The organism is Montanilutibacter psychrotolerans (genome assembly GCF_003719825.1).
In the GTDB taxonomy this organism is placed as follows: Bacteria; Pseudomonadota; Gammaproteobacteria; order Xanthomonadales; family Xanthomonadaceae; genus Montanilutibacter; species Montanilutibacter psychrotolerans.
On the sequence record NZ_RIBS01000001.1, the window covers coordinates 690,268 to 747,938 of the forward strand.

The 57,671-nt window shown below is 67.1% G+C and carries 42 protein-coding genes, 2 tRNA genes and 1 pseudogene (2 of these 45 only partly in view); 24 read left to right on the plus strand and 21 right to left on the minus strand.

Annotated elements, in window-relative coordinates; translation table 11 throughout:
* From EER27_RS02920 to EER27_RS16840, 4 genes are all read left to right on the plus strand, one after another.
* Positions 1-3,194, plus strand: the 3' portion of a protein-coding gene (locus EER27_RS02920) for an RHS repeat domain-containing protein (protein WP_148040909.1). The gene continues 1,762 nt to the left of window position 1, outside the view; the window shows 3,194 of its 4,956 coding nt (coding positions 1,763-4,956); the start codon falls outside the window, past its left edge; its stop codon occupies positions 3,192-3,194.
* Positions 3,195-3,199: 5 nt separating this feature from the next.
* On the plus strand, positions 3,200-3,727 hold the full coding sequence (locus EER27_RS16835) for a hypothetical protein (RefSeq protein ID WP_148040910.1): 528 nt from the start codon (positions 3,200-3,202) through the stop codon (positions 3,725-3,727).
* A 235-nt stretch (positions 3,728-3,962) separates the two neighbouring features.
* On the plus strand, positions 3,963-4,370 hold the full coding sequence (locus EER27_RS02925; RefSeq protein ID WP_123086504.1) for a hypothetical protein: 408 nt from the start codon (positions 3,963-3,965) through the stop codon (positions 4,368-4,370).
* A gap of 209 nt (positions 4,371-4,579) precedes the next feature.
* The gene (locus EER27_RS16840) at positions 4,580-4,978 is read left to right on the plus strand and encodes a hypothetical protein (protein ID WP_148040911.1); all 399 of its coding nucleotides are present in this window, start codon (positions 4,580-4,582) and stop codon (positions 4,976-4,978) included.
* A gap of 121 nt (positions 4,979-5,099) precedes the next feature.
* On the opposite strand, the gene EER27_RS02930 is transcribed toward EER27_RS16840, so the two are convergent.
* Both EER27_RS02930 and EER27_RS02935 read right to left on the minus strand, forming a co-directional pair.
* Positions 5,100-7,691 carry a TonB-dependent receptor gene (locus EER27_RS02930; protein ID WP_223807136.1) on the minus strand — a complete coding sequence of 864 codons (2,592 nt, stop codon included), beginning with the start codon at positions 7,689-7,691 and terminating at the stop codon, positions 5,100-5,102.
* A gap of 1,299 nt (positions 7,692-8,990) precedes the next feature.
* Positions 8,991-10,157: a Vgb family protein gene (locus EER27_RS02935; RefSeq protein WP_148040912.1), complete on the minus strand. Its 1,167-nt coding sequence runs from the start codon at positions 10,155-10,157 to the stop codon at positions 8,991-8,993.
* Positions 10,158-10,283: 126 nt separating this feature from the next.
* Between EER27_RS02935 and EER27_RS02940 the strand changes: the two genes are divergently transcribed.
* A complete protein-coding gene (locus EER27_RS02940; protein WP_123086506.1) occupies positions 10,284-11,138 on the plus strand; it encodes an EcsC family protein in 855 nt (284 codons plus the stop codon).
* Positions 11,139-11,161: 23 nt separating this feature from the next.
* Here the strand turns inward: EER27_RS02940 and EER27_RS17550 are convergent, their stop codons facing one another.
* From EER27_RS17550 to EER27_RS02970, 6 genes are all read right to left on the minus strand, one after another.
* Positions 11,162-11,350: a pentapeptide repeat-containing protein gene (locus EER27_RS17550; RefSeq protein ID WP_190285615.1), complete on the minus strand. Its 189-nt coding sequence runs from the start codon at positions 11,348-11,350 to the stop codon at positions 11,162-11,164.
* Between the two features lie 908 nt (positions 11,351-12,258).
* Positions 12,259-14,373, minus strand: a complete 2,115-nt coding sequence (locus EER27_RS02950) for a carboxypeptidase-like regulatory domain-containing protein (protein WP_123086508.1) — start codon at positions 14,371-14,373, stop codon at positions 12,259-12,261.
* The gene (locus tag EER27_RS02955; RefSeq protein ID WP_123086509.1) at positions 14,370-15,185 is read right to left on the minus strand and encodes a COG1470 family protein; all 816 of its coding nucleotides are present in this window, start codon (positions 15,183-15,185) and stop codon (positions 14,370-14,372) included. The genes EER27_RS02950 and EER27_RS02955 overlap by 4 nt, the downstream gene beginning before the upstream one ends.
* Entirely contained in the window at positions 15,182-15,676 is a 495-nt protein-coding gene (locus EER27_RS02960) for a hypothetical protein (protein WP_123086510.1), read from the minus strand. The genes EER27_RS02955 and EER27_RS02960 overlap by 4 nt, the downstream gene beginning before the upstream one ends.
* On the minus strand, positions 15,673-16,308 hold the full coding sequence (locus EER27_RS02965) for a hypothetical protein (protein WP_123086511.1): 636 nt from the start codon (positions 16,306-16,308) through the stop codon (positions 15,673-15,675). The genes EER27_RS02960 and EER27_RS02965 overlap by 4 nt, the downstream gene beginning before the upstream one ends.
* Positions 16,309-16,547: 239 nt before the next feature.
* Entirely contained in the window at positions 16,548-17,156 is a 609-nt protein-coding gene (locus tag EER27_RS02970) for a hypothetical protein (protein ID WP_123086512.1), read from the minus strand.
* Positions 17,157-17,635: 479 nt separating this feature from the next.
* Between EER27_RS02970 and map the strand changes: the two genes are divergently transcribed.
* From map to dapE, 5 genes are read left to right on the plus strand one after another with little or no spacing between them, the layout of a single operon-like run.
* The gene (map, locus tag EER27_RS02975; RefSeq protein ID WP_123086513.1) at positions 17,636-18,412 is read left to right on the plus strand and encodes a type I methionyl aminopeptidase; all 777 of its coding nucleotides are present in this window, start codon (positions 17,636-17,638) and stop codon (positions 18,410-18,412) included.
* Complete coding sequence (gene glnD, locus EER27_RS02980) at positions 18,409-21,189, plus strand: [protein-PII] uridylyltransferase (RefSeq protein WP_123086514.1); 2,781 nt, start codon at positions 18,409-18,411, stop codon at positions 21,187-21,189. Before map ends, glnD begins: the two co-directional genes overlap by 4 nt.
* Positions 21,165-22,085: a 2,3,4,5-tetrahydropyridine-2,6-dicarboxylate N-succinyltransferase gene (gene dapD / locus EER27_RS02985; RefSeq protein WP_223807156.1), complete on the plus strand. Its 921-nt coding sequence runs from the start codon at positions 21,165-21,167 to the stop codon at positions 22,083-22,085. The genes glnD and dapD overlap by 25 nt, the downstream gene beginning before the upstream one ends.
* A 4-nt stretch (positions 22,086-22,089) precedes the next feature.
* Complete coding sequence (locus EER27_RS02990) at positions 22,090-22,452, plus strand: Spx/MgsR family RNA polymerase-binding regulatory protein (protein ID WP_123086516.1); 363 nt, start codon at positions 22,090-22,092, stop codon at positions 22,450-22,452.
* Complete coding sequence (gene dapE / locus EER27_RS02995; protein WP_123086517.1) at positions 22,449-23,579, plus strand: succinyl-diaminopimelate desuccinylase; 1,131 nt, start codon at positions 22,449-22,451, stop codon at positions 23,577-23,579. Before EER27_RS02990 ends, dapE begins: the two co-directional genes overlap by 4 nt.
* A gap of 157 nt (positions 23,580-23,736) precedes the next feature.
* Here dapE and EER27_RS03000 read toward each other — a convergent pair whose 3' ends face one another.
* Complete coding sequence (locus EER27_RS03000; RefSeq protein ID WP_123086518.1) at positions 23,737-26,154, minus strand: penicillin acylase family protein; 2,418 nt, start codon at positions 26,152-26,154, stop codon at positions 23,737-23,739.
* 142 nt (positions 26,155-26,296) lie between these two features.
* Here EER27_RS03000 and EER27_RS17050 point away from each other — a divergent pair, with 142 nt between their 5' ends.
* The 3 genes from EER27_RS17050 (at position 26,297) to EER27_RS03010 (ending at position 32,536) form a co-directional block, all read left to right on the plus strand.
* Positions 26,297-26,437, plus strand: a complete 141-nt coding sequence (locus EER27_RS17050; RefSeq protein ID WP_190285616.1) for a hypothetical protein — start codon at positions 26,297-26,299, stop codon at positions 26,435-26,437.
* A 179-nt stretch (positions 26,438-26,616) separates the two neighbouring features.
* Complete coding sequence (asnB, locus tag EER27_RS03005; RefSeq protein WP_123086519.1) at positions 26,617-28,323, plus strand: asparagine synthase B; 1,707 nt, start codon at positions 26,617-26,619, stop codon at positions 28,321-28,323.
* A 1,018-nt stretch (positions 28,324-29,341) separates the two neighbouring features.
* The gene (locus EER27_RS03010; protein WP_123086520.1) at positions 29,342-32,536 is read left to right on the plus strand and encodes an outer membrane protein assembly factor BamB family protein; all 3,195 of its coding nucleotides are present in this window, start codon (positions 29,342-29,344) and stop codon (positions 32,534-32,536) included.
* A gap of 300 nt (positions 32,537-32,836) precedes the next feature.
* On the opposite strand, the gene EER27_RS03015 is transcribed toward EER27_RS03010, so the two are convergent.
* From EER27_RS03015 to rnk, 3 genes are all read right to left on the minus strand, one after another.
* On the minus strand, positions 32,837-33,499 hold the full coding sequence (locus EER27_RS03015; RefSeq protein WP_123086521.1) for a thiopurine S-methyltransferase: 663 nt from the start codon (positions 33,497-33,499) through the stop codon (positions 32,837-32,839).
* Positions 33,500-33,642: 143 nt separating this feature from the next.
* Positions 33,643-35,886 (minus strand): DNA topoisomerase IV subunit A, encoded by a 2,244-nt coding sequence (parC, locus tag EER27_RS03020; protein WP_123086522.1) that lies wholly within the window; start codon positions 35,884-35,886, stop codon positions 33,643-33,645.
* Positions 35,887-36,012: 126 nt separating this feature from the next.
* Positions 36,013-36,438 (minus strand): nucleoside diphosphate kinase regulator, encoded by a 426-nt coding sequence (gene rnk, locus EER27_RS03025; protein WP_223807137.1) that lies wholly within the window; start codon positions 36,436-36,438, stop codon positions 36,013-36,015.
* A gap of 272 nt (positions 36,439-36,710) precedes the next feature.
* Between rnk and EER27_RS03030 the strand changes: the two genes are divergently transcribed.
* Positions 36,711-36,797, plus strand: a tRNA-Leu gene (locus EER27_RS03030).
* A gap of 73 nt (positions 36,798-36,870) precedes the next feature.
* Positions 36,871-36,957: transfer RNA gene (locus EER27_RS03035), tRNA-Leu, on the plus strand.
* A 127-nt stretch (positions 36,958-37,084) separates the two neighbouring features.
* On the opposite strand, the gene EER27_RS03040 is transcribed toward EER27_RS03035, so the two are convergent.
* Together EER27_RS03040 and EER27_RS03045 are read right to left on the minus strand one after the other, a co-directional pair.
* Positions 37,085-37,459, minus strand: a complete 375-nt coding sequence (locus tag EER27_RS03040) for a DUF6869 domain-containing protein (protein WP_123086524.1) — start codon at positions 37,457-37,459, stop codon at positions 37,085-37,087.
* An 82-nt stretch (positions 37,460-37,541) separates the two neighbouring features.
* Positions 37,542-38,282, minus strand: a complete 741-nt coding sequence (locus tag EER27_RS03045; protein ID WP_123086525.1) for an FMN-dependent NADH-azoreductase — start codon at positions 38,280-38,282, stop codon at positions 37,542-37,544.
* Between the two features lie 98 nt (positions 38,283-38,380).
* On the opposite strand from EER27_RS03045, the gene EER27_RS03050 reads away from it, so the two are divergent.
* The 4 genes from EER27_RS03050 (at position 38,381) to sugE (ending at position 43,287) form a co-directional block, all read left to right on the plus strand.
* Positions 38,381-39,262: a LysR substrate-binding domain-containing protein gene (locus EER27_RS03050; RefSeq protein WP_123086526.1), complete on the plus strand. Its 882-nt coding sequence runs from the start codon at positions 38,381-38,383 to the stop codon at positions 39,260-39,262.
* A gap of 165 nt (positions 39,263-39,427) precedes the next feature.
* Positions 39,428-41,884: a ribonuclease R gene (gene rnr / locus EER27_RS03055; RefSeq protein WP_123086527.1), complete on the plus strand. Its 2,457-nt coding sequence runs from the start codon at positions 39,428-39,430 to the stop codon at positions 41,882-41,884.
* A 151-nt stretch (positions 41,885-42,035) separates the two neighbouring features.
* A complete protein-coding gene (gene rlmB, locus EER27_RS03060; RefSeq protein ID WP_123086528.1) occupies positions 42,036-42,794 on the plus strand; it encodes a 23S rRNA (guanosine(2251)-2'-O)-methyltransferase RlmB in 759 nt (252 codons plus the stop codon).
* A 175-nt stretch (positions 42,795-42,969) separates the two neighbouring features.
* Positions 42,970-43,287: a quaternary ammonium compound efflux SMR transporter SugE gene (gene sugE, locus EER27_RS03065; protein ID WP_123086529.1), complete on the plus strand. Its 318-nt coding sequence runs from the start codon at positions 42,970-42,972 to the stop codon at positions 43,285-43,287.
* Positions 43,288-43,523: 236 nt separating this feature from the next.
* Here sugE and EER27_RS03070 read toward each other — a convergent pair whose 3' ends face one another.
* Positions 43,524-46,124, minus strand: a complete 2,601-nt coding sequence (locus EER27_RS03070) for an N-acetylmuramidase domain-containing protein (RefSeq protein ID WP_123086530.1) — start codon at positions 46,122-46,124, stop codon at positions 43,524-43,526.
* Between the two features lie 232 nt (positions 46,125-46,356).
* Between EER27_RS03070 and EER27_RS03075 the strand changes: the two genes are divergently transcribed.
* Positions 46,357-48,033, plus strand: coding sequence for a GGDEF domain-containing protein (locus EER27_RS03075; RefSeq protein ID WP_190285617.1), 1,677 nt, complete (start codon positions 46,357-46,359; stop codon positions 48,031-48,033).
* Positions 48,034-48,070: 37 nt separating this feature from the next.
* Here the strand turns inward: EER27_RS03075 and EER27_RS03080 are convergent.
* From EER27_RS03080 to yidD, 3 genes and pseudogenes are all read right to left on the minus strand, one after another.
* Positions 48,071-48,866: pseudogene (locus EER27_RS03080) on the minus strand (M23 family metallopeptidase).
* Between the two features lie 118 nt (positions 48,867-48,984).
* Positions 48,985-50,331: a dihydroorotase gene (locus tag EER27_RS03085; protein WP_123086532.1), complete on the minus strand. Its 1,347-nt coding sequence runs from the start codon at positions 50,329-50,331 to the stop codon at positions 48,985-48,987.
* Between the two features lie 47 nt (positions 50,332-50,378).
* Positions 50,379-50,600: a membrane protein insertion efficiency factor YidD gene (yidD, locus tag EER27_RS03090; RefSeq protein WP_123086533.1), complete on the minus strand. Its 222-nt coding sequence runs from the start codon at positions 50,598-50,600 to the stop codon at positions 50,379-50,381.
* Between the two features lie 106 nt (positions 50,601-50,706).
* Between yidD and dksA the strand changes: the two genes are divergently transcribed.
* On the plus strand, positions 50,707-51,906 hold the full coding sequence (dksA, locus tag EER27_RS03095; RefSeq protein ID WP_223807138.1) for an RNA polymerase-binding protein DksA: 1,200 nt from the start codon (positions 50,707-50,709) through the stop codon (positions 51,904-51,906).
* Positions 51,907-52,120: 214 nt separating this feature from the next.
* Here dksA and EER27_RS03100 read toward each other — a convergent pair whose 3' ends face one another.
* Genes EER27_RS03100 through cysS form a run of 3 tightly spaced genes read right to left on the minus strand, consistent with a single transcriptional unit; the run spans position 52,121 to position 55,240 of the window.
* Complete coding sequence (locus tag EER27_RS03100; RefSeq protein WP_123086534.1) at positions 52,121-53,392, minus strand: MFS transporter; 1,272 nt, start codon at positions 53,390-53,392, stop codon at positions 52,121-52,123.
* Between the two features lie 18 nt (positions 53,393-53,410).
* Positions 53,411-53,848 carry a SufE family protein gene (locus tag EER27_RS03105; RefSeq protein WP_123086535.1) on the minus strand — a complete coding sequence of 146 codons (438 nt, stop codon included), beginning with the start codon at positions 53,846-53,848 and terminating at the stop codon, positions 53,411-53,413.
* 18 nt (positions 53,849-53,866) lie between these two features.
* A complete protein-coding gene (cysS, locus tag EER27_RS03110; protein WP_123086536.1) occupies positions 53,867-55,240 on the minus strand; it encodes a cysteine--tRNA ligase in 1,374 nt (457 codons plus the stop codon).
* A 165-nt stretch (positions 55,241-55,405) separates the two neighbouring features.
* Here cysS and EER27_RS03115 point away from each other — a divergent pair, with 165 nt between their 5' ends.
* The 3 genes from EER27_RS03115 to EER27_RS03125 all read left to right on the plus strand — a co-directional run.
* The gene (locus EER27_RS03115) at positions 55,406-55,852 is read left to right on the plus strand and encodes a hypothetical protein (RefSeq protein ID WP_123086537.1); all 447 of its coding nucleotides are present in this window, start codon (positions 55,406-55,408) and stop codon (positions 55,850-55,852) included.
* Between the two features lie 396 nt (positions 55,853-56,248).
* Complete coding sequence (locus EER27_RS03120) at positions 56,249-57,265, plus strand: N-acetylornithine carbamoyltransferase (protein ID WP_123086538.1); 1,017 nt, start codon at positions 56,249-56,251, stop codon at positions 57,263-57,265.
* A gap of 39 nt (positions 57,266-57,304) precedes the next feature.
* Positions 57,305-57,671: the start of an argininosuccinate synthase gene (locus EER27_RS03125; protein WP_123086682.1), read on the plus strand. It continues 827 nt past the right edge of the window; the window shows 367 of its 1,194 coding nt (coding positions 1-367); the start codon lies at positions 57,305-57,307; its stop codon lies beyond the right edge, outside the window.

Below are 57,671 nucleotides of genomic sequence, written 5' to 3' on the forward strand. Positions count from 1 at the left end.
CATTGGGTAGCTCCACCACTACGGTGCAGGGAGTCGGATTCAGCGCCACCACGCAGACCTTCGACGTCTTTGCCCGACCGCTAGCAATCGCGCAAGCCAGTTCGCTGGGCAGCCGTACAACAGCCATGACCTACCACGACAACCTGGCGAAGTGGGTGCTGGGCCAGCAGGCGTCGACGTCGATTAACGGCGTCGTCGCCAATTCGACCGAATTCGACGCGGTCACCGCGATGCCGCTGCGTCAGTACGCCTTCGGCAAGCTGGCGCATTCGCTGGCGTACTACGGCGCGGGGCCTCTCAAGTCCGTCACCGACGGGCGCAACTACACCACCACGCTGTCGAACTGGAAGCGCGGCGTGCCTCAGCTGATCCAGCACCCCGACACCACCACCGAATCGGCCGTGGTCAATGACGACGGCACCCTGGCCTCGGTCACCGACGAGAACGGTTTCACCACCGCTTACGAGTACGACCCGATGGGCCGCCTGGCGAAGGTGACCTATCCAGAGTCCGACACCGTGGCGTGGGCGCCGACCACTCAGGTGTTCGAGCCAGTGGCCGTCAGCGAGTACGGCATCCCGGCCGGACACTGGCGTCAGACCGTTGCCACGGGCAACTACCGCAAGGTCAGCTACTTCGACGGGCTCTGGCGTCCGGTGCTGAGCCGCGAGTACGACACGGCCAACGTCACCAACAGCAGCCGCTTCAGCGCGTTTGGCTACGACCATGAGGGGCGGGCGACATTCGCGTCCTACCCGGTGGCCTCGACCTCCTCGGTGGCCGCCATCACCCAGGGCGTGCGCTCGCAGTACGACGCGCTGGGTCGTCTCACCCGCGCCGAGCAGGACAACGAACTGGGCAGCGCGCCGCTGGTCGCCACCACCGACTACCTGGCCGGCTTCAAGACCCGCACCACCAACCCACGCGGCAAGCAGGTCACCACCTCGTACCTGGCCTATGGCGCGCCGATCACCGACTGGCCGGTGTCGATCATCAAGCACGCCGACGCTGGCGTCACCATCAACACTGACATCGTGCGTAATGCGTTCGGCAAGCCGCTGTCGATGACCCAGCGCAACGACGCCGGCACGATCACGGCGACGCGCGGCTACAGCTACAACAGCAACCAGGAGCTGTGCCGCACGTCCGAGCCGGAAGGCGGCACCACGGTGTTCGCCTACGACGCGGCCGGCAACCTGGCATGGTCCGCGCCCGGCGTGCCTGCAACCACCACCTGCACCTCCAGCATCTCGGCTACGGCCAAGATCAACCGGGCCTACGACCCGCGCAACCGCCTCACCGCGCTGACCTTCCCCGACAACCTGGGCAACACCACCTACACCTACTACCCGGATGGCCAGCCGCACACGCTGGTTACGGACAACGGCGCCTCCAACGTCGTCACCACCACCTACGTCTACAACAAGCGTCGCCTGCTGACGGGCGAAAACCTGCAGTGGCCCGGCGTCAACTGGAACCTGGGCTACGGCTACAGCACCAACGGCCACCTGGCCTCGCAGACCTACCCGGACAACACCTCGGTCACTTACCTGCCCAATGCGCTCGGGCAGCCGACGCAGGCAGGCGGGTACGCCACCAGTGTCAGCTACCACCCCGACGGGTCGATCAAGCAGTTCACCTACGGCAACGGCATCGTCCACGAGCTGACCCAGAACCTGCGCGGTCTGGCCGAGCGCAGCCGCGATGCCTACGGCGGCGTGGCGGTGCACGACGACAACTACGACTACGATGCCAACGGCAACGTGGCCGCGATCAGCGACGGCCTGCCGGGCGCGCCCGGCAACCGCACGATGACCTACGACAATTTCGACCGCCTGACCGGTGTCACGGCGCCGATGTTCGGCGGCGACGGCGTGGCCAGCTTCGGCTACGACGTGCTCGACAATCTGTTGAGCGCCAGGGTCGGCAACAAGAGCCACGTGACGTACACGCACGACGCCACGCGCAACGTGCTGAGCACGGTCCGCAACAGCGCGGGCACGGTGATCGACACGTTGGGTTACGACGCCCGCGGCAACGTGACCATCCGCACCAACGCCACTTACACCTTCGATCGGGGCAACCGCCTGCGCAGCGTGACGCCGACCAGCGGCGCGGTATCGAGCTACGTGTACGACGGCCACGGCCGCCGCGTGCGCGACACCCACGGCCATTCGAAGTACAGCCAGTACAACCAAGCCGGTCAGTTGATGTACGCCAGCGACCTGCGCCTGGACCTGCGCACCAACTACATCCACCTGGGCGGCAGCCTGGTGGCGACCCGGCGCCTCGACCCGGTCAGCGGCGCGGTGGCCACGCGCTACCAGCACACCGACGCTCTGGGCAGCCCGGTGGCCGTCACCGACCCGACCCGCACGGTGATCGAGCGCAACCAGTACGCCCCCTACGGCGCCCAGATCAGCGGCCCGGTCAGCGACGGCCCCGGCTACACCGGCCACGTGCAGGACACGGCGACCGGGCTGACGTACATGCAGCAGCGATATTACGATCCCGCCATCGGACGCTTCCTCAGCGTCGATCCTGTGCCTGCAGACGGCAATACCGGAACCAATTTCAATCGCTACTGGTATGCCAATAACAATTCATACAAGTTCACCGATCCAGATGGTAGGGCGGCGATTATCACGTACAAACTAGACGGCACAATTGATATTAAAATTCCAACAAATTTCATCGGGCCGGCCGCCACAAGTCCACACACGCTTGCTAGCGACACATCAAGCATGTGGAGCGGAAACTACTTTGTAAATGGCAGCTCGACTGCGACCACAGTGAGCGTGAGTGTTGTTCCAGTTACAGCAGACACGCCTGTCGGTGCAATTAACAATATTACGTTGATAAATGGGCCGACATCTGACACGCAGTCGCAGGGTGCATCATTTATCTCCGGAGTTGGTGGAAATTCTGGCGAGATCAACCTGACCTCTCCGGGAATGCAAAGCGGCGAAGGTGGTCATGAATTTGGACACGTTATGGGGGCTAATGATCAATATGCGTCTTCTGTAGATGCTAACGGAAACAGGGCAACAACTCCGAACGCTGGATATAACGGAAATATCATGGGGGAGCTCCCCGGCACGCCTGATAGTCGCAACATGCAGGAAATATTGGACAATCCTTCAAACATACTAATAATCGAGGAGCCAGCTTCCTCGTCGCCGGGTGCCCAGTGAATGGCATGAAGAATGTATTTGGCCTCTTGGTTTCCGCAATTTTTATATTGTGTGCGCCTTCGGTTGCGCAGGCTGGAAATAAACTGAAGGGGCAGCGATACGTGTACTGCAACGTATTTGCCGCTTCTATCTGCTTTGGCATAACGCAAGGGGAAAGCAGCAGGATGACTATCCCTGCTGACTTCGTTGTCTACGACGTGGCTCTGGGGAATGGGTTGACAGCAATTGTTTACAGTGGCCGTCAGCCGCAGCCGCTCGCATTGCCGCCAGCGGTTGGTCTCAATGAGTACACTGTCCCCGAAGGGCGTGTTGCATATCAGCCATTGACCCAGGGGGGCTATGATTTTTTCTTTCGGCCAAGCGCCGCAAACCTACCTATCACCCACGTTCAGTTCCAGAGCGTTACGAAAGGTCAGGAAGAGATTTTTACTGATTTCATGAGAAATATCAGAGCTTGCGGTGCTGGTTCTTCTGGTGTGGCGTGCTCGGAATCCAGGATTTTCAGTCAGGCCATAGATCAGATGGGGTTGTAGGTTTGAGGTAACGCCAGGCAACCGAGAGGAGGATGCCCAGGATGGCGCGACTCGGTGTGGTGGGCGTTGCAGACACGGCCTTCAGCTCACGTGGGGTGGGTTCGGCCGCGGATTGGGCCATCCGCCCCGGAGCCTTGGCATGCGGCGATGATGGGTATCGCTTCGCTATCCATGTAAGGCAACGCATGTCGCAGGCACTAGGCTGACCCCGTCTCACGCGAGATAAGGAAGAGCGATGACGGCTGTGATGAAAAGGAAAGTCGTATCGCTGACCTTCCGAGGGTTTGAAATCGACCCTTGCCAAGTGGAAGCGCTGCTTGGGGTGAGTGCGAGCAGCGTGGGCCGGCGTGGTTCGCCCGTTAAGCCGGGAGTTGAGACGGTCCTGTTGCGTTCATTCGCGAAGTTTGCGATTGAGCTTGATGCAGGGTGCAGGCTTGATGAGGTGGTTCCATCCCTGCTGAATCGGCTTGGTGGCGTTGAGAAGATTAGCCAGGTTCGTGATGCGGTCTCGCCGGAGTTCTTCGAGTTGGATATCACGTGGCCCGTGAAATGGTCTGACGAGCAGGAAGGGGGGTTCTTTCCCACGCACGTCATAGCAGACCTGTTTCACCTGAAGTGTGCTTTGTCGTTCGGGTTCGTTTGAGAGGGAGCGGAGTGAGCCGTTCCTCTGAAGCCCCGGTTCAAATGCAGGCGGTGAATGAAGTCAGGCCTGAGGTTGACGCTGAGGTCGCACCGCGCGAGCGTGATGTTCAATCGCTGTCACGAGATGGGGCGCCAACTGGATCGGCGCGCTCGACTGGGCGCTTTTGGTTAGGTCGTAGCGTTGCCAACCAACCATTCATTCGAGCTGCCATGAAGACCAATCTTGCGCGACTGCTGGTGTTGACATGGGCGCTCCTTGCCGCGGCTTGTGACATGGCGCCCCCGGCAGATCGACTTGTCGATATCGTCGGATTCGACTTGAGTGAAGCCAAGCTTGTCGAGAAGGAATACCGGAGTTCCAGGCTGGGTGCGGAAGGGCTGAGGTTACTCATCTACGAGTTTGACCCTGGCACGCAGCGCGGTACGGATCCATGCACCCGTGCTGGCTATCGAGAGGCAAATGCAGCCAGTGTCTTGAAGAGGTATCCGGCTCTGCAGCCTTACGTGGATGTGAATGGCGCGGCGGTGTGCGTGCGTCGAAGCAGCAGTGCGCGTGCCGGAGTTGCTGTCTTGCAAGGGGACACAGTGGCAGTGCTGATTTTCATCTAGCCGTCTCCGGAACTGCGCCAACAAGAACGCCCACCCGTCCGGCTGGACAGATGGGCGTCTTCATTTCCTTGCATCGTGACCTACGCCGGGATTCGACTCCGGCGCAGGTCCGCGTGGCCTCTTAGAACTTGTACTTGAAGCCGACCGTGACGAACCGTCCCAGCGCGTCGTATTGGCTGATGTCGTACGGCAGTGCGCCACCGGCCGGATCGAACGGCGGCTGGCTGTCGGCGAGGTTCTGGACCGACGCGTACAGCGTGGTGTTGCGCAGGCCTTCGTAGCCCACGTACAGGTCGAAGCGGTGGCTGTCGTCGACCTTGGCCTGCAGCCCCGGATTGCTGCTTGCGCCCACCACCTGCTGCTCGTAGCCGCCGACGTAGCGCCAGCTCAGCTGCGCATTCCAGTCGCCGCGTACGACCCCCAGCGAGGTGATGCCGCGCCACTTCGGCAGCGCGCCGAAGCGGTTGCCACCGGCGCCTTCCTGCGCGGGTTCGCCTTCGGCCTCGGGCTGCTTGAAGCTCAGCAGCCGCGTCCACGTACCATCCACGGTCACCTTGCTGTTGCCGACACTCCAGCGCTTGCGGCCTTCGATGTCGAAGCCGGTCGTGGTCAGCGTGCCCTGGTTGGTGTAGCGGTTCTCGACCAGCTGCAAGCGGCCTTGCGCATCGCGGGTCACGCGGCCCGGGTACTGCTGCGGGTTCGATACGATCTTCTGCACGCTGTCGGACCCGATCAGGTCCTGCTGCTCGATGCGGTAGACATCGATGCCCAGGCTGGTGTCGGCGTTGGGCGCCCACAGCGCACCGAGGTTGATGTTGCTGGAGCGCTCCGGCTGCAGGTCCGGGTTGCCGGCACGCAGCACGGTCACGCCACGCGTCGCACCCGGCTGCACCGGATCGAACGGATCGATCACGCCGCCGTAGCTGATGGTGGTGCTCTGGGCGATCTCGGGCAACGACGGCGCGCGGAAGCCGCGCGAGGCATTCAGGCGCAGCAGCCAGGCTTCGCTGGGCTGCCAGCGGACGCCAAGCTTGGGCGAGAACGCGCTGCCGAAGTCGCTGTAGTTGTCGCCACGGCCGGCCAGTTGCACCTCGACCGTCTCGAACGGCTTCAGGCTCAGCTCGACGAACGCCGCCGACACGTCGCGCGTGCCGTCGATCAGGTTGATCGCCGGACGCAGCTCGGTGCCCGACAGCACCTGTGGGCTGGTGCGCGCGTCCTGCGTTTCGCGACGGAACTCCACGCCCGCGGCGACGCCGACATCGCCGGCCCACAGCTGCCACGGGAAGCCGGACACCTTCGCGTTGACCGACGCCAGTCGGTACGTGCCCGGGCGTCGGGTCGACAGCCGCAGCGCATCCAGAGGCGCCGGGGTGCTTGCCGGGTTGCTGAAGTCGTAGCTGCCGTCGGCCAGCACCTGCTCGAACGCATAGCGGTTGACGAAGTTGCGCACGTACTCGCGCTGCTCGCTCTGCGAATAGTTTGCGGCGACTTCCCAGTCCCACACCTCGCCCTTGCCGCGCAAGCCGACCAGTGCGCGCTGGAACTGCGAATAGTTGGTCTTGTAGCGCGGACCCAGGTCGAGGAAGGTGTACTCGAACGGGGTGGCGACGCCGTACGGATTGGCCGGGTGACCGGGCGGCAACACCGCCGGCACGTCGACCAGGCGGCCGCTGGCCGCGTCGTACGCGCGCAGGCCGGCGCCGACGGACAGCGGCGGGCCGAAGAACGCGCCGTTGCGGCTCTGGCTGTACAGCAGTTCGGCGTAGCCCTGCAGGTTGTCGTTGAACCACACGTCGCCAGCCAACGAGGCCTGGTAACGCTGGGCGTCGGGCAACAGGGTGCGGAACGCCTGGGTGTTGAACGCGCACGCCTCGCCGGGCAGCGGGCTGCCGAAGTCGGCGTAGGGGCGTGCGACGGTGCCGTTGGGGCAGGTGTCGAAGCGCACCGGCGCGCGCGGGTTGCTGAGGTAGCCGCCACCCTGGGTCGACCAACCGGCAAGCTTGCCACCGGGCTGATCGCGGTAGTCGCCGTCGCGGGTCAGTTCGCGCTCGTCGGCGTTGAGTTGGCCGCGCTTGAGCGCATCGAAACTGAAACGCAGGCTGTAGCCATCGCTATCGGGATCGCCGATGCCGGCGCGCAACCCGACCTTGCCCTGGTTGATGCCGCCTTCGGTGGCCGCGCCGAAACTGCCATCGACTTCGATGCCCTCGATCCTGCGGCGCAGGATCAGGTTGACCACGCCGGCAATCGCGTCGGAGCCGTACAAGGCCGAGGCACCGTCCTTGAGGATCTCGATGCGCTCGATTGCCCCCAACGGCAACGCGTTGAGGTCGACGAAGTTGTCCTGGGTTTCCTGCGCAAACCCGTACGACGCCACGCGCTGTCCGTTGACCAGCACCAGCGTGTTCTTCTGGCTGAGCCCGCGCAGCGACACGCCTGCCGAGCCCGCGGCGAAGCTGCCGGTGTACTGCTCGTTGAAGCTGTTGCCGCTGTTGACCGTCAGGCTGCGCAGCAGGTCGGAGACCGACACCTTGCCGCTCTTCTCGATCTGCGCGCGGTCGATCACCAACACCGGGTTCACCCCGGCTTCGTCGGTGCGCTTGAGGTTGGTGCCGGTGACCTGCACCGCACCGAGACTGACGCCGGGTGCCGCGGTGGCTGGATCGGCGGCGACCGCGTCATCGGCCAGCACGACGGGTGTGGCAAGCACGGCCGCCAGCGCCAGGGCGAGCGTGGAATAACGTGTGGAAATGCGGGAAACGGATGGCCGGACTGGCGCGGAAACAAGGGATTGCACAGCGAACTCCTGGGTAGCGGAAGGGAAAGCGGGAAAGTGCGAATCCGTTCGCAGCGACGCGCGGCCCGTCGCGATGCAAGCGCGAGACAGGGCCAGGCACGGGGAGGGAAGCGCGGCGGTACGCCACGAGGGCGCCGCTGCGAATGCGTGATTCGGGTGAAGCTCGGGGCGGCTCAGCGAGAAGGGCGGCGGCCGCGGCGGCGCTATGCCGCCGGCCTACACATCGACGCCATCGAGGTCGTACACCACGGCGTCATTCGCGCTGGATGGCGATCGCGGCAGCGGGTGTTGGCGATGGCAGAGGCGTGATGGAAGGCGAAGCAATGCAGGTGCATGACGGCAGGACCAGGGTTCAGAACGGGCGTGGCGAAATGTGTCAACACGAATGCCGATGTCGACACATGGAGCTCGCGTCGGAGATCCGACGGTCACTGGCACGCAGGTTCTGGAGTCCTTGCTGGATCACGGTCACGGGTTCGCTGGGCAGGGCCGGCAGTGCTGCCGGGCCGACATTTGTCGCATCGCAGCAAAGGTCGGTCCAATGCGCGTTCCGCATCTTCTTATGCCTCTGGGGAATCAAAGGGGACGGAGGGAATTGATGGCGGGCTTGAGCCCGCCCTACGACAACTGACGCTGGATGGCGTGGAAACGTAGGGTGGGCCCTGGCCCACCGGCAGCACGTAGGGTGGGCTCCAGCCCACCACCACCCATTCACGGAAGGCGGGCTTGAGCCCGCCCTACGGCAACTGACGCCCGATGGCGCGGAAACGTAGGGTGGGCCCTGGCCCACCGGCAGCACGTAGGGTGGGCTCCAGCCCACCACCACCCAATCCACGGAAGGCGGGCTTGAGCCCGCCCTACGACAACTGACGCTCGATGCGCGGAAACGTAGGGTGGGCCCTGGCCCACCGGCGGCACGGGCTCCAGCCCACGATGTTCCCCCCACCGCTCGATCAAAGGGGACGGAGGGAATTGATGGCGGGCTTGAGCCCGCCCTACGACAACTGACGCTCGATGCGCGGAAACGTAGGGTGGGCCCTGGCCCACCGGCGGCACGGGCTCCAGCCCACGATGTTCCCCCCACCGCTCGATCAAAGGGGACGGAGGGAATTGATGGCGGGCTTGAGCCCGCCCTACGACGACTGACGCTCGATGGCGTGGAAACGAAGGGTGGGCCCTGGCCCACCGGCAGCAGCCAGCCCACCAGGGCAATCACCGCTTCCCCGGCACCGTGTTCACGTCGGCGTACGGTTCGAGGCTCAGTCGCCCCACCTTGTTCGACCCCAGCTCGGTGAACCAGATGTTGCCGTCGGGCCCCTGCACGATGCGGTGCATCACCGTCTGCGTGGTGGGCACCTTGTAGTAGGTGATCGGGACCTGGGACAGATCGCCCGGGTTGGCGGTGAGGATGGATTTGTCGATCCTGACGATGTAGTCGCTGCCCGCCGGGCTGGGGTTGGCGGGCGTGGGATTGTTCTGGTCGACGTACTGCTGCACCCAGAGGTTGTTGTCCGCATCGAATGCCAGCGCCGCCAGGATGACGTTCGACTGGGACATCGGCAGCTGGAACTGCGTGATCACGCAGTTTGTCGAGGTGCAGTCGCCCGGGATGCGGCTCACCCGGTTGCCTGCCTCCTCGGTGAACCACATCGCGCTACTGCCGGGCTCGGGCACGATGGCAATCGGGCGGCTGTTGTTGGTGGGAATCTTGAACTCGTCGACCGTGCCATCGGGCTTGATCCGCGCAATCGCATTGCCGACGAGTTCGGTGACCCACATCGAGCCGTCGTTGCCGGCGCGAACGTAGATCGGGACGCTGCCGACGGTCTTGAGCGGGTAGGTCGTCACCTGGCCGTCCTGGGTGACCTTGCCCACCGTTCCCGTGCTCTTTCCGGTGAACCAGAGCGTCATGCCGTCGGGCCCGAGGCCCAAGCCGTGCGGGTGCGTGTTCAACTTTCCATCGGGACACGTAGGACAGTCGAGGCGAACATCGATGGTGCGATCGGTCTGGCCGTTTGCGTCGAGGCGGACGATCTGTCCGGCGAATTCGAGCGTTACCCAAAGCCGGCGATCCCCGTCGAATTCGATGCCGTGGGGACCGCTGCCGGTGGGCATCGGGTAGAAGGTCATCGCTCCCGATTCGGCCACCTTCACGACCTGGTCGTAGTTCTGCCCGGTGATCCAGAGATCCTGGCCGCCCTTGGCATCGAAGGTGATCTCGTGCGTCGAGCCGGTCGGCGCAGCATGGCAGGCGCCGGTTTCCACCGAAGGCTGGTTGGGATAGGCGATCGGGAACTCGACGATGGTTCCCGGCAACTGCGCCTTGAGCGGGCCTGAAACGGCGGCGCAAAGCGCTACGACAACGAGAGATCCGCGCATGAGTCGACTCCTCCTTGAGTAAGCGGAGTCTCGCATACCGATGCGGCAAGCCGGGTAGATTCCGCCGGGCGGGGCGGGGGCTGGATCCGGCTCGTCGGGGCCCGCCCGCTGGGCTATCGTTCCGACATGAATCTTCCTGTGATCCGTTCTTCCGACGCGGCGTCTTCCGACACTGCACTCACCGTTTTGCCTGACGCCGACCTGGCGCAACTGCGGCAAGCTCATGACCTGTTGGAGAACCCGGGCATCGCGGCTCAACTGGCCAACCTGGTCGGGGCGCCAATCGAGTACGTGTTCCGCAAACAGTTGCCCCGCGGGGTGACAAAGGTGATCAATTCGACGGTGCAGTCGGCGCTCGAGAAATCGCTGCGGGTGGCCACTGCGACGTTGGACAAGGACGCCGCTGGGCGGCCCGCACGGCGCGGGTTGCACAAACTGGCGGTGGCGACCACGGGCGCGGCGGGAGGCGCGTTTGGTGCAATGGGCTTGGCTGTGGAGTTGCCATTGACGACGACTCTGATCCTGCGTTCGATCGCCGAGATCGCACGAGCAGAGGGCGAGTCCTTACAGGATCCGGCCACCGCACTGGCCTGTTTCGAGGTGTTGGCGATGGGCGGTGGCGGCGATCGCGACGATGGGGCCGAGTCTGGCTACTTCGCCACGCGGGCGGTGCTGGCGCAGCAGGTCGCGGCGGCCGCGCAGTACATCGCGGCGCACGGCATCAGCGGCAAGGGCGCGCCGGCCATCGTGCAGTTCATAGCCGGCATCGCCGCGCGGTTCTCGGTGACGGTCAGCAAGAAGGTGGCGTTGCAGAGCGTTCCCGTGATCGGCGCGGTCAGTGGCGCAGCACTGAACACCTTGTTCATTGGCCACTTCCAAAGCATCGCGCGTGGCCATTTCATCGTCCGTCGCCTGGAACGCCAGTACGGTGCGGCCCGGGTGCGGGAGGCGTACGCGGCCTTGGGGTCGAAGAAGGGCTAGGGAGTCAATTGGAGAAGGTGAGGTCAGTGGAGGTGTGAGCAAGGCGTTCGGGTGAACGATGCGCGGGTGAACGACGCGCGGGTGAACGACGCGCGGGTGAACGACGCGCGGGTGAACGACGTGCGGGTGAACGACGCGCGGGTGAACGACGTGCAGGTGAAGGGCGCGCGGGTGAACGATGCGCGGGTGAACGACGTGCGGGTGAAGGGCACGCGGGTGAACGACGCGCGGGCAGCGTGCGGGTTGCGTGAGTGCTCGCTCCCTGCGCGGCATTTGCGTTGGCTCCCGCGAGGCGCTTCGCGGAGCAAGTGCTGGCGTGGCTCCCGGGGCGCAGTGGTGGGCGGGTTGGCTGCGTTGGGGTTCGCTTCGCTCAACCGTGCCTATGACGGCAGCGCCGTTGCCGGAACTGTCGATGTTGCCGTTGCGGCCGCGGTTGCCGTAGCCGTAGCTGATGCCGCCGCCGCCGCTGTTGCCGTTGTTGCCTTGGGGTTCGCTTCGCTCAATCGTGCCTATGAGGTCAGCGTCGTTGCCGGAGCTTTCGTTGTTTCCGTTGCAGCAGCGGTAGCCGCAACTGATGCCGTGGTGGCCGCTGCCGCCGTCGGCCGTTGTTACCCCTGCGGCCGCGGTAGCCGTAGCTGATGCCGCCGCCGCTGTTGCCGTTGTTGCCTTGGGGTTCGCTTCGCTCAATCGTGCCTATGAGGTCAGCGTCGTTGCCGGAGCTTTCGTTGTTTCCGTTGCAGCAGCGGTAGCCGTAACTGATGCCGTGGTGGCCGCTGCCGCTGCCGCCGTCGGCCGTTGTTGCCCCTGCGGCCGCGGTAGCCGGAACTGATGCCGCCGCAGTTGCTGGTGCCGTTGCCGTTGCCGTTGCCGCCCGTTATGTGAGGCACACGATTTTCCAGTTCTACGCGCAGGCGCCGTTCGACACGGCGCGAGGCGGTGTTCGACTGCGCCGGGCGCGCAGCCACGGCGCTGGGTTCGGTACTCAGCTGCGCACAGGTCGGTGCGAGGCGTCGGGGGCTTGTCACGGCTGGCCACGCGCTGCTGCGCGGCCAACGGCGGGGGCAACGGAATCGAGCCCCGATGCCCACGCGCTCCTTACTCCTGGCCCGCCATTTCCGGTCTAGCGCGTGCGTCGCGCGCCCACGTCGATGTGCTCATCGCTGCGCAGGCCGACGTTGATGCGACGCTGTGCGTCGGCCGGGTCGATGAACCAGGGCAGGGCGAGGTTGTCGGTCACCACCGTGACGGTGTGCTGGCCACTGGCAACCCGGGGGAACTCGAAATGGCCGAGGTTGTCGGTGCGGACGCTGTACCGGCCGTCGAGCAGCACGGTGATGTTGGCCGCGGGTTGTTCGCTGGCGCTGCGCACGCCGTCGGCGTTTTCGTCGAGGTACACCGTGCCGGTGACGCGGCCGGACGCGCTGCCGGGGGCGCCACCGATCACCCCCTGCGGACGACCGCCGTGGCGCTGGTAGCGCAGCGTCACGTACAGCGAACGATCGCGCGGCAGCTCGATGAACTGCGGATCCGGTGCCAGCGGGTCCAGGACGAATGGCGAGCGGCGCGCGCCTTCGTTCTGGTAGTAGCCGGCGGACAGTGACCAACGGGGGGCGATGCGCCAGTCCAACCCGAGATTGAGGTCAAGTCCGCGCTGGGCTTCGTTGCCGCTGCCCTCGGTCCAGCGCACGTTGGCGTCGACGCTGAGGCGGTCGCCAAGATCGCGGCCGCCGTTGAGTGCGAACGTGGTGGTGCTGGTCGCGGGCCCATCGTCGTAACCGATGCGGCCATGCTGCAGCGACGCCGACAAGCGCGAGCCGACGCGCAACGGCAGTGCGTGATCGATGCCGAACTGCCAGTTGTCGCCGCCGTCGCCGTGCGACTGGTCGTATTGCACGCGCGTCTGGCCCAGGCGCGTGGTGCGATCGACAAACCACTGCGCGCTCCAGGCATCCTCATCGGAGTGGCGCAGGTTGAGGCTGCCGCCGTAGGACAGCACGCTACTGGCCTGGTAACGCGCGTAGCCGGTTGCGTAGGTGCCATCGAAACTGTTGCCACTGACCGAGTCGATCCGGTCGATGCCGGCGTTCCAGCTCCAGCGTGCGAACTGATAGCCAAGGCGGTAGTAGCCGCCCTGGGCATCGTTGCTGATCGGCTGCGCTCCCCAGGCCAGGCCGGGCTCGAGCCGGAACATGCCGTAGCTATGCTGGTAGCGGCCGCGGGTGGCATTGCCGTCGATCCAGACACCGTTCGCGCGCGTGCGTGCGTCGCCGTCGGTACCGGTCGGGATGCCCTCGGCCTCGCTGCCCAGCAGGTTGACCTGCACCGATTCGCGATCGCCCTGCCAGGCGGTGGCGGCGTACAGCGCGTTGCTGTCGCCATCGGGCAGTCCGAAGCGGTTGCCGTGGGCGAACCGTTCGCCCTGGGTGCCGAGAAACGCAGCCGCGCCGCTCCAGCCCGGCGCCCACCGCCACTGCGCGCCGAGTGCGGCGACGTGACCGTCGGCGATGTCGAAACCGGTGACGCGGTAGCCGCTGTAGGTGCCGCTACGACCCAGCGCTGCCTGCAGTTGCAGGCCGGTGAGGTCGTTGCGCCACGTGCTGCTGGCGCCGGCAAACGGCAGGCCGGGCAGGAAGAAACGGAACTGATTGCGCTGCATCGGCAGCGCCGGGCTGTCCAGTACACCCAGGCCGTTGTCGACCCGCCAGCCGCCGGGCATGTGCAGGCCGCGTTGCCACAAGGTCACGCGGCCACTGCTGTCGTCGCCGAGGTTGCCCCGGTCGAGCAGGAATCCGTCGTCGGCATCGCCGTTGTCGCGATCGTTGCGCAGCAGCGTGGCGTCGAGGCTGAGGCTGCCGAAATTGACGGTGTCCCAGTGGCCGCCGAAAGACAGCGCCTGCTCGTCGTGGCGCTGCCCGCCGCGGTCATCGCGGCCCAACAGCAGCTCGGCGTACAACGAGTACGGCCGGCCATCGCCGACGTCGAGTTCGTCCTCGTCGGGCGGCAACGGCTGCAGTTGTTCGCTGCTCAACACGCGATCGCGGTAAGGGGCGGCATCGGCGGCGGTTGCCGCAACGGGTGCAGGCGGTGCGGCTTGGGCCACCGCGCCGCCGCGTTCGATCGCGGCGAGCGTGGCCAGTGCATCCAGTGTTTCGCCGGCCTGCGCCGCGCGGCAGGCAAGCACGCCTGCGATCGCCAACGCCAAGGTGGCCGTGGCGGGAACCCGACTGATCTTCATCGCGCGACGCTGGCCTCGATCGGCAGCGGCCGTGGGGCGGAATCGAGCTGGCCCTTGAGCTGCAACGGCCAGGTGATCGCAGGTGCGGCGGTGGTGGCGTTGTCGCCCTGCGGGTTCAGCGTGATGGCGCGGGTCTCGCCGGCCAGGATCGGCAGGCTGGACGGGGCGAAGGTGAAGCGCTTGCCGCTGGCGTCGCGGCCTTCGATGAACCCTTCGAGGCGGCCGTGCGCGTTGCCTTCGTTGCGGATCTGCAGCACGGGTACGTCACGGCCTTCGATGGTCTGTGCCGACTGGCCAACCACCGACAGGCGCGGCGCGGCGTCGCCAATGGCCAGGTAAACGACGATGCCGATGCGTCCGCTGACCGGCACGGGCATGCCCGCGCGCGTGGCCTGCGGCTCGCCTTCGATCATCAGCGCGAAGCGGCACTCGCCGGTCGGTGCATCCGCGGGCACGGCCACCTCGAAACGGTAGCGGCGCTTGCCGTTTGCCGGAACGTCGATCTGCTCGGCTTCGATGCCGACCCACGGACGGCAGCTGCCCGGCGCCAGCGCGTCGGTGAACTGCGGCAGGCCCTGGGCGTCCAGCGTCCAGTCCAGCGTGTGCAGCATCAGGCGCGTGGTGGTGTTGGAGACGTTGCTGATCTCGACGACGTCGCGCCAGGTGGTGCCGGGCGTGACGCGGTCTTCGAAGCGCGGCGGCGTGACCAGTACAGAGAAACCTTGGGCGAGCGCGGAGAGGGGCAACAACAGCAGGGCCGCGGCGATCAACGCGCGCTGCAGGCCGAGGCGGCCCGGGAAGTGGAATTTCATGGGGACTCCATGTCGATTTCGAAACCGAATTGCAGTTGCTGCGGGCGCTCGAGCCCACGGCCGTCGGAGTCGATCCGCAGCTGCAAGGTTTCCTCGAACAGACCGACCCCGGTCGGTACCGGGCCGGCGTGCACCAATGTCCGCTCGCCGGAGCGCAGCACGCCCGGCAGTAGCCGGCCGCGCGAGGCCCAGGTCACCGTGAGCGGTGTGCCGGAGGTGCTGGGAAGCGTCATGTAGATCTTGCCGTTGCGTCCCTGCCACGGCGCAAGGTCCAGGCGCACGCGAACCTCCACGGTGCCGGTCCAGGTCATCGGCTCGCCGTTGCGCGGCAGCAGGCGGGTATCGGTGCGCATGCGCACGCTGCTCGACAGCACCTGGGTGGCACTGTCGTCGATGCGGTGCGTCGCCGCCTGCAGCGGTTGGCCGGCGGCCAGCCCGAGCGCGGCGATCAGCGTGGCCTGGGCGAAGCGGGCGCGCAGTGACTGGCTCATGGCGTGATCAGCGTGAAGGTGACGGTGCCGTTGTAGACGCCGGCAGCGGGGAAGACATCGTTGCCGTAGGTGAACCTCAGGCAGCTTTCGCGCCAGGTGTTGACGTTGAAGCTGGCCAGGGTCTGTTGCGCCCCTGTGCCGTTGAAGCTGCCGGCAGGCACGGGCTGTGCGCCGGTGTCGCCGATGCCGCTGCTGGTCCAGCTGATCTGCGAGCTTGGGATGGTGGTGCCGCCAGCGGTGGTCAGGTTGGCCGGCGCGGTGGCGACCAGCGTTGCCACGCGGGTAGTGCTGCCCGAGCGCCGGTAGAAGCCGCCGATGTAGACCTCGGCCGGTACGTTGCAGAACGCGAAGTTCTCGTACGAGCTGCCTGCCCGGGTGGCGTTGCTGGTCATCGGCAGATTGACGCCGCTGCCGAGGGTCGCGGCCGGCACCGTCAGCGACACCAGCGTCTTGCCGGTGCTGCTGGTCAGGTTGTTGTTCTGGAACGTGCCCGCATCGCCGTCGCCGACCCGCAGGTACACGGCGGTTCCGCCGGCGCTGCTGATGTTGACCACGAACGCGGGCGCGCTGACGGGCAGGGCGACGGCCAGCAGGAGAGCCGTCAGGCGCGGTACGTACAGACGCGGCTTCATGTCGGCCTCGCGGTTATCAGCGGCGGGAGTCGGTGGGTGCGATGGTGCTGGGGGGACGGTGCACGAGTGGTGAGCAACATGCGCGCGCGAAGCGGCGGCGTCCTCGTGTCCCGGTCCGGGGTGGCCTGCCGGCACGGCCTCCAGGTGAGGGTGTCGACAGTCCGGAAATCGGGCGGATGGCCGGCCTGGGCCGGCCATCCGCGCGCATCGTCACTGGCCGTGGACGGCCAGAGATCGAATTACGGCATGACAGCGGTGTAGAGCACGCGGCCGTGGCCAGTGTTGACGCCGCCGTAGGTACCGGCAGCCACCATCGCGGTGTTGTCGTAGGTGAAGGTCCAGCGGGCTTCGCGGTTGACCACCTTGGTGGCACCGGCGGCGGCCAGCGGGATGCTGGTGGTGCCGGCGTCGATCAGGGTGGGGTGCGGCAGCAGGGTCGCGCCGCCGACCGGAGCGGCGGTGGCGGTGATCTCGTTGTAGGAGATCGTGTCGGTGCCGCTGGTGAGCGGGCCGGTGGTGGTCGAGGAGAACGTCACGTCGCCGTTGTTGCCGACGACCTTGGCGCTGACCGTGCCCGCACCGACGTCGCCGCCGGTGCCGGCAACCGCGGTGCCATTGCCCATGGTGGTGGTCGGGGCAACGAAGTCGATCAGGTCGATCGTGCCGTTGTTGGCCGACGCGGTACCGGTACCGACCTGCAGGAACAGCACGCGCGGCACGGTGATACGGAAGTCGAGGTGGGCCGAGGCATTGCCGGCGCCGCTGACGAACTGGGAATCGGCCTGCGCGATCATCGGGACGCAGGACAGAGCAGCCGCGGTGAGCACGGCCTTGGTGGAGAGACGCATTGGTGATTTCCTTGGAGTGGCGATGGATGAGACAATTTGCTGGTGGGTGAAGGGCGTTTCCGCCCAGCATCCATGCGGGATACCGGCGCCGTGGGCGTCGGTCTTGCGACCGTGACAGCGCAAATCTGGCCGCGAAAAGTGGTCAACCCCGTTAAATCTGTCAGGGTGTTGTCAGCAAGTCCCGTGCCAACTTCTCGAGTCGTGATGAACGTCAAGCGCGATCTGCGCCATCGGTCAGGTTTCCCGGCGTTCAGCAAAGCTTTCACGCCATCTTGTGACTCGCATCACACTTTTGCCCCGCATCTGGGGCGACCGCTAGTGTAGGTGACGCAACGCGTCAAAGTTGGCGCACTACGTCAAAGTTGGCGCAGTGCGGCACCTGGCCCGCCCGGCCGTTCATCCTTGTGTTCAGGTTGGCAGAGAGGGCCGTCGCATCCGCCGGCGCGTTCAGGCAGCGGTGATTGGGCGATAATCCCCGCATGGCCATTTCCATCAAGACTCCAGAAGACATCGAGAAGATGCGCATTGCCGGTCGCCTTGCGGCCGAGGTGCTGCAGATGATCGCCCCCCACGTGAAGCCCGGTGTCACCACCGCCGAACTCGACCGGCTGTGCAACGAGCACATCGTCAAGGTGCAGCAGGCGATCCCGGCGAACGTCGGCTACAAGGGCTTTCCCAAGACCGTCTGCACGTCGGTCAACAACGTGATCTGCCACGGCATCCCCAGCGAGGCCAAGGTCCTCAAGGACGGCGATATCGTGAATATCGACGTCACCGTCATCAAGGACGGCTGGCACGGCGATACCAGCCGCATGTACGTGGCAGGCACTCCGTCGGTGATGGCCAAGCGCCTGATCGACGTGACACGCGAGGCGATGTTCCGCGGCATCCGCACGGTGCGGCCGGGCGCGACGCTGGGAGACATCGGCGCCGTGATCCAGGCCTATGCCGAGTCCGAGCGCTTCAGCGTGGTGCGCGAGTACTGCGGCCACGGCATTGGCCGCGTCTACCACGAGGACCCGCAAGTGCTGCACTACGGACGCGCGGGCGAGGGCCTGGTGCTCAAGCCGGGCATGACGTTCACGATCGAACCGATGGTCAACGAGGGCGCGCGCCACACGAAGCTGCTGCCCGATGGCTGGACCGTGGTGACCAAGGACCGCAAGCTCTCGGCGCAGTGGGAGCACACCATTGCGGTCACCGAGGACGGCGTCGAGATCCTGACCCGGGTACCCGGCGACGACAACGACCTATGACCGGCCCGGGTGCTGTCGTGCCGGCGGCGGGGGCGCGCGCCGCGACCGGTCCGGGCGACGCAACCGCCGATGCGGCCTGGTCCGCCGCCGCGCGCACCAGCCTGGCCGAAACCGCTGCCACGCTGGCAAGCCGGTTTGATGCCAGCGCCGCAGCCGTCCTGGAAGCAGGCTCGGAGCCGGCGACCGATGCCGGCATCGATCGCCTGCTGACCGCGCGCGCCGCGGCAGTCGATGCCCAGGTGCGGGATGCGTGGTTGCGCTGCATCCCTGCCGACGCCGGGCTGGCACTGTTCGCGGTGGGCGGTTACGGCCGCGCCGAGTTGTTTCCCCAATCCGATGTCGACCTGCTGGTGCTGGTGCCGGAGGCGGCCGACACCGCATCGGATGCCGACGGTGCCGCGTCCGCGTCGCCTGCCCACGCCGAGGCACTCGCCCGGTTCTTCGCGCTGTTGTGGGATGCCGGTCTGCCGGTCGGCCATGCGGTCCGCACGCCACGCCAATGCACCGAGGCCGCCGCCGACATCACCGTTCTGACCGCCATGCTGGAGGCGCGCCCATTGCTGGCGGACGCCTCAGCCGTGGCCACCCTGCAGGCGGCTGCCAGCCCCGACCTGGTGTGGCCCGCGCACGAGTTCTTCGTGGCCAAGCGCGAGGAACTGCGCGCCCGTCACGCCCGCTATGGCGATACCGCCGACAACCTCGAACCCAACCTCAAGGAAGGCCCGGGCGGCCTGCGCGACGTGCAGACGCTGCGCTGGATGGCGCTGCGCATCATCGGCACGGGCGACTTCGAATCGCTGGTGGCGCTGGGCCAGCTCGGCGCCGACGAACTGGCCACCATGCAGCGCCAGCGTCGAGCGTTGTCCACGCTGCGCTTCGGCCTGCATCTGGTGGCCGGCAAGCGCGAGGAGCGCTTGCGTTTCGATCACCAGAAGACCCTGGCGGCCCGTCTGGGGCACGTCGACAACGCCGACAACCTGGCGGTCGAGCAGATGATGCAGGGCTTCTACCGCAGCGCCGCGCTGGTGCTGCGGCTTGGCGAACGCCTGCTGCAACGCTTCGAGGAGCAGCTCGAAGGCGAGGCGCAGCCGCAACCGCTGGGGCCGCGTTTCGAGCTGCGTCGGGGCTACCTGGCCGCGCGTCCGCACGACGCGGCAGTCGGTGAGCTGCCTTGGCCGGCCGATGCAGACGAAGTGCTCGCGCTGTTCGCTGCCTGGGCCAAGCACGGCGATCCGGCCGGCATGACCGGCCCGGCCATCGCTGGATTGCATTCGCAGACCGCGCGCGCACTGGCCGAATCCCTGCCGACGATCCCGTCGTTCGATACCGCTGCGCCCGCGCTGCGCGAGCGCTTCATGCAACTGCTGCGCGGTCCGCAACCGGTGGCCACGCTGACGCGCATGGCCCGCCTGGGCGTGCTTGGTCGATGGATCCCGGCGTTCTCGAACGTTTCCGGGCGGATGCAGTTCGACCTGTTCCATGTCTACACCGTCGACCAGCACACCCTTGCCGTGCTCAAGAACCTGGCGTCGTTCGCGTCCGGCCAGGCCGACGAACGCTTCAACCTCGCCCACGAGGTCTGGCCACGCCTGCGCAAGCCCGAGTTGCTGCTGCTGGCCGGCCTGTTTCACGACATCGCCAAGGGCCGCGGTGGCGACCATTCCGAGCTGGGCGCGGTGGACGCGCGCGAATTCTGCACCGCCATGGGTCTGTCGGCGGGCGACACGGCGCTGGTCGAATGGCTGGTGCGCGAGCACCTGCTGATGTCCGTGACCGCCCAGAAGCAGGACATCGCCGACCCCGAGGTCATCCACCGTTTTGCCACCCGCGTTGCCGATCGCGAGCGGCTCGACCATCTCTACCTGCTGACCTGTGCCGATATCGCCGGCACGTCGCCCAAATTGTGGAACGCGTGGAAGGATCGGCTGCTGGCCGACCTCTACACCGCAACCCGCCTGGCATTGCGGCGTGGGCTCGAGAACCCGCTGGCGGCGACCGAACGCAGCGCCGAGACGCGTGCTGCCGCGCACGCGATGCTGGCGGCGTTCGGCGTCAGCGACGAAGGCATCGAGGCGCTGTTCGCGCGCATGCCGGAGATCGGCTTCCAACGCGGCCGGCCCGACCAGGTTGCCTGGCAGGCAGCATCGCTGCGGGAGGTCGCCTTGGGCGACACGCGCGTGCGCGCCCGCCCGGTGGCCGCGCATGCCGGCGCGATCGAGGTGTTCGTGCACACCCCCGATCGCGCGGGTCTGTTCGCTGCGATCGTCGCCACGCTCGATCGCTGCGGCCTGGCGATTCAGCAGGCCCGGGTGCTCGACGGCCCGCACGGCATGATCTTCGACAGCTTCGAGGTGATCCCCACCGACCCGCGTTCGCCGCCGGCACCGGAAGAGATCGAACGCCGGCTGGCGCAGGCGCTGGCCGGGCCACTGGACTCGGTGAAGCCGGCGCGGCGCACGCAGCCCCGCCACTTGCGGCATTTCCGGATTTCCCCACAGGTCGGCTTCGATGTCGTCGACGCCGGCGCGGCCGGCGCGCGCACGATGCTGAGCCTGGTCTGCACCGACCGGCCAGGACTGCTTGCCGATGTCGCCGACGTGCTGCGCAGCCAGGCGCTGAGCGTGCACGACGCGCGCATCGCCACGTTCGGCGAGCGCGCCGAAGACGTGTTCCAGATCACCACCACCACCGACGGGCGCAACCAGCCGCTCGATGCAACCCGGCAGGAGGCATTGCGCGACGCGCTGCTTGCCTGCCTCGAAGGAGACAACCGATGAGCCTCGACACCAGCAAGCCCGCTCGCAAGACCTCCCGCAAGAAGGCAGAGCCCAAGGGCCCGGGCATCGACGAGCTGAAGTTCATGGTCGAGAGCGCGTTCGAGCGCCGCACCATGCTGACGCCGGAAGAAGTCGAGGGTTCGACGCGGCCCGCGGTCGAGCGCGTCATCGAAGGCCTCGAGGCCGGTGAGTTCCGCGTCGCCGAGCCCGATGGCCTGGGCGGCTGGAAGGTCAACGAGTGGCTGAAGAAGGCCGTGCTGCTGTACTTCCGCACCCAGGAGATGGAACTGGTCGACGCCGAGCCGGCGCCGTTCTGGGACAAGATCCCGATGCGTTTCGCCGGTTTCGACGAAGCCGCGTTCCGCAAGCTCGGCGTGCGCGTGGTGCCCGGCGCGGTCGCGCGTCGCGGCGCGCACATTGGCCGTGACGTCGTCCTGATGCCCAGCTTCATCAACATCGGTGCGCACGTCGGCGAAGGCACGATGGTCGACACCTGGGCAACGGTGGGCTCGTGTGCGCAGATCGGCAAGAACTGCCACCTGTCCGGCGGTGCCGGCATCGGCGGCGTGCTCGAACCGCTGCAGGCCACGCCGACCATCATCGAGGACCATTGCTTCATCGGCGCGCGTTCGGAAGTCGTCGAAGGCGTGATCGTCGGTCACCACAGCGTGATCGGCATGGGCGTGTTTCTCGGCCAGAGCACGCGCATCTACAACCGCGCCACCGGCGAGATCAGCTACGGCTACGTGCCGCCGGGCAGCGTGGTGGTGTCGGGGCAACTGCCGGCCGCCGATGGCAGCCACTCGCTGTACTGCGCGGTGATCGTCAAGCAGGTCGATGCCAAGACGCGCTCCAAGACCAGCATCAACGAACTGCTGCGCGGGCTGGCGGACTGATTCGATGAGCACCGTCCTGTATGGCCTTTCCAACTGCGACACCTGCAAGAAGGCACGCAAGTGGCTCGACCGCTTCGGCGTCGCCCACGCCTTTGTCGACTACCGTGACCAGCGCCAGGAACCGGAAACATTGGTGGGATGGAAAGACACGCTGGGCGGTTGGGAGGCGATGATCAACAAATCGTCGACCACCTGGCGCAACCTGGCGCCGAACCGCAAGACGCCCGGCTCGGACGCGGAATGGAAGCTGCTGCTGAAGGAATACCCGCAGCTGATCCGCCGGCCGGTGGTGGTCACCGCCGACGGCACCGTGACGCAGGGCTTCAGCGACAACGGCTTCAAGGCCCGCTTCGGAATCGGCGCATGAGCGATGTGCTCGAACTCACCTGCGATCTGATCACCCGGCAGTCGGTCACGCCCGACGATGCCGGCTGCCAGGCGCTGATCGCCGACCGCCTGCAACGCGCCGGTTTCGTCTGCGAACACCTGCGTTTCGGCGACGTCGACAACCTGTGGGCCACGCACGGTGCCGACGACGCGCCGACGCTCGTGCTGCTGGGACACACCGACGTGGTGCCGCCGGGACCGCGCGAGGCGTGGTCCAGTGATCCGTTCGTTCCCGAGATCCGCGACGGCGTGTTGTACGGGCGCGGTGCGGCCGACATGAAGGGCAGCGTGGCGGCTTTCGTGGTTGCGCTGGAGTGCTTCGTCAACGCCCACCCGCAGCATCGCGGGCGGGTGGCATTGCTGCTGACCTCGGACGAAGAGGGCGATGCGATCGACGGCGTGCGCAAGGTGGCCGACGTGTTCCGTGCCCGTGGCGAGCGGATCGACTGGTGCGTGACCGGCGAGCCGTCGTCGAAGTCGGTGCTCGGCGACCTGCTGCGCGTCGGTCGTCGCGGCAGCCTGTCGGCGACGTTGACCGTGCGCGGCGTGCAAGGCCATGTCGCGTACCCCGAGAAAGCGAACAACCCGATCCACGTGGCGGCACCAGCGCTGGCCGAACTCGCGGCAAAAAGCTGGGACGAGGGCTACGAAAGTTTTCCGCCGACCAGCCTGCAGATCAGCAACATCCATGCGGGCACCGGCGCCAACAACGTGATTCCGGGCGAGCTGCAGGTGCTGTTCAACCTGCGCTACAACCCGCACTGGGATGCACCGCGACTGGAGCGCGCGTGCGAGTCGATCCTGCAGTCGCATGGCCTGGACTACGCGATCCACTGGCACCGCAGCGGCGAGCCGTTCCACACCCCCGAGGGCGAGCTGCGCGACGCCGCTCGCGGCGTGCTGGGGGCCTTCGCCGGAAGCGCGCCGGAGGAGAGCACCGGCGGCGGTACGTCCGATGCGCGCTTCATCGCGCCCCTGGGCGCACAGTGCATCGAGCTCGGCCCGGTCAACGCCAGCATCCACAAGGTCGACGAACACGTGCGCGTGGTCGACCTGGAAGCGCTGCCCGACCTCTACCTGACCTTGATCGAACGCCTGTTGGGTTGATCGCCGCCGGCGCGCCGCACAGCGCGGCGTGGGGCTTGCGGGGGCGGGTGTGTGGACGAGCGTGTGGACGAGCGTGTGGGCGGAGCCAACCGGCGTCGCCCACGTCGACTTCGCCTACATCGGCCTCACTGCCAACCCGCGCGGCGGGCTTGCCGCGTTACCGCGGCACCATCCGCAGCGTGTAGCGCGTCGCTCCGGGAAGGAACGGCGTGGGGCGTCCCTGGACCCAATCGTCGTGGCCGGCGCCCCAGAACGGCGACATCGGGTGACCGCTTTGGCCGCCGGGCATGTGCGCGATGCCGTCGGCCTCGTGGCCGGGTGACACCACCATCCGCTGGCTGGCACCAAAGTCCGATCGCTGCACGCGCGGCATCGCGCCGTCGCCCGGCAGCGGATCGGCCGGCATGCACAGCAGCGGTTTCGCGACGCCGGGCAAGGCGCGCGACAGCGGGTGGCAGATCGCCGCGGTGTTGTGCTCGCCCCACGTGCGCTGCGCCAGCGGGCCCTGTTTGCGCAGCGCATCGCGAACCTCGGCTGCCGCGTCCTCGAACAAGGCGCTCCAGCCTTGCGCGTTGCAGGCTGCCTGGCCCGCCGCATCGGTGGACGCGCACTTCCAGTAGCGCCGAGGCAACAGGTGCGCAGGGCGTTGCTGCACCAGCGGCCAGGCCACGCCCTCGAACTGGTTGAGAGCGGGCAGTTCGAAGTCGGTGCCGAGCTGCGCGCGCGCCGGCGCCATCATGCCGTCGAGCAGGCGCTCGTGCACCGCCAGGCGCCACGCGCGCACGATGCGAAAGCTGACCGAATTGGCGCTGGCTCGCCCTTGCCACGTGCCGGCGGCATCGGCCAGTTCGCGCATCGCCGACGTACTCGTTGCCGCTGCCGAGCGCTCCTGCAACGCACGCCACCAGGGGTGCAGGAACAGGGCGCGGTCGTCGAGCTGGATCGCCAGCAGATCGCGTTCGGCGAATTGTTGTCTGGCGAACAGACCGTCGCGGATCTGCCGTGCGCGCGCGCCCAATGCGTAGCCGCCATCGCCGACCTGGACAAGCGCGGCGCCGTCGAGCGTGCGGTTGTTGGCGCTCCACAGCCGGTGCTGCGGCGGGTCGACGATCATCGCTGGCAGTTCGGACGTCAGTTGCCAGCGCGTGCAGCGCCCGTTGGACAGCGACAACTGGGGATCGCATTGCGCGGTGTACTGGGGCACGCCACCGAGCAGACGCCAAGCGATGCGACCGCTCCGGTCGGCCAGCAGGAGGTTCTGCGTCGGCATGCGCACGTCGCGCGCCAACGCCAGCGCCTCGTCCAGGTCGCCGGCATGCGCGAGCCCGGTCAGATCGAGATTCAGCGATCGGTCGGCCTGGGCGGTCCAGCGCAACGCCAGCCGCTCGCCATTGGCCGCGGTGGAGATGACCGGGCCGTAGTCGGCGAACTCGGTGATGTCGAACGCCACCGGCGACTCGCCGGCGACTTCGATGCTTTCCTTGAAGACGCGCGGCGGCGTGGTGCAGGTCGGCAGGGCCTTGGCCTCCGGGGTAGTGCACGCCGGTATGCGCGACCAGTCCGCCGCATCGATGTAGCCGTTGGTGAATCCCCAGGCGACGTGACCGTTGCTGCCGACCACCACCGCCGGCAGGCCGGGCAGGGTGAACCCGGCGACATCGACCTTGCCGCCAGGCGCGCGCGTGTCGGGGTAACGCAGGCGCGCGCGGAACCACAGGTTGGGCGCGCGCAGTCCCAGGTGCATGTCGTCGGCGAGGATCGCGCGGCCGTCGCCGGTGAGGGCACCGGCGACGGCGAAGTTGTTGCTGCCGATGTCGCCGTCGTGTCCGACATCCAGCGACTGCGCGTCTGCCGGCATCGGCAGGGTGCGCAGGTCGAGCGTGGCAGCGTCGGGCAGCAGCGCATCGCCGCGCGGCGTTCCCTGAAGCGGCGCGTCCCAGCGCGTGCCGTCGCGGGCCAGCAAGGCGTACAACGCCGGCGGCATCGCCGATTCGAGCTTCCACATCGCCAGTTCGCGCGCGTTGCTGGCGTCCTGCAGATCGAAGTACATCGCGTAGCCGACCAGCGCCGAATCCTCGATGCGCCAGTGCTGGGGTTGCTGGCGCAGCAGCAGGTAGGCCCACGGGCGCGTGCGCAACGCGGCGACGCCGGCATTGACGCCGTCGGTGTAGGCCTGCAGCTGCGCCTGCTGGCTACCGGTGATCGAATCCAGGTTGGCGCGGATGCGCGCGCGCAGACGGTGCACGCGATGACGCTTGTCGGTCTCGACCGCGATCGAACCGAACAGCCCGGACAGTTCGCCGGCCGCGGTGCGGCGCAGGAGATCCATCTCGAAGTAGCGCTCCTGGGCATGCAGGTAGCCCAGCGCGCGCATTGCGTCTGTCTCGTTCGCGGCGTCGATGGTCGCCACGCCGAGCGCGTCGCGCTGCACGGTGACGGCCGATGCAAGGCCGGGGAGAAGCAATTGCCCTTCCAGTTGCGGCAGGCTGCCGCGCATCAGCCACCATGCCGTCGCCGCGCCGATCAACAGCAAGCCCAGCAGCGCCAATGCGCCGCGTCGTATCCATCGCCCCATGCCGCATCCCTGTCCCTGTGTTCGGGCGAGCTTAGCCGATGGCCATTGCTGCCATGGCGCGCACCGCGACGGCAGGTGACGGCGGGCCGCCGTCGCCACCGGGCCGCTTGCAAGCCACCGGGGAAGCGGGCAGGATCGACCCATGACTTTCGCCGCCGCCCGCGCCCATGACGCCTCCACCGTGACCGGTGGCCGTGCGCGTGCGCTGGTTGCCGGCACCGTCAACAGCACGCTGAACAATCGCCGCAATACCAATACCTGCTTACCGCGGGCCGGCGATTAGTACCTGAAACCAAGGTCAACGCCTCCAGGGCCCGCACTGAAAAGTGCGGGCCTTTTTGTTTCTGGGGCCTGGCCGGATCGCGCCGCCGTAGCACTTCCATCCACCACCGCCGTCACGACGTTTTCCACCGCCAGGTCCCGGCCAACCGGTCGGCCACCGCCAACGAATCGGAGTTGCCCATGTGTTCGATCCTGTCCGTCTTCGACCTGCGCTCCGGCGCAGACCTCACCCCCTTGCGACCCCTGGCCCTGTCGTTGTCGGCCCGGCAGCGCCACCGCGGCCCGGACTGGTCGGGCGTGCACGCCGATGCCAACGCGATCCTGGTGCACGAGCGACTGGCCATCGTCGACCCGGCCGGCGGCTCGCAGCCCCTGCGTTCGGCCGACGCCGCGCTGGCGCTCGCGGTCAACGGTGAGATCTACAACCACCGCGACCTCGAGCGCGCGCTGACCACGCCCTATGAGTTCCAGAGTGGCTCGGACTGCGAGGTGATCAACGCGCTGTACCGTGACGCCGTCGATGGCGACATCGGCGCCTGGCTGGATCGCATCAACGGGATCTTTGCGTTTGCGTTGTGGGATGGAGCGCGCGGTCGCTACCTGATCGCGCGCGATCCGATCGGCGTGTGCCCGCTGTACTGGGGCCACGACGGCGATGGTCGGGTGTGGGTGGCCTCGGAAATGAAAGCGCTGGTGCGCATCTGCGAAGACGTCGCCGCGTTTCCGCCGGGCCATTGGTTCGACAGTGCGACCGGCGAGCTGCGCCGCTACTACCACCGCGCATGGCGCGACTACGACACCACGCACGGCGTGGAAGTACCGAGGCAGGAACTGCGCGAGGCCTTCGAGCGCGCCGTGCATCGACAGATGATGACCGACGTGCCGTACGGCGTGTTGCTGTCGGGCGGACTGGATTCGTCCCTGGTGGCCGCCTGCGCTGCGCGATTCGCCCGTCAACGCATCGAGGACGACGATCGCGGCGAAGCCTGGTGGCCCCGCCTGCACTCGTTCGCGATTGGCCTGGAGGGTTCGCCCGACCTGGCCGCCGCCGAGGTGGCGGCCGCTGCGCTGGGCACCGTGCACCACGGCTTCCGCTACACGTTCGAGGAGGGGCTGGATGCCTTGCCTGAAGTGATCCGGCACATCGAGACGTTCGATGTCACCACCATCCGCGCGTCCACGCCGATGTACCTGCTGGCGCGTCGGATCAAGGCGATGGGCGTCAAGATGGTGCTGTCCGGCGAGGGCAGCGACGAGATCTTTGGTGGCTACCTGTACTTCCACAAAGCGCCCGACGCGCGCCAGTTCCACGAGGAAACCATCCGCAAGCTCGACGCGCTGCACAGCTTCGATTGCCTGCGCGCCAACAAGTCGATGATGGCCTGGGGCGTGGAGCCACGCGTGCCGTTCCTCGATGTCGAGTTCCTCGACGTGGCCATGCGCATGGACGCGCAGGCCAAGATGGTGCGGGTCGGACCCGACGGCAGGCGCGGCATCGAGAAGGCGGTGCTGCGTGAAGCGTTCGAGGGCTATCTGCCCGACGAGATCCTGTGGCGGCAGAAGGAGCAGTTCAGCGATGGCGTCGGCTACGGCTGGATCGATGGGCTCAAGGCACATGCCGATGCACACGTCAGCGATGCCGAGCTGGCCACCGCGGCGGCCCGGTTTGAGGTAACCCCCCCGCTGACCAAGGAGGCGTACTTCTACCGCGTGCTGTTCGAGCAGTCGTTCCCCGGAAAGGCTTGCGCGGAAACCGTGCCCGGCGGCAAATCAATCGCGTGCTCGTCGCCGGCGGCGATCGCGTGGGATGCGGCGTTCGCCAACGCCGCCGATCCGTCAGGACGCGCGATCGCGGGCGTGCACCAGGCGGCACTGGCAGTGTCCTGACGCGCCGCGTCGCGCGCCGCCGTAAGAATCACAGGGGGCACGTCGTGTCCCCTGTTGGCATTCCTCGCCTGTGGCTTCCCTGTCGCGCCGGCATCCGTGCCGGCGGTGGAGAACGTGCGCGGTCCGCCGTTGCGCGCTGCCACTGGCGCGCCACGGCGCAGCTTGCGGCCGCGGTGCGCGGCCTGTTGCAGATCGGCCAAATCCCTTCCGATGCGACGTCCGTGTCGTGGCGATGTCCTTATCGCCCATCGGGAATCCGCCTTCGCGGATTGCAATCGGTGCCCACCGACGCCGCCGGATGGGGTGAATCAGTCGAGCGCAGTGCGCGGCCGGCGCTTGCAGAAAGTGCTGCAGGCGTCAGTCAACAGGCAGTTGCGGGCGAGGTGTGCCCACGACGTTCGGGCCGTTCGCGGACGTCGAACGCAAGGGTGGGGCGAACAGGCCGACGCACGACATCTCCTTGTTGTCCGGGGAATCCATTCGGGCGTTGGTGCGGCGGCACTTGCGGGACAGCCGCACCGACCTGCGTCCACGAAGGCGCGGTTGATGCATGCCCCCGTCGCGCAAAAAGGCCGTCACGACTAGCCCCGGAGGGCGGTGCGGCCTTACCGCGTCGAGGAAAGAATTATAGGTGTCGCCTGTTGTACAGGATGAGACGCGACATCGCAGATGCGCCTTTTTTTGGTTCGTCGCGGAATTCCGGGGGCGGACACAAAAAGGAACGGCAGATCCAGGTGAGGATGATTGGGCGAACAGGCATCCAACCCCGACACCACCGTTCCCATGTCCGAAGTTCAGGGACTCCGCACACTCGCTCCTATGGCTCCTCCTTGTTGCGAGAGGAGTGCAGAAGCCAATCAGACATTCAGCAATTCCACGCAGCGCTCCTGCTGCTCCCATCTGAGATGGGGGGCTCTCGGGCAGGAGCCACCGGCAGCACGACTTCCCGTTGTAACTGGGCTGTTATCCACGCCTCGGATGATGCCGTCCTTCAACGGACGTGGATCGGAGAATTGCGATGCGAGGGTACTTTCGCTGGGCGGCGGCCGCGTTGCTGGTTTTTGCGCTGCTGACGGCTGCATTCGCCGCGTACCGCCAGTCCGGAGCGATGTCGCCGGCGGCGGGCGACACCGACGTTTTCGGATGGGCGCAGGCCGCCACGGGCAGCAGTCTGAGTCTCGCCTCCGACCCGCAACCGGGCCAACCTGCGGTCTTCAATTACACCGCCCAACCTCCCGGGCCAAAAAACTGGATCGGCATCTATGCCCCAGGCGAACAGCCGGGCCAGGTGCAGGCGCGGGCCTGGGTCTATGCCACCGCCGCACAGGGCCAGGCGACGCTCAGCACGGCCGGGCTGGCGCCCGGCCTGTGGACCGCGCATTTTCTGGCCAACGATGGCTATGAGCCTTTGACCTCGCCGGTGGCCTTCACCGTCCCGGAGTCGACGCCGGTCGCGCTGGTCGTGGTGACCGGCACGGTGTTCAAGGACGCCAACAAAGACGGCCTGCGCAACCCAGGCGAAGCCGGACTGCACGGCGTTTCGGTGACCGACGGCAACGTCTGGGCGACGTCCGATGCCAGCGGCAACTACCGCATCCAGATCGATCCGCTGCGTCGGGAAACCGACCTGGTTTTCGTCGTCTCCCCCAATGGCTATACCCCGGTCTTGCGTGGCGACTACGTGCCGCAGTTCTTCCGTGCACTGCCGGTCGGGCCAGGCCCCTTCGCTGGCGTCGACTTCGCGATGGTGCCGGATGCGGCCGCCGCCAATCCGACCGAAAAGTGGCTGATGGTGTCGGACATCGAAGCCGACAATCGCAGCGAGGAATCGGCGACGAGCACCCTGGCGAACTGGATCGGCCATGTGGAGGCGCTGTCGGAAGTCGACGGCGCCGGCCTGACCATCACGACAGGCGACATCACGGTCACCGACTACGCGCCGGCATCGCGTCGGCAGGGCGCTTACGACATCCTGCGCGCCGGACTCGTCGACGGCGCGCTCGGTCACCCGTTCTATCCGGTGATCGGCAATCACGACGTCGGCGGCACCGGTAGCACAGGCGGCTACGGCGCGTCGTTGGAGTATTGGCGCCGCAATCTGGGGCCGGAGTGGTACAGCTTCGATCGCAATGGCCGGCACATCATTGCGCTGGAGGACAACTACGACACCGCCGGGCTGGCACCGCAGTTGGCTTGGCTGAAGGAAGACCTGCGTCGGCACGCGGTGGGCAAGCAGGTCCTGGTCTTTGCCCATCGCTCGCTGTTCACCCGCTGGGGCGGCGGCGGCCACATGCAGCCGATCGTCGACGAGCTGGCCAAGTACGACGTGCGCATGTTCGCTGCCGGCCACAACCAGCAGGCCGAGTTCCGGCGCGGTGCTTTCAAACGTTCGGTGGAAGTCAACAACATGGGGGTGTACGGCATCGATGCGGCGCGTCCGGACTTCAAGGTGCTGGACTTCAGCGACATCACCGACAACCCCAAGACCGTGGCGAACGAGGACGTCGGCTATGTGACCGGCATCCATCGCCAGTTCGAGGTAGACGATGTCGCAGCACTTGTCAGCCCTGCGCACGGCAGCCGGCATGTCGCCCACAGCACGATTCCGATCGAGCTGTACGCGGAAGACGATGGCCGCACGCCGGTCACGGCATCGCTCATTATCCGCAACGCGCTCGGCAGGATCGTCTGGCAGAACCGGGCGATGCCGTTCGGGGAAAAACGCACGCCGACCGGCATCGAGAACTGCTACACGCCTCCGGGCGGCGTGACCGAGCGCTGCCCGCGCGCGCGGCATGCGTGGACGCGTGTCAGCGACAGCATCGCCGGCCTGCGCGTCGGCCACTACACGGCGCAGATGGTGGCCGTCGACAGCAAGGGCCAGCCGTGGCGGACTCAGCGCACGAGCTTCCAGGTTCTGCCCCGCTTCGCCCTGCGACAGCCGCGGACAGGCCAGGCGTGGACCCGCCAAGGTGGCGATGAATCGGGCCGCTCGGCCAGCCAGGACGATCCCGGCGCTCGGTTGAGCCTGCGCTGGACCGCGAACACGGGCGAGCAGTTCCACCTCAACGGCGGCGCCATCACGCAGGGCAAATTGATTGTTGCCTCGCAGGCATTTGATTCCCCGTACAGCATTATGCTTGCCTACGACCTGAGCAGCGGCCGTGAGTTGTGGCGCACGTACCTGGATGGCGATGCCGAATCCTTCCCGACCGTGCATCGGAACCTGGCTTATCTCACCACCGGGGTCGGGCGTGTCTATGCGTTGGACGTGGCCAGCGGTCGCGTGGTCTGGGAAGGCATCCACGACGAATTCCGGTTTGGCGACACCGTGCGCCGCTATGGCCGCGCCGGCGGCCCGGTCAGCGTCTTTGAGCTTCCCGCTCAAGCACGCACGGTTGCGGTGTATCAACACTGGGATCGCATCGTCTGCCGCGACGCGCGCAACGGCGCATTGCTGCCCGGCGGATTCTCCGCGCCAGGCGGCTGGGGCGAGTTCCACAGCACCGCCGTGCGCCTGCCCGGGTCGACCACGGCCTACCTGCATTCGGGCTCCAGCCAATCGCTGATCCAGATGGATCTGCTCACCTGCGGCCAGATCGCATCGGTCGACACGGGCGGCGATCTTTTCAGCCAATCCTCGCCGACCTTCACTCTCCCGAACTATGGTCAGCCGCAACTGCTCACCATGACCTGGAGCGGCATGCGCGGCCACGATCCCCACAGCAACGCGACGATGTGGCATGCGAACCTGGGGACCAGCCACCGATGCGAGCCCGGTCCGCCGCCCGTGACCAGCCCGGCTGTGTGGGGCAATACCGCTTATGTCGCCAGCCGCGACGGCATCGTGCGCGCCTACGACACCCAGGCCGCCGACCCCAGCGTTCCGACATGGTCCACCGCGGTGGGACATCTGCCGGGTAGAAGTCCCTTGGACGATTCCTGGCGCGTAGGCGGAGGCTGCAACGCCATCGAAGCTGGCGCGCCGGCAATGCATGCGCTTGCCACTCGCAGCGTCCTCTATGTCACCACCTGGGATGGCCGCCTGATCGTGCTCGATCGGACGACCGGCAAGCTGCTCACCCAGTACAACCTCGGTGCGGGCGTGGCTTCGGCGCTCTCGATCAGCGGCGACTGGGTGTACGTGCTCTCCGACGACGGCACCGTGCATGCGTTGGCGGCGCAAAGAACGCCAAGTGGGTGGACGCGCTGACCGATCCGATGCCAGCGCGGCGGCGCCGATTCGTCGACACGATGCTCGTTGCAGGTGAAGCAACAGCGAGCGCGATGACGCTCACGGAATGTCGGAGACCCGCTGCTTCCGCGTTTCGATCTGCCGCCACACGTCCCAGTGAAGGCAGCTGACTCCGCCAGCATCGCGTCGATGTCGGCGGACGAAACCCAAGGCCCCTGGACGACGACGCCTGCGATCTTTGAGAGGTTCTGGATGTCGGCCAGGAGGGGGCGCCTCCAGCAGGATCAGGTCGGCGCGCTCATCGTTGGTACAACAAGGTCAACCCGGGCGTCGCCGCAGGCGGTACACCACGGTGTCCAGCGCGGTCACGCCTTCGGCCACGAAGGAAGGTTGCGCGGCCAGGATGTCGCGGCGCTCCAGTACGTCGATTTCCCAGTCGGTGCCGTACAGCTCACGTACTTCGGGCTCGTCGACGGAGAACGGTGGGCCGTCCTTCTCGTGTTGCGGGTACTCCAGGGTGATCAACAACCCCTCGCACCCGGCCGGCAAGCAGGTCTGGAGTTCGCGCACGTAGCGCTGCCGCATGTCCGGCGGCAGGGCGATCAGCGCGGCGCGGTCGAACACTGCGCCGCAGTCGGCAAGCGTCGGCCGGTCGAGCGCGAATGCGTCGCCGCAAAGCAACTCGATGCCGCCGGCGATGTAATGGCGGCCAAGTGGCGACTCGCGCACCTGCGGCACCAGCGACTGCTCGGCGAAGAACTGTTCGACGGCCTGCTGCGACACCTCGACCCCGAACACCGGCCAGCCATTGGCGGCAAACCAGGCCATGTCGAACGCCTTGCCCGCCAACGGAACGAACACCTGCGTGCCAGGCGGCAGGTCAAGGCCTGGCCAATGCTTGAGCATCAGCGGCGTCGGTCCCGGCTGGTTGAAGCCGATGTCGTTTTCCTGCCAGCGCTGTTGCCAGTAATTGGGCTGCATGGTGTCGGGTGTGGGATGTGGGGTGTGTTGGGATGGCGCGAAGCGGGCCGTGATGTCCCGGAGCCGATGGGAAGATCAGGCGTCGACCCGGCCGACGTTCTCGCCGTGCCGGGTACTTGCCCTGTGCCAGCCCTGGCTGGCCGCTACTCGACCGCCAGTCCCTCGACCTTCTGCCAGCCACGCGGCAGCAGGCCGCCGCGGGTGGCGCGCGTGCCGATGTAGGCGTCGAGGTCCTTCCAGGTCAGCGACATCGTGCGCGCGCCGGAACGCACGCTCAACGTGGTGCCCGGCGCCACCACAGCCACGGCGACGGCGCGCTCGGTGCCGAGTTTGGACTTGGGAATGTCGATGAGCTTGTTGCCCTTGCCCTTGTCGAGCTCGGGCAGTTCGCTGACCGGGAACGCGAGCAGATGGCCGACGTTGGTGACCACCACCACGCGGTCCAGCTCGAGGCTGCCGACGGACACTGGCGCCAGCACCTTCGCCCCCGGCGTCAGCGACAGCATCGCCTTGCCGGCCTTGTTGCGTCCGGTGAGGTTCTCGAAGCGCGTCACGAAGCCATAGCCGTGCGAGCTGACCAGCACGAAGCGGGTGTCGTTGTCGCCGCTGGCCAATGCCTGGAACGACGCGCCCGGCGCGGGCGAGAACTTTCCGGTCAGCGGTTCACCGTTGCCCCGCGCCGATGGCAGGCCGTGCACGATCGTCGAATAGCTGCGGCCGGTCGAGTCCAGGAACGCCACCTGTTGCGTGCTGCGCGCCTTGGCCGTGGCAAGCAGCCCGTCACCGTCGCGGTAACCCAACGTCGACGCGTCGATCTCGTGGCCCTTGGCCGCACGCACCCAGCCCTTGTCGCTGAGCACGACGGTCATCGGTTCGCTCGGCACCAGTTCGGTTTCCGACAATGCCTGCGCCGCGCCGCGCGAGACCAGCGGCGAACGCCGCGCGTCGCCGAACTTCTTCGCGTCGGCCAGCAACTCGTCCTTGACCAGTTTCTTGAGCTTGGCCTTGCTGGCGAGCGTGGCAATGAGCTGCTCGCGCTCCTTGGCCAGTTCGTCCTGCTCGCCACGGATCTTCATTTCCTCCAGGCGCGCCAATTGGCGCAGCTTGGTCTCGAGGATGTAGTCGGTCTGGTCTTCGCTGAGCTCGAAACGCTTCATCAGCACCGGACGCGGCTCGTCCTCGCTGCGAATGATGCGGATCACCTCGTCGAGATTGAGGAACGCGATCAGCAAACCCTGCAACAGGTGCAGGCGACGTTCGACCTTGTCGAGGCGATGGTTGAGGCGGCGGGTGACGGTGTCGCTGCGGAAGGTCAGCCACTCGGCCAGCAGCGCCTTCAGGCCCTTGACCTGCGGTCGGCCGTCCAGGCCGATCACGTTGACGTTGACCCGGTAGCTTTTTTCCAGGTCGGTGGTCGCGAACAGGTGGCCCATCAACTGGTCGATGTCGACCCGGTTGCTGCGCGGTACCAGCACGATGCGGGTCGGGTTGGCGTGATCGGATTCGTCGCGGATATCTTCCAGCCACGGCAGCTTCTTGGCACGCATCTGCTGGGCGATCTGTTCGATCACCTTGCCCGGCGATGCCTGGTACGGCAGCGCGGTCACCACGATGTTGACGCCGTCCTTCTCGTAGACCGCGCGCGCACGCACGCTGCCCAGGCCGGTTTCGTACATCGCCAGCAGGTCGGCGCGCGGCGTGATGATCTCCGCCTCGGTCGGGTAGTCCGGGCCGAGCACGTGCTCGCACAGGTCGCGGGTGGTCGCGTCCGGGTCGTCAAGCAGTCGCACGCAGGCGCTGACGATCTCGTTGAGGTTGTGCGGCGGCACGTCGGTGGCCATGCCGACCGCGATGCCGGTGGTGCCGTTGAGCAGCACGTGCGGGAGCCTTGCCGGCATCCAGCTGGGTTCTTCGAGCGTGCCGTCGAAGTTCGGGTCCCAGTCGACCGTGCCCTGGCCCAGTTCGCCCAGCAGAACCTCGGCGATCGGGGTCAGCTTGGATTCGGTGTAACGCATCGCCGCGAAGGACTTCGGGTCGTCGGAAGAGCCGAAGTTGCCCTGGCCTTCAACCAGCGGGTAGCGGTACGAGAACGGCTGCGCCATCAGCACCATCGCTTCGTAACAGGCGCTGTCGCCGTGCGGGTGGAACTTGCCGATCACGTCGCCGATGGTGCGCGCGGACTTCTTCGGCTTGGACGTCGCGTTGAGGCCGAGCTCGCTCATCGCGTAGATGATGCGGCGCTGCACCGGCTTGAGGCCGTCGCCGAGGAACGGCAGGGCACGGTCCAGCACCACGTACATGGAGTAGTCGAGGTAGGCGCGCTCGGCGTATTCGCGCAGCGGGATCTGTTCGAAGCCGTGGAACACCGGACGTACGGGGTCAGTCATGGTGAAAGCCGATCATGGGGCGTTGCGTGCTCGGAGGATTGCGAGGGAGGGATTCTAGCGGCCGGCCGCTTGTGGGCGTGGGACACCGGTCGCGGTCGACGACCGGGAAGTACCGCGCTTGCCGCGTCAGTCGTGCGTGGCGCCGGCGGTGACGGGGCGATGCCGGATCGACAGCACCCGCAGCTGGATGGTGCGGCCGCCGGGAACCGGCCAGGCGATGGTCGCGCCGGCGCGCAGGCCGAGCAGGGCGCTGCCGACCGGTGCCAGGATCGACACCTTCTCGGCGCTGCCGTCGGTTTCGTGCGGGAACACCAGCGTGAGCTCGTGTTCCTCGCCGCTGGTTTCGTCGCGAAAGCGCGCGGTCGAGTTCATGGCGATGACGTCTGCGGGCATCTGCGCGGGTTCGACGATCTCGGCGCGCGCGAGTTCCGCCTGCAGCGCCTTCGTGTCGATGTCACGCGTACTGGGTTTTTCCAGCAGGGCTTCGATGCGTTCGCAATCCAGGCGCGACACCAGCAGGGGAGGGGGAATGGATGGGGATGACAGGTTCACGGAATTCTCCATAGCAAGGCGGGCGACGCACCGGATGCGCCGCCCGCGGGATTCAGTCAGTGCCTCGACCATAGTCCCGATTGGCTGGAGCGGCAAGCCACGCGGATCCGGCGCGTGCTGCACTGGGGCTGTCACCCCGCCGCGGGCCGGGCCGGCAGATGCCGCAGCGGGGGCGGTTGGCAGCTCGAGGGAAATCCGTGCGGAATTTCGTTGACAACCGGCGTTTCGACTTGCAACATACGCGGCCTCGTACAGCAGCACCGTTCGAGATTGCCCGGGTGGCGGAATTGGTAGACGCACTAGCTTCAGGTGCTAGCGGGGGCAACTCCGTGGAGGTTCGAGTCCTCTCCCGGGCACCATACAAAATTGATCGGCACTACCAGCCGGTCAAAAAAACGGAACCCGCCGCGAGGCGGGTTTCGTGCAAGATTTGCCCAGGTGGCGGAATTGGTAGACGCACTAGCTTCAGGTGCTAGCGGGGGCAACTCCGTGGAGGTTCGAGTCCTCTCCTGGGCACCATGTAAACGGATCGGCACTACCAGCCGGTCAATCGAAAAAACCCGCCGCGAGGCGGGTTTTTTCGTTTCCGGGGCACCCCAGGTGCCCGGGCGGCGTTGTCGTTCTGTCGGCGGTCGTGCTGCTGGAGCTACCAAGTCCCGCCGCGAGCAGCGGAGATCCGAGCCCAGACGTCCGGAGTGCTGCTCTCCCACACGCCACCCAGAAGGTGGCGGAACGCTGGGTTGCGGCGGGCCTCAAGCTCGATGCGATCAATGAACTGTGGCCCGGCGTGCTGAACCAGATCTTCCAGCGGACCGGCTGCGAGCATCCCGAGGATCGAGTCAGCCGGATTGCGGGAGAGAACCGCGCGGATCGCTGTCCAGCAATCTTCCGCGTCCGCGCCGGATGTCGGCAGCATGAATCGCTCCACGGCCCACCAGAGCGGATGTTGTTCCGGTGAGCCGCTTTCCTCGTGGTATGCGATGTATGCGCAGGCCCATGCCTCAGCTTCTTGGGACGTCATGGGGCTGCACCGGGCATCCAGGTTTTCGGCCTGGGCGAGTTGTAAGCAATTGGATTCGACATATGCGGAGCGTACGACTTCCCTAGGACGCCAAGGCGTCCGGTGCCGGCCTCGGGGCCATGCTCGCGGGCTCCGCCACTGGCATCGACATGGCGCTACTGGTTAGCCGCTCGACCAGCGCATCCACTTCGGCTTCGGCGGTCGCGATGGAGGCATGCAGGCGTTCGTCGCCGAATTCGTCGTACTCGATGGCGACACTGTCCACGGCGTCGATGCCGATGTAGCGCAAGGGCGACGCCACGCCGGCCTCGACATGGTTGATCGCGCCGAGGCGTTCGCCCGGGTTGTAGCCGTAGTCCCCTCGCGAACTCAGCAACACCAGCCGCTTGCCATGGCCGGCCAGCAAGGGCCAGTACGGATCACCCGCGCGGCTTCGGTCGAAGCCAAAGGTGCGGCCGACACGAACGATGTTGTCGATCCACGCCTTGAGCGTGGAGGGCATGCCGAAGTTGTACATCGGTACACCGATGACGATGAGGTCGGCGGCCAGCAACTCGTCGACAAGGGCGTCGCTTTGCTCGAGCGCGGCGTGCATCCATGGCTCGCGCTCCTCTGGCTTACTGAAAGCCGCATGCACCCAGGCGCCGGTGACGGGCGCGGGCGGCTGGTCGCCGACATCGCGATGGACGACGGTGTCGCCCGGTCGGCGCTCCTGCCAACGGCGGACAAAGCGGGCGCTGAGGCGGCGTGTGTGCGAGCCGTGCGCCTGCTCACCGGAGCGGCCGGGACGGGCGCTGGAGTCGATGTGGAGTAACCTGATCATGATTCACCTGTGTCTGGAGGGTTGGCGCAAGTTCACTTTTTGGTTGGCGGGTGTAAAACGATCATTTCGCATTCGATGAGTGCAGGAAATTCATCCATATGGACGCCCGTCAGCTGCCACCCCTGACCGCGCTTCGCGCCTTCGAGGCGGCGGCACGGCACTTGAGCTTCAAGCACGCCGCGGCGGAGTTGTCCCTGACGCCGACCGCGATCAGCCATCAGGTCCGGCAGTTGGAGGACCGCCTCGGAGTGCGTTTGTTCGTGCGCGGCACGCGCCGGGTGGACCTCACCGAAGCCGGGCAGAGCCTGTACCCGGCGTTGCGTGACGGCTTCGATGGGATCGCGCGAGCGCTGCAGCTGGTGAGGCCGAACGCGCGCCCTCGCGCGTTGGTGCTGAGCACGACCGTGGCGTTCGCATCGCGCTGGTTGCTGCCGCGATTGGCTGGATTCGCAGCCCGGCAGCACGGCATTGCCCTGCATCTGCATACCAGTGATGAGGTGGTCGATCTGGCGGGCGGCACCGCGCAACTGGCGATTCGCTACGGCCACGGCCGCTACCCGGGAATGAGGTCAGTGCCCTTGTTGCCCTCGCGTTTCGCGCCGGTGTGCGCGCCGCGCCTGGGTGTGCACGGGCCCGACGATCTGGCGAAGGTCCCGTTGATCGGCTTCGAATGGCAGCGTCGTGAAGCGGACACGCCGGATTGGCCGCTGTGGTTCGAGCGGGCGGGGCGCTCGCCGGTGGAGCGGCAGTTGCAGTTCTCCGACGAAGGCCACGCCATCCAGGCGGCGATCGCGGGGCAGGGCGTGGCCTTGGCCAATCTGGCGCTGGTGGCCGATGAGTTGCGCGCCGGGTTGCTGTGCCAGCCCTTCGGTCCCCAACTGGATGGACTCGGGTTCCACCTGGTATGGACAGTGGGCAACGATGCCGACCCGGATATCGCGGCCGTACATGCGTGGCTGTTGGACGAGGCGCGCGGTTAGCAGACCCCTGCCATCCCGCCGTTTGAAGCGTTTGCGTCCGCGTTGCGGACAGGCCGGTCGTTTCCGGGCGGTGCGCCCGCGCAGCAGACACGGGCCGCTGCCTGCCGGCCGCCCGTACCGGTCGGTATCGACGTCGTGTTCATGTCGATGTGCGACCATCCCTGAATGAGCAGAAAGCCCCCGACCGGCAACAAGGCCGGCAAGAAGTCCCCCTCGCGGGCGTCCAAATCCACTGCGGCAAAGCCCGCCTCCGGCGGCCAAAAGAGCGCCGCCAAGAAATCCCCCAAACGCCCGGGCTGGCTGCCCGAGCCGCCGCCGCGGTTGCCGCGCGGCAAGACCGGCGGTCCGGCGCATGCCGCGCCGGGTGCGATCCATGACCCGCACGCCGAGCGCGAAGCCGCCCGTTACGAACAACCCATCGCCAGCCGCGAGATGATCCTGCAGCTGATCGCCGCCGCCGATGGCCCGATCGGCGCCGACGAGCTGGCCGAAAAGCTCGGACTGACCGCGCCCGACCGCTTCGAACCGCTGAGCCATCGTCTGCGCGCGATGTTGCGCGACGGCCAATTGCTGCAGAACCGTCGCGGCGGATTCGTGCCGGCGCAGCAGATCGACCTCGTCCCCGGCGTGGTGATCGCCAATCCCGACGGATTCGGTTTCCTGCGCCCCGACGCGGGCGGTGGCGACGACCTGTTCCTGCCGCCGTTCGAGATGCGCAAGGCGATGCACGGCGATCGCGTGCTCGGCAGCGTCACCGGTGTCGATCGCCGCGGCCGCCGCGAAGGTTCGATCGTCGAGGTGCTCGAGCGGCGCCTCAATCGCCTGATCGGTCGATACACCGTGGAAGCCGGCATCAGCTACCTGGTGCCGGATGACCGCCGCATCCAGCGCAACGTGGTGATCCCGCCCGACGCGCGGATGGACGCGCAGGATGGCCAGCTGGTGGTGGTCGAACTGGTGCACGCACCGGATCCGCAACGTCCGTCGATCGGGCGGGTGGTGACCGTGCTGGGCGACCGGCTGACCGCGTCGCTGGCGGTCCAGGCGGCGATCCACGGCCACGAGATTCCGCACGAGTTCCCGCCGGAAGTGCTGGCCGAAGCCGGCACCGTGCCGGTTGCGGTGGACGCGGCTACCGTCGCGCAACGCGTCGACCTGCGTGCGCTGCCGCTGGTGACGATCGACGGCGAGGACGCGAAGGATTTCGACGACGCGGTGTACTGCGAAAGCAACCGCGACGGCTTCCGGCTGGTGGTGGCCATTGCCGATGTCTCGCACTACGTGCGTCCGGGCACGCCGCTGGACGTGGAAGCCACGCTGCGCGCGACCTCGGTGTACTTCCCGGGCTTCGTGGTGCCGATGCTGCCGGAAACCCTTTCCAACGGCATCTGCTCGCTCAAACCCAAGGTCGACCGGCTGTGTTTCGTCTGCGACATGCAGATCGACCGCAAGGGCGAGGTCACCGGGTCGAAATTCTACGAAGCGGTGATGCATTCGCACGCGCGCCTGACCTACACCCAGGTCTGGAACGCGGTAATGCCGATCCCCGAAGAGGGCGATCCGGTGCTGGAAGAATTGCGCGACGAATCGCTTGCGCAGATCGGCTCGCTGCTGCCGCACATCCAGCGCCTGCACCAGCTGTTTGCGATCCTGTCGAAAGCGCGCGAGCGCCGCGGCGCGATCGAGTTCGAGACCGGCGAGGTGCGTTTCGTGCTCGGTGCGCAGGGCGAGGTGGTCCAGGCCGGCATGCTGCAGCGGAACGACGCGCACAGGCTGATCGAGGAATGCATGATCGCGGCCAACGTAGAGGCAGCCAAGTTTCTCCTGGCGCACCAGATATCGGCGCCGTACCGCATCCACGAACGACCGCCGGAGCAGAAGTACGCTGACCTGCAGGAGTTCCTGCACGAGTTCCAGTTGCGCATGCCGCCGTGGTCGAAAGTGCACCCGCGCGACTTCACCGCGTTGCTGAAGAAGATCCGCGAGCGTGCCGACGCGGCGTTGATCGAATCGGTGCTGCTGCGCAGCCAGAGCCTGGCGGTGTACGACCCGGTCAACGTCGGCCATTTCGGTCTCGCGTTGGAGGCCTACGCGCATTTCACCTCGCCGATCCGTCGTTACCCCGACCTGCTGGTGCACCGTGCGATCAAGCACGCGCTCGGCGGCGGGCGGCCGGAGAAGTTCCGCTACTCGCCCAGCGAGATGGCAGCGTTGTCGCTGCAGTGCTCGGAGCGCTCGCGCCGTGCCGACGAGGCCTCGCGCGAGGTCGACGAACGCTACCGGGCGGCGTGGATGGAACAACATGTCGGCGGCCAGTTCGAAGGCGTGGTCAGCGGCGTGACCAGCTTCGGCCTGTTCATCGAACTGGACGAATCCAAGGTCAACGGGCTGGTCCACGTGACCCAGCTGCCGCGCGACTTCTACCACTTTGACCCGATCCGCAAGACCCTCACCGGTGAGCACTCCGGCCGCGAGTTCCGGCTGGGTGACCGGCTGGGCATCGTGGTGCTCAAGGCCAGTGTCGAGGAGCGCAAGATCGACTTCCGACTGGCCGAGGACCACGGCGTGAAGCCGCTGCCCCCGCGTGGCAAGCCGGCCAAGCGGGTCAAGCAGAAGTACTGACGTCCGAGGGTGTCGCGGTGCCGGTTCACCGGCCGCCGCGACACTTCGGCCTGCGCGTGTTCGGTCAACGGGGCGGCAGGGCAAGCCCCGGCCGCGCGTGGGCTCTACAATGGCGCCCTTTCCAACGGCCCGCGGGCGACAGGCAACACGAATGAGCCAGAAACAATGGATCGCCGGCATCAACGCGGTCGCGGCCGCGCTCGAGCACGACGCCGAGCACGTGCGCGAGGTGCTGATCGAGGCCGGCGCCAAGAACCCGCGATTGGCCGAGATCGAGAGCCAGGCGCGGCGCATGGACATCGACGTGCGCAAGGTCGCCACCCAGGCGATCGACGGCGTGGTGGGCGGGTTGCGCCACCAGGGCGTGGTGGCGCGCTATGCCGCGGCCAAGACCTGGGGCGAGGACGAGCTCGAGACGCTGATCGAGGCCGCCGAAGGGCGCGCGCTGCTGCTGGTGCTGGACGGCGTGCAGGACCCGCACAACCTCGGCGCCTGCCTGCGCAGCGCAGCGGCGGCCGGCGTGACCGCGGTGGTGATTCCCAAGGACAAGTCGGTGCAGGTCAACGCGACCGTGCGCAAGACCTCGGCCGGTGCCGCCGACAGCGTGCCGGTGGTGCCGGTGACCAACCTGGCGCGCACGATGCGCGACCTGCAGAAGCTCGGCGTGTGGCTGTATGGCCTGGCCGGCGAAGCCGACGCCTCGGTGTACTCGCTGGACCTGCGCGGCAACGTCGGCCTCGTGCTCGGCGGTGAGTCCGACGGCCTGCGCCGGCTCACGCGCGAGAACTGCGACCAGTTGGTCAAGATCCCGATGCCGGGCGGTGGCGCGGTGGAAAGCCTCAATGTGTCCGTCGCCACCGGCGTGACGCTGTTCGAGGCGGTGCGCCAGCGCGGTGCGGCGGTGAAGTGATCGCAAGGTAGCGGTGTCGTTCGTGTCAGGTCGCGCCCGGCGTGACCACCGGCAGGGTCGCCACCGCACCAATGCAGGTTGAATGGCCGGCACATGCCGTGCCCAACGGAATGCGGGGACGACCCCGTGCGCCATGGTTCGTTCGGGGACGACCCATCCTGAGCGGAGTTTGCCAATGAACTGGTTCATCCTCGTACTTGCCGGCCTGTTCGAAGTGGGTTGGGCGATCGGCCTGAAATACACCGAGGGCTTCACCCGCCCGTTGGCGACCACCGCCACCGTCATCGCGATGGCGATCAGCCTGGGTTTGCTGGGCATCGCGATGAAGTCGCTGCCGGTGGGAACGGCTTATGCCGTCTGGGTCGGCGTCGGGGCGGTGGGCACCGTGATCCTGGGCATCGTGCTGTTCAACGAACCGTTGAACGCGTTGCGCGTTGGCAGCGTCGTGCTGATCGTGATCGGCCTGGTCGGCCTCAAGCTCGCCTCGCCCTAGGGCGTGGTGGGCAGGGGGCGGCGTTGCCCGTGCTGGGCAACGCGGCCGCTGTCGTACAGAAGGAGTGAGGAGCGAGCGGGGGCATGTCGCGCTCTGGCTAGGCGTTTACTCACTCCTCACTCCTGACGACGCTTTCCTCGTAGCGTGCGAGGAGTGAGAAGCGGGTGACGGCGCATGCTGCGCCGGCATCGTCGATGCCGCACTTCTCGCACTGGGCAACGCGCACGACGCGCGCGCTACCCCTTGCCGAGCAGGAAGGAAACGACCGCCTCGCGCACGACCGGGTCGTCGTCGAGGCCGCCGTGGGTGGAGGCCGTGGTGGCGCCGGTATCGCGCGTCCACATGCCGCCGGGGCAACGCAGCTGACGCACGTTCGCACCCCATTCGCGGGTTGGCAGCGCCGGCACCAGGTGTTTCTCCATGCCCAGGAGCGGTGTCTCTTCGTGTTCCTCGAACGCCCGCGCGACCAGGTACAGCAGCGAGTGGCCATAAGGCTTGCACGTGTTGTCGCTGCGCTCGGCCTCGTCACGCAGGTTGGCGATCAGCACCCGGATGTCGTTGTCGACGATGGCGGCGCCGAGCTGGCGATCGAACAGTTCCAGGCGCACCGCCGGCGCCAGCAGGCTGATCGATGACACGTCGAAGCCGTACTTGATCGCGCGCGCGCCCAGCCAGGTGTGCACGATCGCGCCGGCGGAATGGCCGATGAGGTGCAGGCGGATCGGGGGCAGGCCGTCCCGGGTGGCGGAGTTGCGGAACATCTCGAACAGCTGCACCACGCCGGAGTTCTTGCTGCCCGACAGCGCATCGGCGTTCTGCTTCATCTCGCCCCACAGCTTGCCGCCGGGCAGGCGCGCAAGGCCTTCCAGGCGCTCGTCGCGCCATTCCTCGAAGCGCCTGCGAAAGCGTCCCCACGCCTCGCCCCCGGTCTTCTCGGCCTCGCCCTTCACCGCGTCTTCGAAGAGGTTGCCGATCGTGGCGACCGCACCGGTTTCCCACATCAGGAAGATGGGGAATATGCGGTTCGAGTACAGATGCGGAATCCAGGACTGGGCGGTCTTGGCCGCGGCTTCTTCATCGGTGAGGCCGCCATGGGCGTAGATCGCGATGTCGATGTGCTCCGGCGGTGGCTGTTTGCGCTGCACCGCCTGCTCGGACCATCGTTTGTGCGCCGCCGGCAGGTGGTGGTCCAGCAACAGTTTCAGGTCGTCGGGCGAGGTGCGAAAACGCCCGCGCCGACTCAGGTGCCCCTCGTTCTCCATGTTGATCACGAACGGCGAGATCTCGTGATCGGCCAGGGTCGGGTTGCTGGAAATCACCGCGCGCCCGGTCTTGCCGTCGACGCGCAGGGTGGTGGCTCCGGCGACCAGGTCATGGTCGGTGGTGACAACGCCCAGCTGGACCACCCAGCAGTCCATGGCGTTCTCCAGCCAGTCGGCGTAACTCAGCACCGCGAACCCGCCGCGACCCCAGGCGCCGCCCCAGGAGTTCTGCACCACGAAGCCGTCGCGGGTGTAGCCGACGATGGCGAAGGCATGGCCCTGGTCCTGATTGCCCTTGGCGGGTTCGATCGGTGGAATCTGGGCGATCGATGTCGGTGGCGGCGCGGTGGACTCGCTGTGCAGGCGGTCCCAGCCGGGGTGGGTGAACGCACTGGCGTAGATTGCGCCGACTTCGCGCAGTGCGATGTGCATGTCGCGGATGCACTCGGGCGAGATCCGGTAGTAGGCGCCGAGCGGCCGCTTCACCGCGTCCAGCCACCAGTCGCTGTCGGCCTCGTTGGTCGCCGCCGGCATCGTCATCTCTTCCCACAGGTAGGCGCAGCTGGCGCCGTGCCGTGACCAGCCCTTCAGCGCGCCGCGCAGCGACGAGCCGCTGTCGCTGTCGTCGTCGTCCTCCCACTCGTCGTAGCGCCGCGCCATGTCGTACAGCATGTAGCCCGAAATCGGTTCGACCGGACGACGGCCGCGATCGAGCAGGTACTCGATCACCACCGCCAGCGCGAAGCCGGTGCACGCATTGGTGGTGTCCTGTTGTTTGGTCGGGCGCGGGTAGGTGGCAAACATCGCGTCGTCGGGCGCGATGGCGATGTTGGGTCGGTACGGCCAGTCGCGCAGGTCCACCGGGTCCGGGCGAACGTTGCGCTTCTGGGTACTCTTGCGGCGCACGCTGTCGACTGGCACGAAGTCACTGCGTCCCGGCGGCTGCGAGTCGGCAGCACTGGCTTTTGTCCTTCCTTTGCCGGCTTTGCGCGCAGGGCCGCCGGTGGCGAACTGCGTGTAGGCGGCGGCCATCTTTTCGTCGTAGCGGTTCTTGGCGTAAGCCGGTCCGTTGTAGGCCTTGGCGAACTTGGCCCAGGCCTTGGTACGCAGTGCTTCCAGATAGGGCGGCCGCGCGACGAAGCATGCGAACGCCGCGACCTGCTGGTCCGCGCCGGCATGCTGCGCGGCCACGAACGCCTCCACGTCGGCGAAACCGCAGTAGGCGTAGTTGAAGCCCATGATCTGGAACGCGCCCCAGCTGGCCGATTGCAGCGCGGCGACGCGGTCGAGCTGGCACGCCGCGTCCAACCGTTTCCATTCGCCCGCGAGGCTGCCGGCGTACTGCTTGCGATCCCACTTGGGGTAACTGAGGTTCGGGTGCGAGGCCGCGAACCGGCCGCCGGTCAGGCGATGGAATGCGTGGCCTTCGAAGAGCACCTTGGGTTTCTCGGAGGGCGCGGGCAGGAAGCCGCTCCCGGATGATTCGACCTTTGCCACGGCCTGTAGCGTGGCAACTTCCACTTCCAACGATTTGGCCAGGTCGATCCAGGCCTGCGGGCTGATCACGCGGTTCATCGATGTGCTCCATCACTGCGGGAAACCCGCCGATGCCACGGACACTCCCTGTCCCGCGCCCTTGGGCAACGACCGGATCACAGGGCATGGCAACGTGGCCGCACGCGAGTCCCGGCCAGTTTGCAACCCGTTGTAGGACAAGGCTCGCGCTTGTTACAGGTCCTGTTGCCGGAGCCGTACGCGTTGGCTGGCATGGGCTATGCTCGGCCCGATTACACCTCACAGGGTGGTTATGGGGATTCGCAGGCATCGACGCTGGCAGGCCCTTGGGCTGGTTACGCTGTGGCTGCTGGGGGCGACGTATGCCTCGGCACAGGTGCTGACCGTGTCCCGGCTCGATGCCGATCCGCTTCCCGTGCAGGTGATCGCCGGCGAGCTCGACAAACAGTTCGTCGCGGTCGATGAGCCGATGATCCGTCCGGTCTCCGGAACGCCGAGCTGGTGGCGGGTGACGGCAGGATCGCCGATTCTCGCAAGCGATGAGCCACAGTTGCTGCTGGTGTCGCCGCACCTCAATCGGACCGAGGTGTGGCTGCCGGGCCAGGCCATGCCGCAGCGGCGCTCGCTGTTCGGAGCCGATGCCGATCCGCGCTTCTCGACCCGCGCTTTGGTCACCGCGATACCGGACGGATTGCGCACGGGGCAGTCGCTGTATCTGCGCGTGCACGGCGTCGGCGTCACGCCGATGGCGGTGCGGATCGCGCCCCTCGAACAGGTGCACCGCGACGACCTGGTGCATGTCGCCTGGCGCAGCGGCACCCTGGTAACCCTGGTGGTGCTGTCGGTGCTGGCGCTGGGTTTCTGGGTCGGCATCGGTCAGCGCAGCTATGCCTACCTGTTGCTGACCTTGCTGGCGCAGGCCTTCTACCTGGCCAGCAGCGGCGGCGAGCTGCGCCTGCTGCCGGAACTGGCCGCCACGGTCACCAGCGACCCGCGCGCGACGCGCCTGTTCGCCTTCATCGCGGTGCTGGCCAGCAACGGCTTCCTCATGCATTACCTGGAACTGCGTACGCGCCAGCCGCGCATGTTCCGTGCGCTGCACGCGTGCAACATGGCGCTGGTGGCGATGATGGTGGTGACGATTGTCAGCGCCGCGAGCCTGATCGCGTTCGTCGCCAACCTGGTCCTGCTGGCCACCACGGCGACGGTGTTCCTGGCCAGCCTTGCCGGCGCACGCCGCGGCCAGCGGGCCGCCTGGTTCGTACTGCTGTCGTGGACGCCGTTGCTGGTGTTGCTGGTGCTGCGCGTAGGCGAGCTGCTGGGCGGTTGGGTCAATGCGCCGTGGATGGTCTACGCGTTCCCGGCGACCTTTGCCATGGCCGGGCTGGTCATCACCGTCGGGATGGCCGATGCGTTGCAGCAACTGCGCCGCGATCGCGACCACGCCAGCCACCTGGCCACCTACGACCCGCTCACCGGCGCGATGTCGCGTCCGGCCATCGAGCAGCGCCTGCACACGCTCGTCGCGGATGCGAAACAAAGCGGTCGATCGCTTTCGGTGGTGTTCTTCGACGTTGACCGCTTCAAGAGCATCAACGACGAGCACGGACATCGCATCGGCGACCAATGCCTGCGCATCATCTCGTTGCGCACGCGCAACCGCCTGCGCACCTACGACCTGTTCGGCCGATGGGGCGGCGATGAAGTGCTGGTGCTGCTGCCCGACACGCCGCTGGCGGCGGCGATGGGCGTTGCCGAGAACCTGCGCTCGGCGGTCAACTGCCGTCCGCTGTCGATCGACGGGCAACTGTTGTCGGCCAGCCTGAGCCTGGGCGTGGCCGAGCTCGTCGCCGATGAAAGCCCGGAGCAGCTGATCGAGCGCGCCGACGCCGCGTTGTACGCCAGCAAGTCGGCCGGACGCGATCGCGTGACCGCGTACCAGCGTTCGATAGTTCCCGAGACCGTCTGAGCCCAGAGCCAGGACCGAGCCGGACTCGGGCGTGCCATCAGCGCGGTGCGGAGCGCTCGAGCAACAGCAGCGGGTCGATTCGCACGGTGAACCAGTTCATGCCCCAGTGCAGGTGCGGGCCGGTGGCACGTCCGGTGGCGCCGACCGCGCCGATCACCTGGCCCTGCTCGACACGATCGCCGGCCTTCACGTCCAGCCGCGACAGGTGCAGGAAGTTCGAGCTGATCCCGTGGCCGTGGTCCAGCAGCACGGTGCCGCCGGTGAGGTAGAGATCGGGCTTGGCGAAGGTGACCACGCCGCCAGCCGGCGCCTTGACCGGCGTGCCGTTCGGGGCGGCGATGTCCATGCCCGAATGCGCCGATCCCGGCGATCCGTTGTAGACGCGCTGGTTGCCGAAACGGCCGCTGATGCGGCCCTGCACGGGCCAGACGAAGGGTTGGGCGAAGTCGGCGCGGGCGTCGTCGCGATCGCGCGCGGCGGTGACTTCCGCCTGCTCGCGGCGGATGCGTTCGGAGATGTCCGGTGGCGGATCGACCGTCTTGGGCGGTACACCGCTGATGTTCTCGATGGGCCAGTCGCGCTCCGTGACCGTCACCTGGTTGACCAGTACCGAGCCATTGGACTGAGTGACGCGAACCTGCACCGGCGCGCTTGCGTCGCGGGCGATGCCGAAAGCGAACTGGCCTTCCGGTGACACCCGCACCGCGCGCCCGTCAACGTCGACCCGCGCCCGCGGATCGGTCAGGCCGATCACCAGTGCGCCCTGCGACGCGGTGGTGGGCATGAAGGTCGCGCGCTGCAGCACCTCGCGCGGTCGCCCGATGTCGGGCAATGCGGGCGGGCGGGGCGTGCCAGGAGGCATGGTGGACTGTGGCGCGGCGTGGCTACAGCCGGCCATCGCGATCAGCACCGGCGCCAGCAGCGCGGCGTGCGACGGCCCGCGGCGCTGCGTCATCGCGTGAACCCGAGGCGTTGCCCGCCAGGCGAGCCGACCAGTCGTTCGCCATCCCACGCCAGCATGCCATTGACCCAGGTGGAGGCGATGCGCGAATGGAAGGTGCGTCCTTCGAACGGCGACCAGCCGCACTTGGACAGAACGTCTTCGCGGCGCACGGTGAAAGGCGTGTCATCGATCAGCACCAGGTCGGCGGCATAGCCCTCGCGCAGGAAGCCGCGTTCCTTGACGTCGAACAATTGCGCCGGCGCGTGCGCGAACTTCTGCACGACCTGTGCCGTGCTGAGATGGCCTTCGTGGACCAGTTCGAGGGCGGCGTTGAGCGCGTACTGCACCAGCGGAAGGCCGCTTGGTGCCGAGGTGTACGGCCGGGCCTTTTCCTCGAGCGTGTGCGGTGCGTGGTCGGTGGCCAGCACGTCGATCACGTCCGCTGCGAGCGCGCGCACCAGGGCTTCGCGATCGGCCGGGTCCTTGATGGCCGGGTTGCACTTGATCAGGTGCCCGAGCGCGGCGTAGTCCTCGCGATCGAAGCGCAGGAAGTGCACGCAGGTCTCGGCGGTGATCTGCTTGCGGCTGCCATCGGCGCGCACCAGCGGGCCGGCCTCGAACAACGCCAGTTCCTGCGCGGTGGAGATGTGCAGCACGTGCAGTCGGGTGCCGTGCCGGCGAGCGAGGGCGATTGCCAGCTCGGTCGAGCGCATGCAGGCCTCGCGCGAGCGGATGTCGGGGTGGCAGGCGGCCGGGATGTCGTCGCCGTACTTCGCCCGGTAGCGGGCCAGCTCGGCGTCGATCATCGGCGTGTCTTCGCAGTGGGTGATGATCGGCGTCGGCACCTCGGCGAAGATCCGGTCCAGCACGTCCGGGTCGTCGACCAGCATGTTGCCGGTGGAGGCGCCCATGAACACCTTCACGCCCGGCGCGGTGAGCGGGTCCAGCCGGCGGATGGCATCGAGGTTGTCGTTGCTGGCGCCCATGTAGAAGCCGTAGTTGCCCCAGGCACGTCCGCTGGCGCGGCCGTACTTGTCCTCCAGTGCCGCCGCGTCGAGCGTTGGCGGATTGGTGTTGGGCATGTCCATGAAGCTGGTCAGGCCGCCGGCCACCGCCGCCGCCGACTCGGTGGCGATGTCGGCCTTGTACTCCATGCCCGGCTCGCGGAAGTGCACCTGGTCGTCGATCATGCCCGGCAGCAGTCGGCGGCCGTTGGCGTCGACCACGGTTTCACGGTCCCGCGCCGACAGGCCGCTGCCGATTTCGGCGATCCGGCCGCCGTGGATGCGCAGGTCGCCGTCGAATTCGCGACCTTCATTGACGAGCCGGGCGTTGACGATCAAGGTCGAAGACATCAGGGTAGGTCCTGCGTGATGTTGGTTTGGGGTTTTTTGGGGAGGAATCAGTGCGCGGGAGGCACCGGATCGTGTCCGCCGGGGTGCAGCGGGTGGCAGCGCAGCACACGTCGCAAAGCCAGCCAGCTGCCCTTGAATGCGCCAAACCGAGCGATCGCCTGCATCGCATATTCCGAGCAGGTTGGATGGAATCGGCAACGCGGTCCAAGCAGCGGACTGATCCAGCGCTTGTAGATGCGCAACGCGGCAATTAGTAGTCTGTCGATCACGATTCCTTAATGCGGTCAAACACTTGTGGCGCGGTTGCCGCAGTAGCCGGGGCAGGGTATAACAGCGCGCTTTCCCGTCACAAGGGAACAGAAGGACAAGTCGCTCGTGGCAGTGAAAAAATCCGCGAAGAAGGCCGCCAAGGCCAGCAGCAAAACCGCCAAGCCGGTCGCCAAGAAGGCCGCTGCGAAAATGCCGGTGGCGAAGAAGCCGGTGACCGCCAAGGCTGCCAGCAAGCCGGCGGCCAAGGCTGCGGCCAAGAAAGCGACTGCTGCCAAGCCGGCGGCGAAGAAAGCCGCGCCGGTGAAGAAACCGGTGGCGAAGAAGACCGCCAGCAAGGCCGTCGGCAAGCCCGCTGCCAAGAAGCCGGTCGCCAAGAAGGCGGTTGCGAAGGCGCCGGTGAAGAAGTCGGCGGCCAAGGCGCCTGCCAGCAAGGCCCCGGTCAGCAAGGCTCCGGCCAAGAAGCCGGTGGTCAGCAAGGCCGCGCCGGCCAAATCGGCCAAGCCTGCAGCGAAGCCGCCGGTCGCCAGCGGCAAGTCCAACAAGAACACCGTCGTCGCCAAGGCGACGGCAAACGCTGCGGCCGGCAAGGCGCCAGCGGCCAAGACCACGGCCGTCACCAAGCCAGCCGTGGCAGGCAAGACCGAAGCCAAGACCGCAGCGGTCAAACAGCCGGCCCCCCGTCCGGTGGAAAAGACCGCGTCGGTGGCTCCGGCGGCTGCAACCGCAGCCAGCTCCAACACACCCTCCGCCCCAAACCCAGCAACCAAGACCGCTCCTGCCCAGGCCCCGCGCCCGACCGGCAAGGTCGCGGTGGCGGTTGCCGCAAAACCGCAGGCGCCTGCGCCGAAAGGCCAGGTGAAAGTCGTGCAGTACAAGACAGAAACAGGCAGTGGTCGCCCCATCGTCCCCAAGGGCTACAAGCCCGCCGCGGACGAGGAATACATGAGCCCGCTGCAACTCGAATACTTCCGCCAGCGCCTGATGCAATGGCGTGCGGACCTGGTCGAGGAATCCAAGCAGACCATCGAGAACCTGAAAGACGAAGTGCGTGACGTGGGTGACGAGGCCGAGCGGGCTACCCGCGAGACCGAGAACTCCCTCGAGCTGCGCACCCGCGACCGCTACCGCAAGCTGATCAGCAAGATCGACAGCACGCTCAAGCGCGTCGATTCGGGCGACTACGGTTTCTGCGTCGACACCGGCGAAGAGATCGGCCTGGAACGTCTCGAGGCCCGCCTCACCGCCGAGCGCACGATCGATGCGCAGGAGCGGTGGGAGCACCTGCAGAAGCAGATGGGCGACTGATCCCGGCTGCTGCACTTGCGTAACACCGACAAGCCCCGCGATTGCGGGGCTTGTCGTTTCCGGTGCATGCGGTCACGTGCCTCGACCACGAATCAGGATCGCGAATCAGGTGTTCGGTTGGCGCCCACGCCGTGGCGTGCGACCGCGGTTGGCTGGAGCGTCATCGATGGATTGGCTGCGACCTGGCCTCGGGCGAATGCCGGGCGCGCTTGGCTCAATGCAACTCGCCCAGATCCAGTCTGCGCAGCCTGGGTGCCAGCTTGGCGGTGATGCCGACCACGGCCAGCGTCATGCAACCGCCGAAGATCACCGACGGAACCAGTCCCAGCAAGCGAGCGGCGACGCCGGACTCGAACGCGCCCAGTTCGTTGGACGACCCGATGAAGATGCCGTTGATCGACGCCACGCGGCCGCGCATGTGATCTGGCGTGGACAGCTGCAGGATGGTCGAGCGCAGCACCACCGAGACGCTGTCGCACATGCCCGACATCACCAGCATGCCCGCCGACAGCCAGAAATTGCGCGACAGCGCGAATCCGATGATGCACAACCCGAATCCGGCGACCGCGAGCAGCAACAGGCGTCCGGCATGGCGTTGCGGTGGGTGGCGGGCCAGCCACAGGCCCACCAGTACGGCACCCGCTGCAGGCGCGGCGCGCAGGATGCCCAGTGCTTCCGGGCCATAGTGGAAAACATCGGTGATGAAGGCAGGCAACAGCGCGACCGCGCCGCCAAACAGCACCGAGAACATGTCCAGCGCCTGCGCGCCGAGCACCACCTGGTTGCCGAACACGAAACGCAGTCCCTCGCCGATGCTGCGAAACACCGGCGCCCGCTCGGTCGGCAGCGGGGGCTCGGTCACGCGCAGGCTGGTGACGGCGATGGCGGCGAACACCGCCAGCACCGACGCAACCAGGTACGCGGTGGACTTGCCGCCCACGGCCACCAACACGCCACCCAGCGCCGGTCCGAACACGAGCCCGCTCTGCATCACCACGCTGCTGACACCTGCGCCGCGCGCGAACTGCTCACGCTTGAGCACGCGCGCGAACAGCGACATGTACACCGGCGCGAGAAAGGCGCGGACCAAACCGTTGAGCGCGATCGCGACGTAGATCAACCACGTTCCGGACACGGACAGCGTGCCACTGGCGATGCCTGCCAGCCCCAGCGCGGTGATTCCCAGGCCCAGGCAGGCGAACATCCCCACCCGGCGTCGTGGCAGGTTGTCGACGGCGTAGCCGGCGAACAGCGCGCTGGCGATGTACGGCAGCACCTCGGCCAGACCAATCAGGCCCAGCGCGAGTGGGTCGCGCGTGATCTCGTAGATGTGCCAGCCGACGGTGACCGCGACCACCTGGTACGACAGCAGTCCCAGCAGCCGATAGCCGAGCAGGCCGGTGAAGCCGCGGTTGCGCAGCAGCTCGCGGACGGTGCCGGAAGCGGTTGGCTGCGCGGCGTCGCCGGCCGGCGCGTCCTCAGCCACCGAGGGCTCCAGCCGGGGTCACAGGCGTTGGCGGGCCTGGTCGCGGATGAAGCCGAGCAGGGCGGTGAGGCCGTTGCTGCGCGTGGGCGAGAGGTGCTTGGCCAGGCCGATGTCGCCGATGTAATCGGCCTGCGTGGCTTCGATCTCGGCGGCGCTGCGGCCCGAGTAGACGCGCAACGCCAGGAAGATCAGGCCGGACACGATCGCCGAATCGCTGATCGCGTGGAAATCCAGCCGGGCGGCATCGCCGTCAGCGACGATCCAGACCATCGACTGACACCCGTGCAGGCGATGCTCATCAGTCTTCCATGCCGTCGGAAGATCCGGCAGCTTGCGACCGAGGTCGATCAGGTACTGGTAGCGCTCGGACCAGTCGCCGAAGAACGCGAACTCCTCGCGGATCGCGGCCTGCGCCTCGGCGGCGCTGGGTTCGAGCGGGAACGGGGTTGGAGTCACAGCGGCTTGCCTTCCATCCTATGCACGGCGCCAGCGTACGCCCTGCGGTGTGTCTTCCAGCAGAACGCCCTCGTCGGCGAGTTGCTGGCGGATCGCATCGGCGCGCGCGAAATCGCGAGCCTTCTTGGCGCCATTGCGCTCGTCGACCAGCGACTGGATCCGATCGTCGTCGCCGGCATCCGCGCCACGGGCGAACCAGGCAGCGGGGTCCTGCTGCAGCAGCCCCAACGCCAGGCCGCTGCCCAGCAATTCGGCCTTCAACCGGGCCTTGTCGGTGGGCGATTCGGCCTTGCGGGCCTCGCCGGCGATGCGCGCGATCTCGGCCAGCACCTGTGGGGTGTTGAGGTCGTCATCGAGCATCGCCTCGACCGCCGCCGGGATCGTCGCCGGACTCGCATCCGCCACGTCGCCCAGGTCACGCAGCGTGCCGTACAGGCGATCCAGAGTGCGGATGGCCTGGTCGACCAGGCCGTCGGACCAGTCCAGCGGCTGTCGGTAGTGGGCGCTCAGCAGTGCATAGCGCAGCGCCTCTGGCGGATGTTCGCGCACCAGGTCGTGGACCTTCTGGATGTTGCCCAGCGACTTGGACATCTTGGTGCCGCTGAAATTGAGCATCCCGTTGTGCAGCCAGAACCGCGCGAACGGACGACCGCCGTGCGCGCACTCGCTCTGGGCGATCTCGTTTTCGTGGTGCGGGAACTGCAGGTCGACGCCACCGGCGTGGATGTCGATCGTCTCTCCCAGGTGCGCGGCGGCCATGGCCGAGCACTCGATGTGCCAGCCCGGGCGCCCGCGGCCCCACGGCGAATCCCAGCCGGGCAGGTCGTCGCTGGACGGCTTCCACAGCACGAAGTCACCCGGATCGCGCTTGTAGGGAGCCACATCGACCCGCGCGCCGGCGATCATGTCCTCGGTGTCGCGGCGCGACAGCTTTCCGTAGCCGTCGAAGCTGGCGACGGCGAACAGCACGTGCTCCTCGGCGGCGTAGGCATGCCCGGCCGCGATCAGGCGCTCGATCATCGCGATGATCTGGGCGATGTGGGCGGTGGCCTCGGGTTCGAGATCGGGAGCGCGCACGCCCAGTGCGGCCATGTCGTCGCGGTAGGCAGCGGCGAAGCGGTCGGTGATCGTGCTGATCGGCACGCCCTGCTCGCGTGCGGCGGCGTTGATCTTGTCGTCGACGTCGGTGATGTTGCGCGCGTAGGCCACGTTGCCGAAGCGGCGCCGCAGCAGGTCGGCGAGCACGCCGAACACCACCGGGCCGCGCGCATTGCCGATGTGCACGTAGTTGTAGACGGTCGGTCCACACACGTACATCGTCGTGCGGGCAGGGTCGGACGGTGCGAAAGCCTCGACCTGGCGGGTCAGGCTGTTGAAGAGTTGGAGGCTCATGGGGGGCAACGCGGGGATTCACGCCATTCTAGCCGGCGATCCCACCTGCGTGGCCCTCGGGCGTGGCCCACAGCAAGGCTACCGGCGCATGACAGCAAGGATTCAGCCCTTGCCGGCCGCCTGCCACTACAATTCGCCTTCACGCAAGACGAGCCCTCCTGCCCGATGAGCCGCCCCTTCCTGTCCGCCGCCGTACTGTCGCTGGCCTTGTGCGCCGGCGTGGCAGCGGCACAGGAGCGCACGGTCATCCAGGCCGAGAACGTGCGCTACGCCTACGCCGAAGTGCTGCGCGTGGAGCCCGTCTACCAGACGCTGACCGCCACCCGCATCGAACAGCGATGCGACCAGAGCCCGCGCCCGCAAGCCGACGGGTCGCGGTTGTCGCGCGTCGTGGGTGCGGTCAAGGACGCGCTGGCGCGCGAGACGCCGGAGCCTGCAGAACGATGCCGCGCGGTGCCGGTCGAGCGTGAGTTCCGCCGCCCGATCGCCTACGACGTCGACTATGTCTACAAGGGGTCGCGGTACCGTTCGCGCCTTCCCGAGGACCCCGGCAACCGCCTGCGCATCCGCATCGGCGTGACCCCGATCGTGAGCCCGGTCGGCGAGCGCTGATCCGGCCGGCCGCGCCACCGCGCTTGCCCTCGCCATTCGCGCATGCGACCATCCGCCCCGACATGAACCCCCTGCGCGCCGACGCCGACATCCTGACCTCTGCCTACATGGCAGCGGGCATGACCTCGCGCGCGCGCCGACCGTACCCGTCCATTCCGGCTGGGTAACGGCGCACATCGCCGTTTCATGTCTTCACGACAAACCCAGCCTTCGAGCTGGGTTTTTTCGTTTCTGGGCCCGCGACTCGATGGCAAACGACAGGCCGGTTTCCCTGCCTGGTTCCACCGGCAACACCACGTCCCGCCCGTCACACCGCTTTTGCAAGTCTTCCACCGCCCATTCCGCACGCTTCCAGCGGCACGCCCCGATGCTCCATTCCCCTCACCGGATCGCGCAATGACCACCACCCTCAAGCATTTCCTCAACACCCAGGACTGGTCGCGCGCCGACCTCGACGCCTTGCTGGAACAGGCTGCGCAGTTCAAGCGCAGCAAGCTTGGCGACCAGCTGCGCGGCAAATCGATCGCGCTGGTGTTCTTCAATCCGTCGATGCGCACGCGCACCAGCTTCGAACTTGGCGCGTTCCAGCTTGGCGGCCATGCCGTGGTGCTGCAGCCGGGCAAGGACGCGTGGCCGATCGAGTTCAATCTGGGCACGGTGATGGACGGCGAGACCGAGGAGCACATCGCCGAAGTGGCCCAGGTGCTGGGTCGCTACGTGGACCTGATCGGCGTGCGCGCGTTCCCGAAGTTCGTCGATTGGGCCTACGACCGCGAGGACATCGTCCTCAAGAGCTTTGCCAGGTACTCCCCCGTGCCGGTGATCAACATGGAGACGATCACCCATCCGTGTCAGGAACTCGCGCATGCCCTGGCGCTGCAGGAGCATTTCGGCACCAGCGACCTGCGCGGCAAGAAGTTCGTGCTGACCTGGACCTACCACCCCAAGCCGCTCAACACCGCCGTCGCCAACTCCGCGCTGACCATCGCCACGCGGCTGGGCATGGACGTGACGCTGCTGTGCCCGACCCCCGAGTACGTGCTGGATGAGCGCTACATGGGCTGGGCCGCGCAGAACGTGGTCGAGAGTGGCGGTTCGCTCGCCGTCAGCCACGACATCCAGGCGGCCTATGCCGGCGCCGACGTCGTCTACGCCAAGAGCTGGGGCGCGCTGCCGTACTTCGGCAACTGGGCGCCGGAAAAGCCCATCCGCGACCAGCACCAGCACTTCATGGTCGACGAGGCAAAGATGGCGTTGACCAACAACGGTGTCTTCAGCCACTGCCTGCCGCTGCGGCGCAACGTCAAGGCCACCGATGCGGTGATGGATTCGCCGCAATGCATCGCCATCAACGAAGCCGAGAATCGCCTGCACGTGCAGAAGGCGATCATGGCCGCGCTCGTGCGCCAGTAACCCACTTCCTCTCTCCGTTTGCAGACCAAGACCAAGACCATGAGCAAAGACATCGTCCTCGCCTTCTCCGGCGGCCTCGACACCAGCTTCTGCGTGCCCTACCTGCAGGAGCGCGGCTGGAACGTGCACACCGTGTTCGCCGATACCGGCGGCGTCGACGACGAGGAGCGCGCCTTCATCGAACAGCGCGCGGCCGAACTCGGCGTGGCCTCGCACGTCACCGTCGATGGCGGTCCGGCGATCTGGTCGGGCTTCGTCAAGCCGTTCGTGTGGGCCGGCGAGGGCTACCAGGGCCAGTACCCGCTGCTGGTGTCGGATCGCTACCTGATCGTCGAGGCCGCGCTCCAGCGCTGCGCCGAACTGGGCACCCGGGTCATCGCGCACGGCTGCACGGGCATGGGCAACG

Coding starts and splice junctions, on each gene's coding strand:
- dapE (WP_123086517.1), top strand. CDS start 22,449: ATGAGCGATGTGCTCGAACTCACCTGCGATCTGATCACCCGGCAGTCG.
- EER27_RS02925 (WP_123086504.1), top strand. CDS start 3,963: ATGACGGCTGTGATGAAAAGGAAAGTCGTATCGCTGACCTTCCGAGGG.
- rlmB (WP_123086528.1), top strand. CDS start 42,036: ATGAGCCAGAAACAATGGATCGCCGGCATCAACGCGGTCGCGGCCGCG.
- parC (WP_123086522.1), bottom strand. CDS start 35,886: ATGACTGACCCCGTACGTCCGGTGTTCCACGGCTTCGAACAGATCCCG.
- EER27_RS16840 (WP_148040911.1), top strand. CDS start 4,580: ATGAAGACCAATCTTGCGCGACTGCTGGTGTTGACATGGGCGCTCCTT.
- EER27_RS02960 (WP_123086510.1), bottom strand. CDS start 15,676: ATGAGCCAGTCACTGCGCGCCCGCTTCGCCCAGGCCACGCTGATCGCC.
- EER27_RS02940 (WP_123086506.1), top strand. CDS start 10,284: ATGAATCTTCCTGTGATCCGTTCTTCCGACGCGGCGTCTTCCGACACT.
- cysS (WP_123086536.1), bottom strand. CDS start 55,240: ATGAGCCTCCAACTCTTCAACAGCCTGACCCGCCAGGTCGAGGCTTTC.
- EER27_RS02965 (WP_123086511.1), bottom strand. CDS start 16,308: ATGAAGCCGCGTCTGTACGTACCGCGCCTGACGGCTCTCCTGCTGGCC.
- EER27_RS02970 (WP_123086512.1), bottom strand. CDS start 17,156: ATGCGTCTCTCCACCAAGGCCGTGCTCACCGCGGCTGCTCTGTCCTGC.
- EER27_RS03045 (WP_123086525.1), bottom strand. CDS start 38,282: ATGATCAGGTTACTCCACATCGACTCCAGCGCCCGTCCCGGCCGCTCC.
- glnD (WP_123086514.1), top strand. CDS start 18,409: ATGACCGGCCCGGGTGCTGTCGTGCCGGCGGCGGGGGCGCGCGCCGCG.
- EER27_RS03040 (WP_123086524.1), bottom strand. CDS start 37,459: ATGACGTCCCAAGAAGCTGAGGCATGGGCCTGCGCATACATCGCATAC.
- EER27_RS03015 (WP_123086521.1), bottom strand. CDS start 33,499: ATGCAGCCCAATTACTGGCAACAGCGCTGGCAGGAAAACGACATCGGC.
- EER27_RS02950 (WP_123086508.1), bottom strand. CDS start 14,373: ATGAAGATCAGTCGGGTTCCCGCCACGGCCACCTTGGCGTTGGCGATC.
- asnB (WP_123086519.1), top strand. CDS start 26,617: ATGTGTTCGATCCTGTCCGTCTTCGACCTGCGCTCCGGCGCAGACCTC.
- EER27_RS03050 (WP_123086526.1), top strand. CDS start 38,381: ATGGACGCCCGTCAGCTGCCACCCCTGACCGCGCTTCGCGCCTTCGAG.
- map (WP_123086513.1), top strand. CDS start 17,636: ATGGCCATTTCCATCAAGACTCCAGAAGACATCGAGAAGATGCGCATT.
- EER27_RS03070 (WP_123086530.1), bottom strand. CDS start 46,124: ATGAACCGCGTGATCAGCCCGCAGGCCTGGATCGACCTGGCCAAATCG.
- EER27_RS17050 (WP_190285616.1), top strand. CDS start 26,297: ATGACTTTCGCCGCCGCCCGCGCCCATGACGCCTCCACCGTGACCGGT.
- EER27_RS03075 (WP_190285617.1), top strand. CDS start 46,357: ATGGGGATTCGCAGGCATCGACGCTGGCAGGCCCTTGGGCTGGTTACG.
- EER27_RS02955 (WP_123086509.1), bottom strand. CDS start 15,185: ATGAAATTCCACTTCCCGGGCCGCCTCGGCCTGCAGCGCGCGTTGATC.
- EER27_RS03120 (WP_123086538.1), top strand. CDS start 56,249: ATGACCACCACCCTCAAGCATTTCCTCAACACCCAGGACTGGTCGCGC.
- EER27_RS03115 (WP_123086537.1), top strand. CDS start 55,406: ATGAGCCGCCCCTTCCTGTCCGCCGCCGTACTGTCGCTGGCCTTGTGC.
- EER27_RS16835 (WP_148040910.1), top strand. CDS start 3,200: ATGAAGAATGTATTTGGCCTCTTGGTTTCCGCAATTTTTATATTGTGT.
- EER27_RS02935 (WP_148040912.1), bottom strand. CDS start 10,157: ATGCGCGGATCTCTCGTTGTCGTAGCGCTTTGCGCCGCCGTTTCAGGC.
- EER27_RS02990 (WP_123086516.1), top strand. CDS start 22,090: ATGAGCACCGTCCTGTATGGCCTTTCCAACTGCGACACCTGCAAGAAG.
- rnr (WP_123086527.1), top strand. CDS start 39,428: ATGAGCAGAAAGCCCCCGACCGGCAACAAGGCCGGCAAGAAGTCCCCC.
- sugE (WP_123086529.1), top strand. CDS start 42,970: ATGAACTGGTTCATCCTCGTACTTGCCGGCCTGTTCGAAGTGGGTTGG.
- EER27_RS03085 (WP_123086532.1), bottom strand. CDS start 50,331: ATGTCTTCGACCTTGATCGTCAACGCCCGGCTCGTCAATGAAGGTCGC.
- EER27_RS03000 (WP_123086518.1), bottom strand. CDS start 26,154: ATGGGGCGATGGATACGACGCGGCGCATTGGCGCTGCTGGGCTTGCTG.
- EER27_RS03010 (WP_123086520.1), top strand. CDS start 29,342: ATGCGAGGGTACTTTCGCTGGGCGGCGGCCGCGTTGCTGGTTTTTGCG.